The sequence below is a fragment of the Nocardioides sp. LML1-1-1.1 genome (genome assembly GCF_040676175.1).
Taxonomy (GTDB): Bacteria; Actinomycetota; Actinomycetes; order Propionibacteriales; family Nocardioidaceae; genus Nocardioides.
Map to the genome: position 1 here is coordinate 997,430 of NZ_JBEGHK010000001.1, position 57,671 is coordinate 1,055,100.

Genomic DNA, 57,671 nt, shown 5'->3' on the forward strand with positions numbered 1-57,671 from the left:
GCCGGACGCCGAGCTGACCCGCCGGGTCGCAACGGCGGCGCACGCCCAGGGCCTGGTCGTGCTCAGCTGCGGCACGTGGGGCAACGTGCTGCGCTTCCTGCCGCCGCTCGACATCACCGACGCCCTGCTCGACGAGGCCTTCGACGTGCTCGCCGCGATCTTCGAGGAGACCCGGTGAGCGCACCCGACAGCTTCGTCGTCGACGACCCCGCGACCGGGGCGGTCCTCGCCGAGCTGCCCGACGCGGGTCCGGCCGAGGCCACCACCGCGGTGGACGCCGCCGCCGCCGCGCTCCCGGGCTGGGCCGCGACCAGCCCGCGCGAGCGGGCGGAGGTCCTGCGCCGCACGTACGACGCCATGGTCGCCGCCGCCGACGAGCTGACCGCGCTGATCGCCGCCGAGAACGGCAAGTCCCAGGCCGACGCGCGGGCCGAGGTGGCCTACGCGGCGGAGTTCTTCCGGTGGTACTCCGAGGAGGCGGTCCGCGGCGACGGCGACTACGGCCTGGCCCCCTCCGGGGCGGCCCGCACCTTCGTCACCAGCCGCCCCGTCGGCGTGGCCGCGCTGGTCACCCCGTGGAACTTCCCCGCCGCGATGGCCACCCGCAAGATCGCGCCCGCCCTGGCCGCCGGCTGCACGGTGGTCCTCAAGCCCGCCGCGGAGACGCCGCTGACCGCGATCGCGGTGGCCCGGCTGCTCGGCGAGGCGGGCCTGCCGGAGGGGGTCGTGTCCGTCGTGCCGACCACCCGGGCGGCGGAGGTCGTCGGCACCTGGCTCACCGACGAGCGGGTCCGCAAGGTGTCCTTCACCGGCTCCACCGGTGTCGGCAAGGTGCTCCTGCACCAGGCCGCGGACCGGGTCCTCAACGCGAGCATGGAGCTCGGCGGCAACGCCCCGTTCGTGGTCACCGCCGACGCCGACGTCGAGGCGGCCGTGGCGGGCGCGATGATCGCGAAGTTCCGCAACGGCGGCCAGGCCTGCACCGCGGCCAATCGGTTCTACGTGCACGCCGACGTCGCCGACGCCTTCGTGCGCCGCTTCGGCGAGGAGGTCGCCGCGCTGCGGGTCGGCCCCTCCAGCGAGGAGGCGAACCAGATCGGCCCGATGATCACCGCCGCCGCCGCGACCAAGGTCGCCGGGCTGGTCGAGGATGCCCGGGCCGAGGGCGCGCAGGTCGCCGCGGTCGCGAGCGCACCGGAGGGGCCGACCTTCTACCCGCCGACGGTGCTGACCGGCGTACGAGCGGACGCGACGATCCTCACCGAGGAGATCTTCGGCCCGGTCGCCCCGGTGGTCACCTGGACCGACGTCGAGGAGCTGCTCGGCTGGGTCAACGGCAGCGAGTACGGCCTCGCCGCCTACGTCTACGCCGGCCGGCTCCAGGACGCGCTCCGCCTCGCCGAGCGGATCGACGCCGGCATGGTCGGGGTCAACCGCGGCATCGTGTCCGACCCGTCGGCGCCGTTCGGCGGGGTCAAGCAGAGCGGGCTGGGCCGCGAGGGCGCCCGGGAGGGCATCCGGGAGTTCCAGGAGACCCAGTTCTACGCCGTGGACCTCGGCTGAGCGGTCCCCGCCGGTGGGGCGCCGCGACCGTCACCCGATAGCCTCGGACCCATGCCGAGCGTGCGCCCGATCAGCCCGACCGAGCACCGCGACCACCTCGCCACCCTGCCGTCGGCCAGCTTCCTGCAGACCCCCGGCTGGGGGAAGGTCAAGAGCGAGTGGCGCAGCGAGTCGATCGGCTGGTTCGACGACTCCGGCACCCAGGTGGGCGTGGCGCTGGTGCTCTACCGCCAGCTGCCGAAGGTGAAGCGCTTCCTCGCCTACCTGCCCGAGGGACCGGTCCTCGACTGGAACCGCGACGACCTGGCCGACTGGCTGGCACCGATGGTGGCCCACCTGAAGAAGCAGGGCGCGTTCGCGGTGCGGATCGGCCCGCCGGTGGTGACCCGGCGGTGGACGACCGCCCAGGTCAAGGAGGGGATCGCCGACCCCGACGTACGGCTGCTGAGCCAGGTGGCCCCGGCCGAGCGCAACCCGGTCGGCGCCCGTGTCGTCGCCCAGCTGCACGAGCTGGGCTGGCGCTACCAGGGCGTCGAGGGCGGCTTCGCGGCCGGCCAGCCGCAGTTCGTCTTCCAGGTCCCGCTGCGCCACCCCGACGGCACCCAGCGCACCGAGGACGAGGTCCTCAAGGGGATGAACCAGCTGTGGCGCCGCAACATCAAGCGGGCCGTCAAGGAGGGGGTCGAGGTCACCGTCGGCAGCCGCGACGACCTCAAGGCCTTCCACGACCTCTACGTGCACACCGCCGAGCGCGACCACTTCACCCCGCGGCCGCTGCGCTACTTCGAGACCATGTACGACGCGCTGCGCGCCGACGGCGAGGAGCGGTTCACGCTCTGGCTGGGTCGCCACGAGGGCGACCTGGTCGCGGCCACCATCGCGATCCGGGTGGGCGAGCACGCGTGGTACTCCTACGGCGCCTCCTCCACCGAGAAGCGCGAGGTCCGTGGCTCCAACGCCGTGCAGTGGGCGATGATCCGCGACGCGATCGCCGCCGGCGCGGCGGTCTACGACCTGCGCGGGATCACCGAGACGCTGGACGCCGACGACCCGCACGTCGGGTTGATCCAGTTCAAGGTCGGCACCGGCGGCGAGGCCGTCGAGCACGCCGGGGAGTGGGACCTGCCGGTCAACCGGCCGCTCTACAAGGCCTTCCAGCTCTACCTCGCCCGGAGGGGATGATGGTCTCGACAGCCTCGACCGGCGGACTGGCGCTCACCGTCGACGGCCCGCGCTGGCGGGCCCACCTGGAGTCCGTCGCCGCCGCGCACCCCGGCATCGTCCCGGTCGCCAAGGGCAACGGCTACGGCTTCACGCTCGGCCGGCTCGCCCGCAAGGCGCAGTGGCTCGCCGAGCGCGGCCACGACGTACGCACCCTGGCCGTCGGCACCTACGACGAGCTGCCCGAGGTCGCCCAGCGCTGGGCCGGCGACCTGCTGGTGCTCACCCCCTGGCGGCCCTGGGTGCCGCTCCCCCAGGACGCGCTCGCCCGCCGGGTCGTTCACACGGTGAGCCGGGTCGAGGACCTGCGCGACCTCCTGCACGCCGACCCCGCCGCCCGGGTCGTGCTGGAGCGGATGACCTCGATGCGCCGCCACGGGATGGCGGCCCGCGAGCTGTGGGAGGCCGGTGAGCTGCTGCGCAAGCACCCCGGCGCCCACGTCGAGGGCCTCGCCCTCCACCTCCCGCTCGGCCAGGGCACCCACCTCGGTGAGGTGACCCGGCTGATGAACGACTACGTCGCCGCCGAGGTCCCCGCCCGTGGCACCCCGACCGTCTGGGTGAGCCACCTGACCGACGCCGAGCTGGCCACCCTGCGCAGCCGCTACGCCGACTTCGCCTTCCGCCCGCGGATCGGCACCGGGCTGTGGCTGGGTGACCGCGGCGCCCTGACGGTCACCGCCACCGTGCTCGACGTGCACGCCGTGGAGCGCGGCGACGCCTTCGGCTACCGCGGCCGGACCGCCCCCAAGTCCGGGCACGTGCTGGTCGTCAGCGGCGGCACCGCGCACGGCATCGGCCTGGAGGCGCCGACCGGCGAGTCCTCGATGAAGGCGCGCGCGGCCACCCTGGCCCGCGGTGGCCTGGACGCGGTGGGCTTCGTGCGCTCGCCGTACTCCATCGACGGCAAGCAGCGCCTCTTCGCCGAGCCGCCGCACATGCAGGCCTCGATGCTCTTCGTGCCGCACGGCGCACGGGTGCCCGCGGTGGGCGAGGACGTCGACGTCCGGGTGCGCTACACCGCCACGACCTTCGACCGGATCACGGTCACCGGCTAGCCGCGACCCGCTCCTGGGCGACGACCGGGTCGTGGTGGGGTCGGTACATGTCCCGCACGATGACCGCGGCGAGGTAGAGCTCGCCGAGCACCCGGATGGCGATGCCGAGCCAGTAGAAGCCCGCGTCGCCGCCGCCCGAGGGCTGGAGGTAGCCGCCGAGGTACCACCAGACCGTGCAGAAGTAGACGACCTCGCTGGCCTGCCAGACGATCTGGTCGCGCCAGCGCGGCCGGGCGAGCACGGCGAGCGGGAGCAGCCACAGGACGTACTGCGGTGAGTAGACCTTGTTGACCAGCAGGAAGCCGACGACGACCAGGTAGCCGAGCTGGGCCAGCCGCGGGACCGCGGCCTCCGGGCGCACCCCGCGCCCGGCGGTCATCCCGATCACGAAGACGCCGAGGCACCAGGCGCCGAAGAGGATCCAGGACCAGAGGTTGATGGTGTGCGCGCTGAACCCGACGTCGCCCGCCTGGTCGATGACCAGCCACACCGAGCCGAGGTCGGCGGCGCGTTCGGAGTTGAACTCCCAGAAGTGCTTCCATGCCTCGGGGCCGGTGAGGTAGCCGGGGGCGTTGGCGAGCAGCCACGCGGCCACGGCGGTGACGGTCGCGAGCGCGAAGGCGGCGTAGCGCCGCTGGCGCAGGCAGATCACCAGCAGCCCGCCGAGCAGGAAGAGCGGGTAGAGCTTGGCGGCGGTGCCCAGCCCGATCAGCACGCCGGTGAGCCCGGGCCGGTCGCGCGACCACGACCACAGCGCACCGGCGACCAGGGCCACCGCGATCATGTCCCAGTTGATCAGCCCGGTCAGCAGCAAGGTGGGCGAGAGGGCGAAGGCGGCGGCGTCCCAGGGCCGCACCGGATGCGCTCGGGAGAGCAGCGCGACCGCGACCAGGGCGAGGGCGGCGAAGCCGAGGGCGTTGACCAGCAGGAAGACGTTCTGCTCGTCGTCGACGTCGGGGGCGGCGGCGAGGTCGGCGACCGGCTGGCGGCCTCGCTCCTCGACGTCCGGCGAGCCGGTCAGCCAGTGCGTGACCCAGGCCGTCCCCCAGGCCCAGTAGGAGATCCCGACGGGATACTCCATCACCTCGTAGCGGGCTCGGGTCTGCGCGTCGTCGGAGTAGGGCCAGGCGTGCTCGACCATGCCGCGCGGGACGTAGAGCGGCTTCAGGTCGGTGTAGCACATGTGGGAGTAGACCCAGTTCTGGTCCTTGCCCTCCGCGACCGAGCACGGCGCCTTCTGCACCAGGCCGAGCGCGAACGTGCACGCCGTGAGCAGGAGCAGCACGCGCAGCGGCGTCCACCAGCGGTGCGGGCGCGCCCGGGTGCCCATCGGGCCCCCCACGACCTCGCTCAGGCCGGTGACCACCGGGTCGTCGAGGGTCGGGTGGACGTGGGGCGCCCGCTCGTCGGCCATCGGTCAGGCAGCGGTACGACGGCGGCCGCGACGCGGCGACTTCGACGGCTTGCCGAGCAGCCCCGGCGGCCCGGTCGTCGTCGGCGTCTCCGGCGGTCCGGTCGGCAAGGTCGGCTGGTCCGTCGGCTGGGTCGGCTGCGTGGGCTGCGTCGGCTGCTGGGTCGACGGCTGCTGGGTCGGCGTCGAGCTCGCCGACGGCTTCTTCGTCGGCTTCGGCTTCTTCGTCGGCTTCGGCGGCGGCGGCGGGGCCGGGGCGTGACCGTCGTCGGGCGCCTCGCCCTTGACGTACGCCGCGCCCGGCAGGTCCTCGACGTCCAGGCCCTCCAGCGCCTTCTCCATCACCGCGGTCCAGGTGGCGGCCGGGTAGTCGCCGCCGAAGTAGGACGGCAGCCAGTCCTTGAGCTGCTCGTTGCCCTTGCCGCGCACGTACATCACCGCGGTCGAGAGCTGCGGGGTGTAGCCGACGAACCAGGCCGAGGAGACCTCGCCGTCGTCGTTGGTCGCGGTGCCGGTCTTGCCGCCGGCGGGGCGGCCCAGCGGCAGCGTCTTGCGTCCGGACCCGGCCTTGACGACCTGCTGGAGCGCGTAGCCGACGTCGTCGGAGATGCCCTCAGAGATCGCCCGGTGGTCGGTCACCTTGTGCGTGTAGCGGACCACGCCGTCGGCGTCGACGACCTTCTCGATGATGTAGGCGTCGGCCGCGACCCCGCGGTTGGCGATCGTGGCGTAGCCGTTGGCCATGTTGATCGGGCTCACCGTCTGCGAGCCGAGCGCCACGTTGGTCTGCGGCTCGAGCCCGGCCGAGCGCGTGGGGATGCCGAACGGCGGGTTGGCCGGCTGCTCGGGCGGGATACCCATCTTGTTGGCGGTCTTGATGATCTTGTCCGGACCGTCCGGGATGCCCTGGGTCAGGTCGATGTAGGCCGTGTTGATCGAGTCCTGGGTGGCCTTGATCAGGTTGACCCGGCCGTAGGACTTGTTCCCCTGGTTCTCGACGCCGCGTCCGCCGCCCGGGAACTCGTAGGGGGAGTTGCCGTCGAAGGTGTCCTTGAGCTCGTAGCCCGCCTCCAGGCCGGCCGCCAGCGCGAACGGCTTGAAGGTCGAGCCGGCCTGGCCGCCGGAGACCGCCCAGTTCAGCTGGGACTGGAGGTAGTCCTGGCCGGCGTAGATGCCGCGGACCGCCCCGGTGCCCGGCTCGACGGAGGCGACCGCGACGTGGAGGTTCTTGCCGAAGCCCTCCGGCCGCTCCTCCGCCACGCCCTCCTTGGCGGCGTTCATCGCCTTCTTGGTGAAGGTGGTGGTCACCTGGAGGCCGCCGCCCTGGATCTCCTGCTCGCTGAACCCGAGCCGGAGCAGCTCCTTGCGGACCATCGTCAGCACGTGGCCGCGCTGGCCGCCGTACTGGGTGTCGTTGTTGATCTTCGGGAACTTCGGCAGCGCCTTGCGGATGCTGGCGACATCGGCGGCGGTCGCGGTCTTCATCGACGCCATCGAGTCCAGCACGTACTGGTAGCGGCCGAGCAGGCGAGTGGCGGCGTCGGTGCCGTTGGCCGGGTCGAGCGAGTACGGGTTGTTCAGCACCGAGGCGAGCACCGCCGACTGGGCGAGGTCGAGCTTCTTGGCGTCCACGCCGAAGTAGGCCTGCGCGGCGGCCTGGATGCCGTAGGCACCGCGGCCGAAGTAGATCGTGTTGAGGTAGCCCTCGAGGATCTCCTGCTTGCTGCGCTGGTTCTTGATCTTCAGCGACAGGATCGCTTCCTTGACCTTGCGCTTCCAGGTGCGCTCCTGGGTCAGGTACAGGATCTTCACGTACTGCTGGGTGATCGTCGAGGCGCCCTGGGTGGAGTTGCCCTGGGCGTTGCTGAACGCCGCGCGCAGGATGCCCTTGGGGTCGATGCCGTTGTCGGTCCAGAAGCTCTGGTTCTCCGCGGCGACCACCGCGTCCTTCACGGTCTGCGGCATCTCGTCGTAGGGGATCGAGTCCCGCTTCTGCACGGCGAACTGGCCGATGTCGGACTTGCCGCCGGAGTACATGACCCGGGTGGTCTGGGTGAGGTACTCCGCGTTCGGGTCCGGGATGTCGATCGACTTGTAGGCGATCCAGAAGCCGAGCACGCCGAGCAGGCCGAGGACGACCGCCGTGACCAGGCCCCACAGGGACCACTTCTTCAGGCGCTGCTTCCACGTGCGCGGCGCCGTGTCCTTCCCCTTGCCCGAGCGCCCGAAGCGTCGGGCGGGGGCGCCGGCTGCCTTGCGTTTTCCCTCGACCACGCAGGACAGAGTACGGCGGTCACCTGGGTGTCCCCATTCCCCGCCCGTGGATCAGTCGCCGCGGCGGCGTATCGCATCTGGTCATCGGGGACCGGGACCCGCGGCTCCGGGAGCGCTCGCGGACGCCGTACCGTGCACTCCGGCGACACCCCCGATCCATCGGAAGTTCACGTTCCGCGGATATATCGCTACGATAGGTCGCATGGCACGGCGTGGCGACACCATCGAGCTGGCGGTCCTCGGACTGCTGCACGAGGGACCCATGCACGGCTACGAGCTGCGCAAGCGGCTCAACCTGATGCTCGGCTGGGGTCGGCTGCTGTCCTACGGCTCGCTCTACCCCGCGCTGAAGAAGATGCTGCGCGGCAACCTCATCAAGGAGGCCGTGCCGTCGGGCGTGCAGACCCGTCGGCAGCGCATCGTCTACGAGGTCACCGACCTCGGCACTGCCGAGTTCTCGCGCCTGATGTCGGAGGTGGGTCCTGCCGCGTGGGAGGACGACAACTTCGACATCCGGTTCCGGTTCTTCTCCTCGACCGACATGGAGATCCGGCTGCGGGTCCTGGAAGGCCGTCGTTCGCGGCTCCAGGAGCGGCTGGACCGGGTGCAGCGCGAGCTGGCGATGACCCAGGCCGAGGCCGACCGCTACGCCGCGGAGCTGCAGCGTCACGGTGTGGAGTCGGTGGAGCGGGAGGTCCGGTGGCTCTCGGACCTCATCAACGCCGAGCGGAACGTGCAGGGCCAGCCAGCACCAGCTCCGGAAGCGCCGACGGCCTCGCCGTCGACGCCGTCCTGATCAGCACTTACGAGATGTCATGAGTACCAAGGAAGGAAACCCCATGGGTTCGGTTCGAGTAGCGATCGCCGGCGTGGGCAACTGCGCCACGTCCCTCATCCAGGGCGTGCAGTACTACCGGGACGCCGACGCCACGAGCACCGTTCCGGGGCTCATGCACGTCCAGTTCGGTGACTACCACGTCGGAGACGTCGAGTTCGTCGCCGCGTTCGACGTCGACGACCTGAAGGTCGGCAAGGACCTCTCCGAGGCCATCAACGCCTCGCAGAACAACACCATCAAGATCGCCGACGTGCCGACGCTCGGTGTCGAGGTCCAGCGCGGCCCGACGCTCGACGGCCTCGGCAAGTACTACCTGCAGACCATCGACGAGTCGGCGGCCGAGCCGGTCGACGTCGTCCAGGTCCTCAAGGACAACCAGGTCGACGTCCTCGTGTCCTACCTCCCGGTGGGCTCGGAGGAGGCCGACAAGTTCTACGCCCAGTGCGCGATCGACGCGGGCGTGGCCTTCGTCAACGCGCTGCCCGTCTTCATCGCCTCCGACCCCGAGTGGGCCAAGAAGTTCGAGGACGCCGGCGTCCCGATCGTCGGCGACGACATCAAGTCGCAGGTCGGCGCCACCATCACCCACCGCGTGATGGCGAAGCTGTTCGAGGACCGCGGCGTGACGCTGGACCGCACCTACCAGCTCAACGTCGGCGGCAACATGGACTTCAAGAACATGCTCGAGCGCGAGCGCCTGGAGTCCAAGAAGGTCTCCAAGACCCAGGCCGTCACGTCGAACCTGAACGGCCCGCTGGCCGACAAGATCGACGACAAGAACGTCCACATCGGCCCGTCCGACTATGTCGCGTGGCTCGACGACCGCAAGTGGGCCTACGTGCGCCTCGAGGGTCGCGCGTTCGGTGACGTCCCGCTGAACCTGGAGTACAAGCTCGAGGTCTGGGACTCCCCGAACTCCGCCGGCATCATCATCGACGCCGTGCGCGCCGCGAAGATCGCCAAGGACCGCGGTGTCGGTGGCCCGATCATCCCGGCCTCGGCGTACCTGATGAAGAGCCCGCCGGTCCAGATCGAGGACACCGAGGGCCGCGCGCTGCTCGAGAAGTTCATCGCCGGGGAGTGATCCCGGCCCGAACGCCCCGGTTCGTCGTACGACGGCCGGGGCGTTCGGCTTTTTCAGCCGCCGACCTTGATGCAGCCGAGCTTCTCGTTGATCTGCAGCCGCGCCCAGACCGCCCGGTGGTCGGAGACGCTGGAGGCCAGGACGACCGACTGCAGCGGCTGGAAGAAGCCGTCGTGCAGCAGGAAGTCGATGCGCACCCGCGGCCGTGCGGCCGGCGCGGTGAAGCCGCTGCCGGAGCCGACGGCCCACACGTCGCCGAGGCCCGCCGAGCGCAGCGTGTTGACCGCAGTCGAGCCGGGCCGGCTGTTGAGGTCACCGCCCATGATCTTGGGCCGCGGGTCGCGGGCCATCACCTGGGCGAGGTAGCGCGCCTGGGCGACCCGGGCGCCCTCCGACATGTGGTCGAAGTGGGTGGCGTAGACGCTCACCTCGGTGCCCTCGATGTCGACGACGGCGTGCACGGCGTGGCGGTCGAACTTCCCGCCCGCCCTGGGCAAGGCGATGATGTCGTGCTCCTTGACCGGGAACCGGGAGAGCAGCGCGTTGCCGGTCGGCCCGCTGCCGGCGATCCAGCTCAGCCCGAGCGCGGTGCCGATCTGCTGGGCCTGGACGACGTTGCCCGAGCGGCCGCGGTTGGTGTCGACCTCCTGCAGCAGCACCAGGTCCGGCTTCCAGGACTTGATCTCGTCGGTGAGGGTGCCCGACGCCAGGCCGCCGTGCTTGCGGATGCCGGAGTGGATGTTGAACGTGAGCACCGTGAACGGGTGCTGCACCGTCAGCGACGGGCACAGGCTCGCGGGCACCGTGAGCGGGTCGGCGGCGAGCGAGGAGTTCGCCGTCGGCGCCGAGGACGGTACGGCGGGCGGGGTGCTGACCGCGCCCGTCTCCCCCGGTCCCGGGGGCTCCGGGTCGTCCCGGCCGCCCTGCAGGGCGAACACCACGCCGAGGACGAGCAGCACCACGACCGCCCCGGCGACGGTGGCGACCTGGGTCGCGGCGCTGGCGCCCGGCTTCGCCGCGGGCAGCGGCTTCGGGTCGTCGTCGCTCACGGGCCTCATTCAACCCGGTCGGCGAAGCGACCGGAGCGGGACGCCTGGATCAGGCCTCGGCCTCGGCCTTGATCCGCTCGAGGGTCTGCCGGATGCCCTTGCGCAGCTCGTCGGTGAAGCCCTGCTGGCCGCCGAGGACCACCTTGGTCAGCACGAGCGAGACGTTGGAGATGCCCTGCGGCGTCTCGCGGCGCTCGGTGAGCCGGGTGCCGCCGTCGGCGGTGGGCTCGAGCTGGAAGGACCACACGGTGCGGTTCTCGCGGATCTTGAACGCGAACTCGCCGGTGCCGCCGACCGGCGGGGTGAACCGGACGACCTTGCCGGCGGTCGGCCAGCGCTTGATGCCCTGCTTGTTGAGGTTGGAGAAGGTCGCGCCGAGGCGGACCTCCCCGCCCTTGACGGTCGACTTCACGACCTGCGGGCTCCACTTCGACATCTTGGGGATGTCGGTGACCAGCGACCACACCTTCTCCGCCGGGGCGGCGATCTCGATGGAGTCCTCGAGGAGCTTCTCGTACGTGTCGGCCATGGTCGGACGCTAGCGCTCGCGACCCCGGGGCGGTAGGTGACGCCCGCCACAGGCGGATCGCCGGTTTCCGGGCGGGGCCCGTCGGGTACGGGTGCTCCGCATGAGCACCACGCCCGCGCGACCGGCCCGCCTCGCGGCGCTGGCGCTCGTCGTACCGCTGCTGGCGGGGTGCGGGGACGACGCCGGACCGGACGACCCGGCCCCGGCCGGCTGGCCGGCCACGCGCGTCGAGGTCGAGCTGCGCGGCCTGGCCTGGGCCAGCAGCGAGGGCACGATCCACCTCGGCGACGGCTCGACGCTGGACGCCGGCGAGGAGCTGCGCTCGTTCGTGCTCGCCCGCGGGGGCGCCTACGTCGTGGGCGCCGGCGACGACACGCTGCGCCGGGTCGGGCCCGACGGCAGCGACGACCTCCCGGCGCGCCCGGACCCGCAGAGCCTGACGGTGTCCCCGGACGGGCGCTACCTCGCGCTGGTCGACCACACCGGCCGCAGGGACCGCTTCGACACCCCGCTCGCGGAGGCGGTGGTCGTCGACCTCGCCACCGGCACGGAGGTGCTGCGCAGCGACGCCGGCATGGGCGACCCGGGGAGCGACGACCTCGCCGACCTCTACGAGGAGCTCGAGCCGGCGGTGGTCGGCGTCGACGAGCGCCGTGCCTACGTGCTCACCACGGCCGACCTCCGCGCCGTCGACCTGCGCACCGGCAGCGTGGACGTCCTGGGCGACGCGGGCACGATCCTCACCGACCAGCCCTGGTACGCCGGCCTCCACCCCGAGCTCGTCCCCGACAGCCCCGACGGGGCGTGGGCCATCCGGCCCCGCTCGGGCGCGGCGCCCACGCTCGTGGCCGACGCCGGCACCGTGGTGACCACCCGGCTGAGCGCCGCCGACCTGGGGGTCGACCCGCTCGCGCCCGGCGCGGGCGAGATCTCCTGGACCCTCGACTCCTGGCTCGACGCCACCACGGCGGTGGGCACCGCCGTGCGCACCGACCCCGCCGGCGGCGCGGGCGAGCCGGTCCTGATCACCTGCCAGGTGCCCTCCGGCGCCTGCGCGGCCGTGCCCGGCACCGAGGACGGCGCGCTCGTGCCGGTCGGCCGCGAGGGCCCGGGCGTGCTCGTGCCCCGGCCGCTGGAGGTGCCGTGACCGGCCCGGAGGAGCTCTACGAGCAGATCACCTCCGGCAACCCGGCCACCCTCACCACGCTGATCGCCGACCTCGGCACCGCGATGACCCACGTGAGCGGGGCGATCGACGACATCGTGCTCGCCGAGGACCAGCCCAACTGGAACAGCCCGAGCGCCCGCACGCAGTTCAACATGAACGCCTGGGCGGCCCGGGCCACCGCGGAGATGTCCTACGTCCGGCTCAACCGGGCCAAGCTCTCCGTGCAGATGGTCCACGGCGCGCAGACCTGGGCCGACACCGAGGCCACCCGTCAGATCACCACCTGGCGCACGCTGAAGCAGACCGTCACCTCGGGCCTGCTGCTGATGATCTACCGGGCCGTGGTCGTGGGCTACCTGGAGGACATCAAGGACCAGCTCGGCGACCGGATCGACGAGGCGCGCGACTTCTTCCAGACCGACGGGCTCACCGCGGAGGAACGGGAGTGGTTCGAGAACGGCCTGGCCCGCTCGATGCGCGAGGACCTCGAGGACCCGACCCAGCCGCTGGGGCCGATCATCCCCAACACCTTCGCCACCGGCAACGACGACGACGGCTGGACCCCGCAGGGGCTGGCCTACGACCCCGCGAGCGGGATGCTGGTCCAGACGTCGTACAACGAGGACGGCGAGGCGGAGCTCTCGATCGTCGACCCGGAGACGGGCGAGCTGGTGCAGACCGTCCGGCTGGGCCCCTACGACGGCGCGGCGCCCGACCACGCCGGCGGGGTCACCGTCCACGACGGCCAGGTCTTCGTCACCTCCTCCGACAAGCCGCCGCGGCTCTACACCTACGACCTCGGCGACATCAACGGCGCGACCCCGGGCCAGACCGTGCCGGTGCAGGGCAGCCCGCAGACGCTGGACGCGGGTGCCTACTCCACCATCCACGGCGGGGTGATGTACGCCGGCACGTTCACCAACGACCCCGACGAGCCGGGCGAGCTCTACACCTACGAGCAGGACGCCTCGGGTCGCTGGGTCAAGACCGGCGGCCCCTACGAGACACCGGGGGAGGCCCAGGGCGTCGCGATCCACGACGGGCACATCGTCTTCAGCACCTCCGAGGGCCGGCAGAACCCGAGCACCCTGCAGGTCTACGACCTGGACCACCTCACCTCGACCGGTCAGCTCGGCACCCAGCAGGGCTTCGAGTCGCTGCCGAACATGTCCGAGGGCGTCGCCGCGCTCCCCGGCGGGCTGCTCACCACCCACGAGTCCGGCTCGTCGGCGTACGTCGACGCCAACGGCAACCCGGTCAGCTCGCTGTGGGCGGGCACCCACCTCAGCTTCACGCCGTACGACGAGGTGGGCATCGACGGCACGATCGAGGTCGAGCCGCACACCCTGCAGGAGGCGAGCACCTCCTTCCGGCACGCCGAGTCGGCGCTGGACCGCTGCGAGACCGAGATCGCCCGGCTGACGCTGCCGTCCACCGCGATCGCCGAGGTGCTGGAGGCGGTGACCTACTCCGTGGCGCTGGTCAGCCACCTCGACACGACGGCGCGCTGGCTCGACGAGGGGCGGATCACCGCGGACGTCACCGCGGCCGGCCTGGTGCAGACCGCGGCCGACTACGAGAGCACGGACCAGGCGTCGGGGAGCTTCCTGGACCGGCTCACCGACAAGCTCGGGCTCATCGCGCCGCCCACCACTCCTTGAGCGCGGCGGTGGCGTCCTCCGCCGACATCGGCCCGTTGTCGAGGCGCAGGTCGAGCAGGAACTGGTAGGCCTGGCCCACCTCGCGGCCCGGGGCCAGGTCGAGGATCGCCATGATCTGGTTGCCGTCGAGGTCGGGGCGGATCGCGGCCAGCTCCTCCTCGCCGGCGAGCCGGTCGATGCGGGCCTCCAGGTCGTCGTAGGTGCGGCGGAGGCGGTCGGCCTTGCGCTGGTTGCGGGTCGTGCAGTCGGCCCGGGTGAGCACGTGCAGCCGCTCCAGCTGGTCGCCGGCGTCGCGGACGTAGCGGCGCACCGCGGAGTCGGTCCACTCGCCCGAGCCGTAGCCGTGGAAGCGCAGGTGCAGCTCGACGAGGTCGCTGACCGCCTCGATCTGCTCGTTGCTGAACTTCAGCGCCTTCATCCGCTTGCGGGTCAGCTTGGCGCCGACCACGTCGTGGTGGTGGAAGGTGACCGTGCCGTCGTCGACGAAGCGCCGGGTGCGCGGCTTGCCGACGTCGTGCATGAGCGCGGCGAAGCGGGAGACGAAGTCGGGCCCGGCCGGCAGGCCGGCCCGCTCGGCCAGCCGGGGCTCCAGGTCGATCGCCTGCTCCAGCACGGTGAGGGTGTGCTCGTAGACGTCCTTGTGGCGGTGGTGCTCGTCGCGCTCCAGCTTCAGCGCCGGCAGCTCCGGCAGCACCCGGTCGGCGAGACCGGTCTCGACGAGCAGCGACAGCCCGGCGCGGGGGTGCGGCGCGCAGACCAGCTTGACCAGCTCGTCGCGCACCCGCTCGGCGGAGATGATCTCGATCCGCTCCGCCATGTCGGTCATCGCCTGCCGCACGGCCGGGTCGACCGTGAAGCCCAGCTGGGCGGCGAAGCGGGCCGCGCGCATCATCCGCAGCGGGTCGTCGGAGAACGACTGCTCGGGGGTGCCGGGCGTGCGCAGCACCTGGTGGGCGAGGTCGAGCACGCCGCCGTACGGGTCCTCGATCTCGCGGCCGGGCAGGCGCACGGCCATCGCGTTGACGGTGAAGTCGCGGCGGCCGAGGTCGCCGGCGAGGTTGTCGCCGTACTGCACCTCGGGCTTGCGGGAGCCGGGGTCGTAGGACTCCGAGCGGTAGGTCGTCACCTCGACCACCCAGTCGCCCTTGCGGCAGCCGATGGTGCCGAAGTCGCGGCCCATGTCCCACCAGGCGTCGCCCCAGGCCCGCAACAGCTTGTCGGTCTGCTCGGGACGGGCGGACGTGGTGAGGTCGAGGTCGTTGGAACGGCGGCCGAGCATCGCGTCGCGCACCGGCCCGCCGACCAGGGCCAGCTCGTGCCCGGCGTCGGCGAACAGCGCGCCCAGCTCGTCGATGACCGGTGCGATCCGGTCCAGCTCGGCGGCGACGGCCGCCTGGACGTCGACCAGGCGCAGCGGCGCGGCGGAGCGGTCGTCGTCGGTCACGGGCGAAGAGTCTAGGCGGGTCCCCGACCCGCACAGGTCGCCCCACTACCCTCGGGGGCGTGGTCGGCCGTCCTGCACTCCTGCGCGCGCTCGCGGGAGTGGTGACGGGACTGGCCCTCGCCACCTCGGTCGCGGCGCCCCCGGCGAGCGCCGAGCCCCGTCCGGCGGCCGCCCCCGACGACCAGTACGACGCACCGCTGGCCATCACCATCGACGCCCTCAAGCCCGGCGTGCTCCCGCGGACCGGCCCGCTGGTGATCAGCGGCGAGGTCACCAACACCGACCTGGAGACCTGGACCGGGGTCCGGCTCTACCCCGTCTTCAACGCCGGCCCCGACTGCGCGCAGAACGCCTGCCCGCCGGCGATGACCACCGCGGCCGCGCTCGCCGACGCCGCCTCCTCCGACCCGATGTCGCTCGTCGGCACCCGGGACACCAACGTGCGCTTCGAGGTCGACCGGCTCGAGCCCGGCCAGTCGGCGACGTACACGCTGACGATCCCGCAGTCCGAGCTGCGCGCGCGCTTCGGCGACCCGGAGACCGGCGTCTACTGGCTCGGCGTGCACGCGCTCGGCACCAGCCCGACCAGCGGCAACGACGGCAACGCGGTGGGCCGCGCGCGCACCTTCCTGCCCTACGTCCGCAGCCCCCGGGCCACCTCGGTGAAGACCGCGGTCGTGCTGCCGCTGCGGGCCCGGATCGCGCACGAGGAGGACGGCACCCTCGACCAGAGCAGCACCTGGGAGCAGGCGCTGCGCTTCGACGGCGAGCTCGGCGGGCCGCTGTCCTTCGGCGCCGCCGCGGCCGGGATCGCCCCGGTCACCTGGCTGCTCGACCCCGCCGTCCCGGACGCGGTGCGCCAGCTCGCGCTCGGCAACCCGAAGCGCGCGGTGCGGCCGAAGGTGCCGCCCGGCGAGGACCCCTCCCCGAGCGACGGCGCCTCGCCGACGCCGGAGGGCGACGACGCCGACGCGCCGGACCCCGACACGCCGCTGGCCGCCTCGGCCCGCACCTGGCTGAGCCGCGCGGAGAGCCAGCTGCGCTCCGGCACCGTCGCCGCCCTGCCCTACGGCGACCCGGACGTCGCCGCCGCGGCCGACACCCTGCCCAGCCTCTACCGCGCGGCCCGCCAGCTCACCGGCACCGAGGTCTCCACCTGGGACCTGGACACGCTGCCGGTCGTCGCGCCGCCGAACGGCTACCTCGACCTCCCCGGGATCGACGCGGTCGACGACGACGCGAGCCTGCTGCTGGGCGAGCAGATGTTCCCGCGCGAGGACTTCACCGCCCGTCCGCCCGTCGGCGGACTGGTCGACGATCGGCCGGTGGTGGTCACCTCCACCGCCGCCGCGACCGGCGGGCCCGGCCCGGACGCGGCGCTGGCCCCGGTGGCGCTGCGCCAGCGGATCCTCAGCGAGGCGGTCGTGCGCCTGCTGCGGGCCGGCGGCAAGCAGCCCGACCCGCTCACCGTCGTGCTGCCGGACTCGATCACCGGCACCGGCGCGCAGGCCTTCTGGCGCGAGCTGGACGTCCCCTGGCTGGACCTGGTCGGGCTCGGCGAGCTGATCGTGCCGGCCGGCTCCCCCGCCGACGGCGAGCCCGCGGCCGAGCGCCAGGTCGACACCGCGAAGCTGAGCTATCCGCCCGCGCAGGAGAAGGCCGAGCTCAGCAGCGGGGTGCTGATCGAGGCCGGCCAGCTGATCCGCGCCGGCCGGTCCCTGCAGTCGATCCTCGGCGAGGACTACACCGTCGGCACCGAGCTGGTCGCCGAGGCGCTCGCCGGCACGTCGTACGCCCTGCGCGACGACGCCGACGCCGGGGCCCGGCTGACCCGCACCAAGGACTGGACCGAGAGCCAGCTCGGCGCGATCACCATCGACGCCCCCAGCGGCGTCACCCTGTCCGGCACGTCGGGCAGCTTCAACATCGCGCTGCGCAACGAGCTCGACCAGCCGGTCACCGTCGACGTCGCCGCCACCACCGACTCCGGCGCCCGGATCCGGGTGACCAACCCGGTCCGGTTGGCCGCCAACAGCCGCACCTCGGTCCCGGTCAGCGCGGAGATGACCCGCAGCGGCGTCCACAACGTCACCCTGCGGGTGGTCGACGCCGACGGCACCGCGCTCGGCGCCGCGGACACCCTGCCGCTGCGCACCGGCCAGGTCGGCGTGGTGATCTGGGTGATCATCGGCTCCGGGGTCGGCATCCTCTTCGTCGCGATCGCGATCCGCCTGGTCCGCCGGTTCCGCCGCCGGGGGGCGGACGCCGCGGGGGAGGCCGGGTGAGCGGGGCCGAGTCCGCCGAGGAGCGGAAGATCCTCGCCAACACCGCGGTGATGGCGGCGGGGACGATCGTCTCGCGGTTCAGCGGCTTCATCCGCTCCACGCTGCTCGCCGCCGCGCTCGGCGTCGCGCTGCACGCCGACATCTTCACCGTGGCCAACACGGTGCCGAACATGCTCTACGTGCTGCTCGCCGGCGGCGTCTTCAACGCGGTGCTGGTGCCCCAGCTGGTGCGGGCGATGAAGCACGACACCGACGGCGGCGCGGCGTACGTCGACCGGGTGATCACGCTCGCCGTGCTCTTCCTCGGCGCGGTCACCGTCCTGCTCGTCGTGTTCGCACCGGCGGTGATGGACCTGGTCCTCGGCTCGGAGTGGGACGAGCCGGCGCTGGCCGAGCAGCGCCAGTCGGCGATCGACTTCGCCCGGTTCTGCCTGCCGCAGGTGTTCTTCTACGGGATGTTCGTGCTGGTCGGGCAGGTGCTCAACGCGCGCGGGAAGTTCGGGCCGATGATGTGGGCGCCGATCGCCAACAACGTCATCTCGGTCGCGGTGCTGGCGACCTACCTCCTGGCCTTCGGCCCGGCCACCGTCTCCGAGCGGGTCGGCCCGTTCAGCCCTGCGCAGGAGAGCCTGCTCGGCATCGGCTCGACCGTCGGCATCGCCGCCCAGCTGCTGGTGCTGGTGCCCTTCCTGCGCGCGGCCGGCATCCGCTACCGCCCGCGCTTCGACTTCCGTGGCGTCGGCCTGGGCCAGACGATGCGCCTGGGCGTGTGGACGGTCCTGTTCGTCATCGTCAACCAGGCGGCCTACGTGGTGGTGGTCCGGCTCGCCTCCAACGGCACCGCGTCGGCCGACGACGGCACCGGCATCACGATCTACTCCAGCGTGATGCTGGTCGTGATGGTCCCGCACTCCATCATCACCGTCTCGCTGGCCACCGCGATCCTGCCCCGGCTCTCCGCGGCCGCCGCGAACGACGACCTGGGCCGCCTCGCCACCACGCTGGGCAGCACGATGCGCACGGCGCTGGCGGTCGTCGTCCCCTTCGCGGCGCTGCTGCCCTCCATCGCCCTGCCGCTGGCCCAGGTGATCTGGGGGCACGGGGCGACCAAGGACAGCTACGACCGCTTCGAGCCGTCGATGGTGCTCTTCGGCTTCGGCGTGGTCGCCTTCACCGTCCACTACCTGGTGCTGCGGGGGTTCTACGCCCTGGAGCGCAACCGCACCGTGTTCTGGGTGCAGTGCGTGATCGCCGCGACCAACATAGGGCTCGCGATCCTGCTCACCCGCCTGGTCGACCCGTGGGACACCGCGCCGATGCTGGTCATCGCCTACACCTGCGCGTACGCCGTCGGCGGCGCGCTCTCCAGCCTCGTCCTGGTCCGGCTGCTGCGCCGCGGCGGGCACCCGGCGAGCGGCGGGGCCCGGGCCTGGCGCGGCTACCTGGTCCGCCTGCTGGGCGCCGCCCTGGTCGTGTACGCCGTCGCCCGGCTGGTCCTGGTCGTCGTCGACGACTCGATCGCCGAGCTCACCACCTCGCCGGGCTGGGTGTGGGCGGCGGTCGAGGTGGCGGTCGTCGGGGCGGCCGGCGGCGGTGCCCTGCTGGCCGCGGCCACCGTCCTGCGGATCCGTGAGGTGAGCTCGGTGGTCGGCACCGTGCTCGCCCGGGTGAGCCGCTGACCCGCATCGCCAGGAGTTCCCGCCTAGGATGGCCAGTGATCATCAGAGAGGGACTGGGGTGGCGACGTCGACGCGGTCGGGGGATGTCCTCGCTGGCCGCTACCGGTTGATCGACCTGCTGAGCGAGAGCGGCGGCGGGCGGTTCTGGCGTGCCCACGACGCGGTCCTGGAGCGCTTCGTGGCGCTGCACGTCATCGACGTCGACGACCCGCGGGCGCCCGGCCTGGTCGAGGCCGCGCGGACCTCGGCCGGCGTGCTCGACCCGCGCATCCTGCGCGTGCTCGACGCCCAGCAGGAGGACGGCCGCTGCTTCGTGGTCAACGAGTGGGGCACCGGCACCTCGCTCGACATCCTGGTCACCCACGCCGGCCCGCTCGGCCCGCGCCGCGCGGCGTGGCTGGTCGCCGACGTGGCCGACGCGATCGCGCGCGCCCACGAGGCGGGGGTCACCCACGGCCGGCTCAACCCGGAGAACGTCCTCGTCGACCGCTACGGCGCGGTCCGGCTGATCGGCATGTGCGTCGACGCCGCCCTGCACGGGCTGGAGCCCGGTGACGTCCAGGGCGACCTGGAGGACCTCGGCGGGCTGCTCTACTGCGCGCTGACCGGGGTGTGGCCCGGGCCCTCGGGCTCGATCGTGCCGGCGGCGCCCCGCGAGAACGGCGGCTTCCTGAGCCCGCGGCAGGTCCGCGCCGGCGTACCGAAGCCGTTGGACCTGGTCTGGCGCGAGTTCGACTGCACCAGCTTCCACGGCCGGCGCCTGCTCGGCGCCAGCGAGCACCCGGACGTGAGCAGCGCCCGCGGCATCGCCGACGAGCTGCTCGCCTTCGTCGGCGACCCGACCGGCATGCCGGAGTCACTGGCGCAGGCGATCCCGCAGGTCAACGAGCTGCGGCCGGTCTGGTTGCCGGCGGTGGCCGACCCGCTGCCGCACGACTCCTCCCAGGACGACATCCCGGTGGTGCCGCCCGCACCGGACCCGGCGCCCGAGGACGAGTCCGGCGACGAGGCCGACGACACCGGCGACATCCCGAGCGTCACCGACCTGCCCACCGAGGCCGGGATCCCGGTCTTCGGCGAGGAGCGGGACGACGACGTCCAGTGGATCCGCACCCGGACCACGCCGCCCCCGCCCCCGCCGCCCTTCGAGGAGCCGCCGGAGCGTCCGCTCTTCGCCCCCGACGGCGTACGCCGGCCCCGGCCCGACCTGGGGCCCGGACCCGCCGGCAACGGCTGGCCGCCCGGCCCGGGCGAGGACGGCGCGCCCCCGACCGGCTACTGGCCCTGGGACACCGACCCGGGCCACGCCACCAGCGACCCCGCCACCGAGACCGGCGAGGCGGTCCCCGGCCGCAGCTGGCTGCGCCTGGCGATGGCGGTCGCGCTGGCCGTCCTGCTGCTCGTCGCGATCGCGATCGCCTTCAACCTCGGCCGCGGCCGGGACGTGCTGGGCGGCGACCGTGGCGACGACGAGCCGACGAGCAGCGGCTCGCCGACGGTGGGCCAGTCCGCCCCGCTGCGGGGGGTCAGCGCCACCGACTTCGACCCGCTCGGTGAGGACGGCGAGAACCCTGACTCGGTCGGCAACCTGACCGACGGCGACGCCGGCACCACCTGGCGCACGGCCACCTACAAGGACCAGCTCGGCCCGCCGCCCGGGCTCAAGACCGGGGTGGGCGTGGTGCTCGACCTCGGCTCGGTGCGGCAGGTGAGCGCGGTCGACGTACGGGTCGGTGAGGGACGGACCACGCTCTCGGTCTACGCCGCGACCACGCCGCCGACCGAGGCGCCGACCGGCGCACCGATGGCGACCGAGTCCGGCTCGGGCGTCGTCAGTCTCGTGCCGGCGGGCAAGCAGCCGGTCACGGCCCGCTACCTTGTGGTCTGGCTGACCTCGCTGCCCGAGGTCGAGGGTGCTCAGTTCCGGGGGGAGATCGCGGAGGTGGTGGTGCGTGGCTCCTGAGCCCACCTCGACCGGTCCGGCCTCCGACGCCGACCTCCTCGCGGCCCACGTCGCCGGCGACGACGACGCCTTCGGCACGCTCTTCGCCCGGCACCGCGACCGGCTCTGGGCGGTCGCGCTGCGCACCTGCGCCGACCCCGAGACCGCAGCCGACGGCCTCCAGGAGGGGATGATCGCGGCCTTCCGCCGCGCCTCCTCCTACCGCGGCGAGGCCGCCGTCACCACCTGGCTGCACCGCATCGTCGTCAACGCCTGCCTCGACCGCCTGCGCGCCGCCAAGGTACGACGGGCCGAGCCCCTCCCCGAGGACCTCGACCAGGCCGAGCCGGTCCGGGCGACCCCGGCCGCGCCCGCCGACCCCGTCGACCGCGCGCTCGCCGCCGAGCGCCGGGAGCAGGTGCGGGCCGCGCTCGCGACCCTGCCGCCCGAGCAGCGGGCCGCCGTGGTGCTGGTCGACATGGAGGGCTACCCGGTCGCCGAGGTGGCCGCGATCCTCGACTGCGCCGTGGGGACCGTGAAGAGCCGCTGCTCGCGGGCCCGGTCTCGGCTCGCGGTGCTGCTCGCGGACGTGCTCGACGTGACCGGGCCGGCCGAGGCGGCAGCCCACCCGGTCGAGGGGAACCCGGCCGGGGGGCCGGACGTCGGATCGCTGAGCCGTCGCGGACCACCGGCCACCGAGGCCGCCGCGCCCGCTCCCACCGCCGACTGACCCCCTGCCGCTCCCGGCACGCACGACCAGGACCCCTCATGACCGAACCCACCGACCCGCCCCTCGACCCCGCGCGCGAGGAGGCGGTCCGCCGCGCCCTCGCCGAGGCGGGCGGGCCCGAGCAGGTGCCGCCGCCCGTGGTGAGCCGGCTCGACGAGACGCTCGCCGGGCTGGTCGCCGAGCGGGCGAGGCTGTCGCACCCGGAGGACACCGGGGTCGTCGTACCGCTCGACGCGGCGGCACGCCGGCGCCGGCTGCGGGTGCGGGTGCTGCTGGGCGCCGCGGCGGCGGTCGTCGCCGTCGCGCTGGGCGCGGGCTACCTCTCGGACGACCGCGGCGACGACCTCACCGCCAGCACCGCCGACGAGGCGCCGGCGCGCAGCACGGAGCCGTCCGACGGTGCGGGATCGGTGCAGGACAAGGCCGAGTCGCTCGCGTCGGCGGCCGACAGCCCGGCCCCGGGCAGCCCTCCGGGCGACGCCGTGCTGCGCCGGATCGACTCCGACCAGCCGGTCCGCGACGTCCGTCCCGAGCGCCTGCGCACCGACCTGGTCGCGCTGCAGCGGGCCACCCTGCCGCACCCCGCGGCAGCCGACTACACCACCGCCACGCTCACGGCGCCGGCCGACTTCCTGTGCCAGCCGGCCGACTTCGGCACCGGCTACCTCGTCGCCGTGCGCTACGACGGCCAGCCGGCCGTCGTCGCCTTCCGCCAGCCCGTCGGGGCGAGCCAGGCCGCCGAGGTGCTCACCTGCGGCACCGGTGACGTGCTGCACTCGCTCACCCTGCCCGCCGCGGGCTGAGCCGGGGTCGCCGAAGGGAATGCCGGCGCCTACGATCGGGTTCAGGTGAGTGCAGTTCCGTCCAACTACGTGGGGAGTCCCATGACCGAGTCCGCCGAGCCCCGCAACGTCATCGTCATCGGGTCCGGGCCGTCCGGCTACACCGCGGCGATCTACGCCGCGCGGGCCCAGCTGAGCCCGCTCGTCTTCGAGGGCTCGGTCACGGCCGGCGGTGCGCTGATGAACACCACCGAGGTGGAGAACTTCCCCGGCTTCCGCGACGGCATCCAGGGCCCCGAGCTGATGGACGAGATGCGCGCGCAGGCCGAGCGCTTCGGCGCCGAGCTCGTGGCCGACGACGTGGTCGAGGTGGACCTCACCGGTGAGGTCAAGGTCGTCAAGACCGCCACCGACACCTACACCGCGCGGGCGGTGATCCTGTCCACCGGCTCCGGCTACCGCAAGCTCGACCTCCCCAACGAGGAGCGGCTCTCGGGCCGCGGCGTGTCCTACTGCGCGACCTGCGACGGCTTCTTCTTCCGCGAGCAGCACATCGCGGTGGTCGGCGGCGGCGACTCCGCGGTCGAGGAGGCGACCTTCCTCACCCGGTTCGGCTCCAAGGTCTCCCTGATCGTGCGCCGCGACGAGCTGCGCGCCTCCAAGATCATGCAGGAGCGCGCCTTCGCCGACCCCAAGCTCGAGATCGTGTGGAACTCCGTGGTCGAGTCGATCAACGGCGAGGACTCGCTGGAGTCGCTGACGCTCAAGGACACCGTCACCGGCGAGACCAGCGAGCTGCCCGCCACCGGCCTGTTCATCGCGATCGGCCACGAGCCCCGCTCCGAGCTGCTCACCGGCCAGGTCGACCTCGACGACAACGGCTACGTCCTGGTCCAGCCGGGCTCGACGGCGACCAACATCCCCGGCGTCTTCGCGGCCGGCGACCTCGTCGACCACGTCTACCGCCAGGCGATCACCGCCGCCGGCACCGGCTGCTCGGCCGCCCTCGACGCGGAGCGCTACCTCGGCTTCCTCGACCACGCCGCCGCGACCACCGGGAATGCCGCGGTCACCGCGTAGGTTCCACCACCAGACTTCACGTTCACCCCGATCCGAAGGAGGCCCCCGTGGCCGACAACATCTCCGCCGTGACCGACGCCGAGTTCGACGCGCAGGTCCTCAAGTCCGACAAGCCCGTCCTCGTGGACTTCTGGGCCGAGTGGTGCGGCCCGTGCCGCCAGGTCGCCCCGATCCTCGACGAGATCGCCGGCGCGCACGGCGACAAGATCAGCTTCTACAAGCTGAACGTCGACGAGAACCCGGTCACCCCGGCGTCCTACCGGGTCACCGGCATCCCGACGATCAACGTCTACTCCGGCGGCGAGGTCGTCAAGACCATCGTCGGCGCGCGCCCCAAGGCCGCGATCCTCAAGGAGCTCGACGAGTTCATCAACGCCTGAGCCCGCTCCGAAGCCCCCGGTCCGTCAGGGCCGGGGGCTTCGTGCTTCCCGGGGCACGGGTGCCGGCGCCGGCCGTCGTACGACGCCCACGAGCCGCTCCCACGCGGCCTCCACCTCGCCACGCCAGGTCACCAGCGAGCGCATCTCCATCCGCATCCGCGGGGTGCGCGGGTGCGGACGATGGGTCTTGAACCCGACCCGCGCGAGGAAGTCGGCCGGTACGACGCACTCGGCGTGCCCGCTCGGCGCCGTGCCGCCGGTCCGGGCGAAGGCCTCGACCGCGCGGATCCCGTCGCGGCCGACCAGGTCGCGCGCCATCCCCTGGACGAGCAGCCGGCCCAGCCCGCCGCCGGTGTGCGCCGGGGAGATCCACGCCGTCGTCAGCAGCACCGCGTCCGCGGAGACCGGCGCGGTGGGGAAGGCGGCGGCGCCGGGGACGAAGGCGGCGGGCGCGTAGACGAGGTAGCCGACCGGCGAGCCGTCCACGAGCACGACCCGCCCGCACGAGCCCCACTCGCGCAGCACCTCCGAGACCCAGGCCTCCTTCTCGCGCGCCCGCTCGTCGGGGGAGAGGCCGTCGCGGTGCACCGGCTCCCGCTCCCAGAACAGGCAGGTGCGGCACGGCGCGTCGAGGGCGTCGAGCAGGTCGAGGGTCAGCGGGACCGTCGTACGGGCCACGTCGACGATGGTAGGCCGAAATCCGCTGGCGCGGACCTGAGAGGATGGGGTCCGTGCGCAAGATCCGCCAGTCCAAGAAGCTCGCCAACGTCCGCTACGACGTCCGGGGTCCCATCCTGGTCGAGGCTCAGCGGCTGGAGGCCGAGGGCCACAAGATCCTCAAGCTCAACATCGGCAATCCCGCACCCTTCGGCTTCGAGGCACCCGAGGCGATCGTCGCCGACATGGTGCACAACCTGCCCGACGCGCAGGGCTACAGCGACTCCCGGGGCATCTACTCCGCCCGGACCGCGGTCGCGCAGTACTACCAGTCCCGCGGCCTGAAGGACACGGCCGTCGAGGACGTCTTCGTCGGCAACGGCGTCTCGGAGATGATCTCGATGGTCCTCCAGGCCTTCCTGGACGACGGCAACGAGATCCTCGTCCCGGCGCCGGACTACCCGCTGTGGACGGGCGCGGTCTCGCTGTCGGGCGGCACTCCCGTCCACTACCGCTGCGACGAGGAGAACGGCTGGATGCCGGACCTCGCGGACATCGAGTCCAAGATCACCGAGAACACCCACGGCCTGGTGATCATCAACCCGAACAACCCCACCGGCGCGGTCTACAGCAAGCAGATGGTCGACGGCCTCGTCGACATCGCGCGGCGCCACGACCTGGTCGTCTTCGCCGACGAGATCTACGAGAAGATCCTCTTCGACGACGCGGTGCACCACCACGCCGCGGCCTCCGCCGGCAGCGACGTGCTCTGCCTGACGTTCAGCGGGCTCAGCAAGGCCTACCGGGTGTGCGGCTACCGCGCCGGCTGGGTGATGGTCTCGGGCCCGCAGGAGCTGGCCGAGGACTTCCTGGAGGGCCTCACCACGCTCTCGAACATGCGGATGTGCGCCAACGTCCCGGCCCAGCACGCGATCCAGACGGCGCTGGGCGGCTACCAGTCGATCAACGAGCTGATCGTGCCCGGCGGCCGCTTCTACGAGCAGGCGATGCTCGCCGACCGGCTCCTCAACGAGATCCCCGGCGTCTCCTCGGTGCGGCCCTCCGGCGCGCTCTACTGCTTCCCGCGCCTCGACCCCGACGTCTACGCCATCGACGACGACGAGCAGTTCGTCATCGAGCTGCTGCGGGCCAAGAAGATCCTGGTCACCCACGGCACCGGCTTCAACTGGTTCGCCCCCGACCACTTCCGGCTGGTGACCCTGCCGGACGTGGACATGCTGGAGGAGGCCATCGGGCGGATCGCGGACTTCCTGGCCACGCGTCGCTGAATTTGTTCGCCGGGAGCAATTCTCCCCGTGCGATCTGCGCGACAGGCACTCGCGTTCTCTCAGGTTCGGCTGTCAGACTCCAGCGGTGCTCGACATCACGTACCCGCCCGTCATCGTCACCGCCAAGGTGCTCTTCAAGCTCATGCGCCAGCGGGTGGTGGTGTCCGGCTCGGAGGCGATCCCGCGCAAGGGTGGTGCGCTGCTCGCGATCAACCACACCGGCTACGTCGACTTCATCTACGGCGGGGCGGGCGCCGAGCCGCGCAAGCGGCTGGTCCGGTTCATGATCAAGAAAGAGATGATGGACGCCCCCGGCGTCGGTCACCTGCTGCGCTCCTTCCACCACATCCGGGTGGACCGCGCCTCCGGCGTGCAGTCGATGAAGGACGCGCTGGCCTACCTCAAGGCCGGTGAGGTGGTCGGGATCTACCCCGAGGCCACCATCTCCCGCTCCTTCGAGATCAAGGAGCTGAAGTCCGGTGCCGCCCGGATCGCCGCCGACGCCGGCGTGCCGCTGATCCCGGTCATCGTCTGGGGCGCGCACCGGCTGATGACCAAGGACCACCCGAAGGACTTCTCCCGCTCGCCGAAGACGATCATCGTCAAGGTGGGTGAGCCGATGTACCCCACCGGCGAGGACGTCGCCGCCGAGACCGAGGCGCTGCGCGAGGCGATGAAGCGGATGCTCGACGAGGTCATCGCGGAGTATCCCGAGGAGGAGAAGAAGCCCGGCTCCTGGTGGATCCCCGCCCGCTTCGGCGGTTCGGCGCCCACCCCGGAGAAGGCCGACGAGATGGACAAGGCCGAGCTGCGGGAGCGGGCCGCCAAGCGTGCGGCCAAGGCGGCGGAGCAGCGCGACGCATGATGGACTGACCCGCGTGGACCGCCCCCTGGTGCTGCTCGTCGAGGACGACGAGGACCTGCGTACGACGACGCGGCTGGTCCTGGAGGCCCGGGGCTTCGACGTGGTCACGGCCGCCGACGGCGAGGCCGGCTGGGCGTCGTACCGGGCCCGGGAGGTGGACCTCGCGGTCATCGACGTCGTGCTGCCGCTGCTCGACGGCCTGCGGCTGACCGAGCGGATCCGCGCGCACGGCGGGGACACCCCGGTGCTGCTGCTCACCGCGCGGGACCTGCCGCGCGACCAGGTGGTCGGCTTCGAGGCGGGCGCCGACGACTACGTCGTGAAGCCCTTCGACGGCGACGTGCTGGAGGCCCGGCTCCGGGCGCTGCTGCGCCGTCGCGGCGGGTCCGCGCCCACCCGCGAGGTGGTCCACGGCGCGCTGGTCGTCGACGTGGACGGGATGACCGTGCTGCGCGAGGGCGTGCCGGTGGACCTGTCGGCCACCGAGTTCCGCCTGCTGACAGCGTTCCTCGACAACCTCGGCATCGTGCTCAGCCGCACCCAGCTGCTCGACCTGGTCTGGGAGGGCGCGCACTGGGGCGACGCACGGGTCGTCGACGTGACCGTCCAGCGCCTGCGCGCCAAGATCGGCGCCGAGGAGATCACCACCGTGCGCGGCGCGGGCTACAAGATGGCCCGCCGGTGAGGCACTCGCTGCGCACCCGGATCACCGTCGCGGTGGTGGGGGCGACGCTCGCGACGCTGCTCGGGGTCGGGCTCGTGATCGACCACCTGGCCGCGACCGACGCCCGGGAGCGGCTGCGGACCGAGGCCCTCACCCGGCTCGACGCGGCCATCTTGGTGTGGGAGCAGCCCGAGGCGACGTTGCGCTACGGGCTGAGCATCGACGGCGACGGTGTCCCGCCCGCGCTGGCCGACCTGCGGGCGGGCTCGGCGACCTACTACACCGGCGGCCGGATGTGGGCCGGGCGCCGGCTCGACAACGGACGGGTCGCGACGCTCGCGCTCTCCGACGCCCCGGTGCGGGCCGCCCGTGCGGACCTGCGCCGGCAGATGCTGGTGGCCGGCGGGGCCGCCGTCCCGCTCACCGGGCTGCTCGGCTTCGCGGTCGCGACCGGGCTCAGCCGCCGGATCCGCCGCGCCGCGGCCGCCGTCGCCGCAGGGGACACCGCCCGGCTCTCGGTGGGCGGCCGGGACGAGGTCGCGGCGCTCGCCGGCGCCGTCGACGAGATGGCGGCCGCCCTCGACGACCGGCTGCGGGCCGAGCAGGCCTTCTCCGCCGACGTCGCCCACGAGCTGCGGACGCCGGTCGCCGGGCTCGTCAGCGCCGCGGAGCTGCTCCCACCCGGGGAGTCGACAGACCTGGTGCGCCGCCTCGTCGACCGGCTGCGCCGGCTCGTGGAGGACCTGCTGGAGGTGGCCCGGCTGGAGAGCGGCGCCGAGGAGGTCGCCCTCGCCCAGTCGCCACTCTCCGCCCTGGTGCCCTCGGCGAGGGTCGTCCGGGACGCCGACGTGCTCGCCGACCCGCGGCGCGTGGAGCGCATCGTCACCAACCTCCTCGCCAACGCCGAGCGGCACGGCGCCGGCGAGGTGTCCGTGTCGATCGAGGGTCCGCGGCTCGTCGTACGGGACCGGGGGAGGGGCTTCCCACCCGAGATCCTCGAGCGCGGCGCGATCCGGTTCCACAGCACCGGGCGCGGCAGCGGCCTCGGGCTCACCATCGTGCAGGGTCAGGCGCGAGCGCTCGGGGCGAGCGTGGAGCTGCGCAACCCGCCCGACGGCGGCGCCGAGGTCACCGTCACCTTCAGGAGCCCGGACCCATCTCCGGGTCCACGGGGTCGGTCGTCCGCAGGGTGATCTCCTGCTCCGGGTCCATGCCCTCCGGCAGGTCCCCGGTGACCTTGATGGTGAGCTTGCCGTAGGTCGCGGACGCCTCGCCGTCGACGAGATCGCTTGCCGTGACTCGGACCCGGGCCTTGACGTCCGTGCCCTCCGCGCAGCTCGGGTCGCAGTTGTTGGCGACGACCGTCCCGGTCGCGATCGCCTCGTCCGCGCCCCAGTTGCTCCACTCGAGGTCGGTCAGGCTCTGGTTGCCGTCGGCACAGGCGACGGTGAACGACGTGGGCTTGCTGACCGGCTCGTCGACGCAGTCGAGCAGGAAGGTGACGCCGGCTCGCGCCGCGGCCGCGTCGGCCGAGGTCTCGACCTGCGGGTGGGCGGCGACGGGCGTGGTGTCCTCGACACCGCAGGCCGCCAACCCGCCGACGAGCAGGAGGGCGCCGCCGAGGAGCGCGATGCGGTTGCTGGTCCGCTGGAGGGTCATGGTGGGGTCCTTCTCGATCCGAGCGCCGGCGGCTCTCGCCGACGACGGTAGCCTCCGCCGCTCCCCTCACACGAACGCGGCAGCGGCATCACAGGACCATGACAACGCCGTAGCGATATATCGCCATGTCGCTTTGTTGCTTTGTCGACATGTCGCTCAGGTCTGCTTGCGCAGCAGGCCGGTGATGCCGGCGAGGAAGAGCGCGGTGAAGATCCACGACAACGCCCTCAGCACCGCCAGCACCGCGCTCAGCCACCCCGTCCGCGGCGTCCAGGGCTGGCTGGTCGCGCTGCTCGTCGTCGGCACGGCGGTCGAGAGCGCGTAGGTCAGCGGCTGGAACTGCGCGACGTCCCACCGCTCGTCCCACGCGCTCGCCGGCACCCGTCCGGGCACGGCTGCTGGGTTCGTTGCTCCTGCGACTCGCTGATCGTCGAGCACCGCCTGGCGGATCGTGGCGGTGGTCGCGGTGGTGAAGTCGTCGGTCCGCTGCGAGCTGAGCAGGAGGGCGATCACGAACACCGCCAGCAGGCAGGTGAGCGTGCGCCGGACGGGGTAGTAGCCGTGCCCGGTCGTCCACCGGGAGAACCAGCTCGCCACCCGGCTCGACCGCGAGCCGTGCCGGGCCGAGCGGACCGCCGAGCGGTAGCGGATCCACCGCGCGTCGCTCGGCTGGCCGATGCGGTCGTAGAGGTTCGCCAGCTCCTGCCAGGGTTGCGCCGTCGTCTGGCTGTCCAGCCAGCGGGCGGCACACCCCGGGTCGGTCCGCGGGCGGCCGATGAGGTCGCCGAGCTGCCAGCCCGCGACGTTGGCGAGCGGAGGCGGCTCCGTAGCGCCGGCGGCGACGGCGAGGCGATGGAACCTGCTACCCACCAGGTAGAGACTGCCGGCGAGCTGGAGGTCCGGCCCGAGCAGGGCGTCATGAGCTACGCGGAGATTGCGGCCGTTGACGCTCCATCCTTGATCTGTGTGGCCCCCCAGCCGAGCGGCCCGCATGCTCAGCTGGCCCCCGATCTCGGCCCCGTCGAGGTTGAGGGGCCCCGCCATCTCGAACCCGTCCCGCAGGAAGGCGCCCTGGCCGATGCGCAGGTCCTGCCCGTCCAGGCTCCAGCCCTGATCGGAGCGCCCGTGGACCCGCGCACCGACCATGCCCAGCTGCCCCGCGATGCGCGCACCGTGAAGGGTGATCGCGCCCGTCGCCTCGAACCCGCCGTCGAGGAAGACGTCGCTGTCGACCTGCAGGTTCTGCGCCACCAGGCTCCAGCCTGTGTCGGTCGCGCCGTTGAGACGGACCCCGCGCAGCGCGAGCTGGGTCCCGATCCGGGAGGCGGAGAGGAGGACCGCGCCGGCGGTCGTCAGGCCGTCCGCGTCGAACCCGTGGCCGACCTGCATCCGGCTCGCCAGCACGCTCCAGTGGGTCCCGGACTTCCCGAGGCGGGCGCGCCGGAGGCTGAGGTGGCGCCGCACGTGCGCATTGCCCAGCCCGGCTCCTCCCGCCGTCTCGAAGCCCTCGTCGAGCGCCATGACGTCGTCGACCTCGAGTCCGTTGGCCCGCAGGCTCCAGCCCTTGGCGTCCGCCCGCGCCAGGCGGCTGCCGGTCATCCGCAACCAGCCACCGACCTCCGCGTTGGTGAGCGTCACCGTGCCATCGACCAGGCAGGAGTGGAGAGACAGGGAGTGGGGGATCCGCATCAGCCCGAGATCGAGATTGCCCACGATCGCGGCACCCCGCACGCGCAGCCCACGAGGATCCACGTCGTCGACCTTGCCGCGGATGACCTCCAGCAGCACGCTGCGCAGCAGGCCGGCCTCGACGACGAAGTCGCCCGCAGAGTCGGACACCAGTCGCTCGGGGCTGGGCCGGGTGCCGTCACCCACGACGAGCGGCTCTCCGCTGCGGAGGCTGTCGATGAGCTGCTGCCGCTCGATCATGGGGTCAGCATGCCGACGCCGTAGCCGCTTGCCTAGGCTTGTCTCACTGTGCGGTGCGCGACCGTTTCCCGTGAAACAGTCGCTTTGTCGACAAGTCGCTCTGTCGACGTACAGGGTCAGATGACGCGGTCGTTGCGGTTGCGTGGGTCGATCAGGTCGACGATCCGCTGCAGGTCGCCGGTGTTGGCGAACTCGATGCTGATCTTGCCCTTGGCCTTGCCGAGGTCGATCTTCACCCGCGTCTCCAGCCGGTCACCGAGGCGCTCGGAGAGCTCGGTGAGCCCGGGCGCCTTCGGCTTGTTGCGGGTGGGACGCTTCGTCGTACCGCCGACCTCGCCGACGGAGACGATCTCCTCCAGGCCGCGCACCGAGATGCCCTCGGCGACGACGCGCTGCGCGAGGCGGTCCTGCACCTCCGCGTCCGGTACGCCGAGCAGAGCGCGCGCGTGGCCGGCGGACAGCACGCCCGCGGCCACTCGGCGCTGCACGGCCGGGGAGAGCTTGAGCAGGCGCAGGGTGTTGCTGATCTGGGGCCGCGATCGACCGATCCGCTGGGCGAGCTCGTCGTGGGTGCAGGAGAAGTCCTCGAGCAGCTGCTGGTACGCCGCGGCCTCCTCGAGGGGGTTGAGGTTGCTGCGGTGCAGGTTCTCCAGGAGCGCGTCCCGGAGCATGTCGGTGTCGTCGGTCTCGCGGACGATCGCGGGGATCGTGGCGAGGCCGGCGGCCTGGGTGGCGCGCCAACGGCGCTCACCCATGACCAGCTCGTAGGCATCGGGGGCCGTCCTGCGGACCACGACGGGCTGGAGGAGGCCGATCTCCTTGATGGAGTGGACCAGCTCGGCCATCGCCTCCTCGTCGAAGACGGTCCGCGGGTTGACCGCGTTGGGCCGGATCGCGTCGACGGGCAGCTCGGCGAAGAACGCGCCCTCGACGGGCGCCAGACCCGAATCTTCGATCTGCGGGCCTGTCGCCGAGCCGGTGGACCCCGGGTCCGCCGACCCGCTGGGAGGCGCTCCTGCGGAAAGGTCCGAATTCTGGGCGTCCTGGTTGACATCAGGGCGCTCCGCCGGGACAGATCCAGCGGCCGGCGCCGACGACGGGGGAGCCGTCGGGATCAGCGACCCGAGCCCGCGACCGAGCCCGCGACGGGGCGCTCCAGCGTTCACGACAGGCTCCCTCGGACGACGATCTCGCGCGCCGCTTCGAGATAGCTGAGCGCGCCGGGTGAACCCGGATCGTAGGTCATCACGGTCTGGCCGTACGACGGCGCCTCCGACACCCGCACCGAGCGCGGGATGGCGGTCTTGAGCACCTGGTCGCCGAAGTGCTCGCGCACCTCCTGGGCCACGCCCGCGGCGAGGCGCGTCCGGGCGTCGTACATGGTCAGCACGATGGTGGACACCGCGAGCTCGGGGTTGAGGTGGGCGCGCACCATGTCGACGGTGGCGAGGAGCTGGCCGAGACCCTCCAGGGCGTAGTACTCCGCCTGGATCGGGATGAGCATCTCCGCGCCCGCGACGAGCGCGTTCAGGGTGAGCAGGCCGAGCGAAGGCGGGCAGTCGATGAAGACGTAGTCGAAGCGCTCCTCGCCGGCCGACTCGGCGGTGCCGATCCGCGGGTGGGCGTCGATCGCCTTCTTCAGCCGCTGCTCCCGGGCGACGACGCTGACGAGCTCGATCTCGGCGCCGGCCAGGTCGATCGTGGCGGGGACGACCCACAGGCCCGCGGCGTCCGGGCAGGGCTGAGCGATGTCGACGATGGCGAGGCCGTCCACCAGCAGCTCGTACGTCGACGGGGTGCCCTGGCGGTGCTCGATGTTCAGTGCCGTGGAGGCGTTGCCCTGGGGGTCGAGGTCGATGACCAGGACCCGCTGCCCGAGCTGGGTCAGCGCCGCCGCCAGATTGACGGTGGACGTGGTCTTCCCGACGCCGCCCTTCTGGTTCGCGACCACCAGCACCCGCGTCTCGGAGGGACGGCCCAGCTGCTCCTGCGGGATGCCCGCGCGGACCATCACGGTCGCCTGCGCCGCACGGGCCAGGGGAGTGAGGTCGTCGTCGAAGCCGGCGTTGCGCTCGGCGAGCTGGGCGGCGGTCAGGACCGCCGGGGAGCCCGTTTCACGTGAAACATCACCGGAGGCGGGTGTTCCGTCCACCTGTGGATAACTAGGCGCAGTCTGTGGATGCTCACGCTCAGCACCCCCGTCGCGGTCGGTGGAAAACCCACCGGGAACCGTAGAGTCGCTCACGACTTCCTCCTCTTGCTCCGGGAGCTGCGCGGACCCCGAGGCCCACGCGATGACCGGGACGGCAACGATACGCGGGCCGGCTCGGCCCAGGTCACCCGCACGACGCGGATCGGACTGACATCGGCGAGGGCGGGGTCGTCGCCGCCCAGGGTCTCGACGGTCGGCTCCGCGCAGCCCAGCCGGGAGAGCACGGACGCGGCCGACTCGATCTCCTCGGGGGCGGAGCTGCCCTTCATCGCGACCAGCGCGCCGTGCGCAGCCACCAGCGGCATCGACCACTCCAGCAGCCGGCCGAGCGGAGCGACGGCACGGGAGGTGACGACGTCGAAGTCGGAGCTTCCGTGGAGAGCGTCGGCACGGCCACGCACCACCACCACGTTGGTCAGGCCCAGCTCGGCGACGCTCTCCTCCAGGAAGGTCGTACGACGCAGCAGCGGCTCGATCAGCGTCACCGCCACGTCGGGACGGGCGATCGCCACCACCAGCCCGGGCAGGCCGGCGCCGGACCCGATGTCGGCCACACGCGCACCCTCGGGGAGGGCGGGGGCCAGCAGGGCGCAGTTGAGGACGTGGCGCTCCCACAGCCGCGGCGCCTCGCGAGGTCCGATGAGGCCACGGACGACCCCGTCGGTGGCCAGCCGCTCGGCGTACGCCACGGCTGCGTCGACCCGATCCTCGGGGAACAGCGCGTGGACCGCCGGCGGGGGAGGGGGCAGTGGACTGCCGCCCTCAGCAACGACCCCCGGGCCTGCCGGATCCGCTGGATCCGGAGACACCGGGGGCGTGCGTGCTTCGTCGTGTTTCACGTGAAACGTCGAGCCTCGGGGAGCTCAGGCGTCCGCGGGGAGCACCACGACGTAGCGTCGCGGCTCCACGCCGGCCGACTCCGAGCGCAGGCCGGCGGCCGCGACGGCGTCGTGCACGATCTTCCGCTCGAACGGCGACATCGGGTCCAGAGAGACCGGCTCGCCGGACTCGGTCACCTTCGCCGCGGTCTCCGCACCGAGCTGGGACAGGCGAGTGCGCTTGTCCGCGCGGAAGCCGGAGACGTCGAGCATCAGCCGCGAACGCTCGCCGGTCTCGCGGTAGACCGCCAGCCGGGTGAGCTCCTGGAGCGCTTCGAGCACCTTGCCGTCCTGGCCGACGAGCTGGCTCAGCTCGGCACCCACGATGGACACGGCGGCCCGGTCGGCCTCGACGTCGATGTCCAGGTCGCCGTCCAGGTCGGCGATGTCGAGGAGCTCCTCGAGGTAGTCCGCGGCGATGTCGCCCTCCTGCTCCAGGCGAGCGATCTTGTCGCTGTCGCCGGCGGGGGCGGTGTCCTCGATGGCGGTCTCGTCGGTGACGACCTCGGTCTCGATCTCGGCGCTCACTTCTGCTCTCCCTTGCTGGGTCCGGACTTCCCGGACGGGTTGTTCTTGGGGGTGGTGCCGCCCTTGCTGCGCTGGGAGCGGGTCTGCCGCTTCGGCTGCTGGCGGGTGGTGGGACGCGGCTCGGTCACGGTCGTCGTACCGGTCTCTGCCGGCTCCTCGGTGACGGCGTGCCCGTGACGGGCCGCCTTGGCCTTGTCACGGTCCTGCTTGGCCTTGAAGGCCGGCGTGCCCGGGGCGGGGTTGTTGCGGATGACGTAGAACTGCTGGCCCATGGTCCACAGGTTCGACGTGGTCCAGTAGAGGAGGACACCGATCGGGAAGGCGATACCGCCCAGGCCGAACGCCACCGGGAGGATGTAGAGCAGCATCTTCTGCTGCTGGGCGTACGGCCCGCTCATCGCCTCGGCCGGCATGTTCTTGGCCATCAGCTGGCGCTGGGTGATGAAGGTGGTGGCCGTCATCGCGAGCACCAGGATGGCCGCGACGACCATGACCAGGGCGTGCGGGTCGTCGCCCCAGGTGCGCGAGGCCCAGAAGTTGCCGTTGATCGGCAGGCTGCCGAAGATCTTCGACTCGCCGAACTCGTGCGCCTTCTCCTTGGTGAGGAAGCCGTGCGCCTTGTCGCTCTTGGCGGCCCCGGAGAGCAGTCGGAAGAGCGCGAAGAAGATCGGCATCTGCAGCAGGATCGGCAAGCAGGACGCGAACGGGTTGGTGCCCGCCTCGCGGTAGAGCTTCATCGTCTCCTCGGCCAGCTTCTGCCGGTCGTGGCCGTACTTCTTCTGCAGCTCCTTCACCTTGGGCTGCAGCAGCTGCATGTTGCGGCTCGACTTGATCTGCTTCACGAACAGCGGGATCAGCGCCGCCCGGATGACCAGGGTCAGGCCGATGATCGACAGCGCCCAGGACAGGCCGCCCGCGCCGTCGAGACCGATCAGCGTGAAGAACTTGTGCCACCCGAGCAGGACCGCCGAGATGATGTAGTACAGCGGCACCATGATGAAGTGACCGATGTCGCCGATGAAACCCACGAGTCAGGCTCCTTGCTGGGAGTCGGGACCGCCGGCGGACGCCGGCAGAAGTTCGGGTGGGGGCGCGTCACCGCGCCGGGGCGGCACGTGGTCGACGCCGCCGGGGGACCAGGGGTGGCAGCGCAGCAGGCGCCGGCCAGCCAGCCAGGTCCCCTTGATCGCGCCGTGCACCCGCAACGCCTCCACGGCGTACGCCGAGCACGACGGGTAGTAACGGCAGGTGGGGCCCAGGAGCGGGCTCAGAGTCACCTGGTAGACCTTCACCAGGCCGATGAGCAGCCACTTCATCGGGCCTCCGTGACACGCTGGAGACAACGGTCGAGGTCCGCCACCAGTTCCGGGTACGACGACCCGGCCGCCGCCGGCTGGGCCCGGACCACGAGCACCGACCCGGCCGGGACGCCCTCGATCCGCTCCCGCACCGCGTGCCGTAGCCGCCGCTTGACCCGGTTGCGGACGACGGCGGTGCCGACGGCCTTGCTCACGACGAATCCGACGCGCGGCGTCGTCGCGGCACCGGCTCGGGGACCGGGCATGCCGACGACCTGCCGCTCCGGACGGAGCAGCAGGTGCGTGACGACCGTGCGGGAACCGGCCCGGAGGCCTCGTCGGCCGGCGGCCCGGAAGAGCTCCGGGTCACGCAGCCGGTGGCCGGCGTCGAGCATGGACTCAGCCCCGCGGGTTCCGCTGCGCGGACACCCCCGGATGCCTGCCCGTCCTCAGACGGACAGGCTCGAGCGGCCCTTCCGGCGACGGTTCGCCAGGATGGCGCGACCGGCGCGGGTGCGCATCCGCAGTCGGAAACCGTGCACCTTGTGGCGACGACGGTTGTTGGGCTGGTACGTCCGCTTGCTCACGAATCGGCCTCTCAGGTGCAATGATCGGGAAGGGTCTTCCGGCAGCCTGCACGCGGCCCCGGTCGGGAGCCGGCCGGCGCGTCGGCCGCCACCGCGCAGCCACGAGCACCCGAGAGCGGGAGACTTCGTGGACATGCGGCACCGGTCGACTCCAGTTGACCAATGAACGGTACGCGCAGGCCGGAGGAAGGGTCAAACCGGCGTCGTCCTCGCGCGGGCGCGCGTGAGATGCCCCGCAATTTCCCCCACGCCGTTCAAAACCTGTGGATAGCGGGTTGATCGACCCCCTCCTCGGCAGTTAGGTTCGACAGATCCGGGTTTCCCCGCCGGTCTCGAAGCACCCCGCCGTCCTTGCTCGCGGTCGCCTGCGCTGTCCTGTCGACACCGCTCTGACCTGCGGAAATGCTGACGAAACGGGTGTTCCGGGCGGCCTCGGTCAGGCGTCGTCGACCTGATGATGCAAATGTTCACAACCTGTGGACAAACTTGTGGACCAGACCAGGCCACCGACAGCGAGAGGTGTGAGGCGTGACCGGCAACCCCGATCAGCCCCCGAACGACGCCAGCCCCGAGAGCGCGATCGCGCGCCTCGAACGTGAGTGGGCGGTGGTGGTCGGTGACCTCCAGGCCCACCAGCGCGCCTGGCTGCAGTCGAGCAAGCCGGTGACCCTGCACGGCACCACCGCGATCGTGGCCGTGCCCGACGACTTCACCCGCAAGCGGTTGGAGGGGCGTCTGCGCAGCCAGCTCGAGGACGTGCTGACCGAGCGCTTCGGCCACGAGGTCCAGCTCGCCGTCACCGTCGACAGCTCGCTGCAGGCCGAGCCCGGCTTCGAGGGACACGCCTACGACGACGCCCCGGCCGAGCCTCCCGTCGATTTGTCGACAAGTCCCCAGGTCGACACATCGACGTACGACGCGCCGCGGACCGGCGCCCCCAGCTTCGACACCGGGTACGACGCCCCCGACCGCCCCGCGCTGCTGCCGAGCCCGAGCACCCCGCCGGCCACGAGCGGTGAGTCCCGGCTGAACCCGAAGTACACCTTCGAGACCTTCGTCATCGGCTCGTCCAACCGCTTCCCGCACGCCGCGGCCGTCGCGGTGAGCGAGGCGCCGGGCAAGAGCTACAACCCGCTCCTCGTCTACGGCGAGTCCGGCCTGGGCAAGACCCACCTGCTGCACGCGATCGGCCACTACGTGCGCACGATCTACGCCGGCTCCAAGGTGCGCTACGTCTCCAGCGAGGAGTTCACCAACGAGTTCATCAACGCGATCCGCGACGACCGGCAGGACCGGTTCAAGCGGAAGTACCGCGACGTCGACGTGCTGCTCATCGACGACATCCAGTTCCTGGAGGGCAAGACCCAGACCCAGGAGGAGTTCTTCCACACCTTCAACACGCTGCACAACGCCAACAAGCAGATCGTGCTGACCTCCGACCGCCCGCCGAAGCGGCTCGAGGCGCTGGAGGACCGGCTTCGCAACCGGTTCGAGTGGGGCCTGATCACCGACGTGCAGCCGCCGGACCTCGAGACCCGGATCGCGATCCTTCGCAAGAAGGCCGCGATGGACCGGCTCACCGCGCCCTCGGACGTGCTGGAGTTCATCGCCAGCAAGATCCAGACCAACATCCGCGAGCTGGAGGGCGCGCTGATCCGGGTCACCGCCTTCGCCAACCTCAACCGCCAGGACGTCGACATGACGCTGGCCGAGATCGTGCTCAAGGACCTGATCCCCGACGGCGGCGAGCCGGAGATCACCGCGCCGCTCATCATCGCCCAGACCGCGGCGTACTTCGGCCTGACGATCGAGGAGCTCACCGGGCCGAGCCGCGGGCGCCACCTGGTGATGGCCCGGCAGATCGCGATGTACCTGTGCCGCGAGCTCACCGGCCTGTCGCTGCCGAAGATCGGCGCGCAGTTCGGCAACCGCGACCACACGACGGTGATGTACGCCGAGCGGAAGATCAACCAGCTGCTCGGTGAGCGCCGTGCGGTCTTCAACCAGGTCAGCGAGCTCACCAACCGGGTGAAGATGCAGGCCCGCCAGGGCTGATCCCTGTCGTTCCAGCCTGTGGAGAACTCACCCGGAATTGTGAGAACTACACGGGGAGGATTCCGTGGAGCCGCCAGGACACCTCTCCACACCGCATCGTCCGTCCCCACCCGCGGCCCTGCCGCGCACATCTCTCCACAACCGTCCTCCACCTCTCGAAGGGCCGCTGACCTGCACGGATGCCGGTTGTCCACAGATTCCACCGAGGCTATGACCACTCCGTACCTACTGACGGATCGTTCGAACGCCGAACTCCTCCCGGCACCCTGCCTGTGGAACGACACCCGCGGACCCGATCCGACTCGCCGACGGGCGGTGTCACGCTCAGGGCGGTCGTGGCAGGATGCAACCCCAACCGAACTCAGTGATGAGGTACGACGAACGTGAAGTTCCGAGTCGAGCGCGACGTCCTCGCCGACGCCGTCGCCTGGGCTGCGCGCAGCCTTCCGGTCCGTCCGAGCGCCCCGGTGCTCGCCGGCCTGCTGATCGAGGCCAGTGACGAGGGCCTGGTGCTCTCGACGTTCGACTACGAGACCTCCGCGCGGGCCACGCTCACCGCCGAGGTCCACGACGAGGGCAAGGCGCTCGTCAGCGGCCGCCTGCTCGCCGACATCTGCCGCAGCCTGCCCAACAAGCCGGTCGAGCTGACGCTCGACGGTGCCCGGGTCTCGCTGACCTGCGGCTCCTCGCGCTTCTCGCTGCAGACGATGCCCGTCGAGGACTACCCGACGATCCCGGAGATGCCGGCCGCGACCGGCACCGTGCCGAGCGACGCCTTCGCGCACGCCGTGGGCCAGGCGGTCACCGCCGCCGGCCGCGACGACATGCTGCCCGTGCTGACCGGTGTCCGGATCGAGATCGAGGGCGACACCATCGCGCTGCTGGCCACCGACCGCTTCCGGCTCTCCCAGCGCGAGCTGACGTGGAACCCCGGCACCCCCGACGCCTCGGTCGCGGCCCTGGTGCCGGCGAAGGTGCTCGGCGACACCGCCAAGTCGCTGACCGCGGGCCCGGAGGTCACCATCGCGCTGTCCGCCTCCGGCGCGGGCGACGGGATCATCGGCTTCGAGGGCACCGGCCCCGGCGGCGTGCGGCGGACGACGACCCGGCTGCTGGACGGCGAGTTCCCCAAGGTCCGCAGCCTGTTCCCGAGCGAGAAGCTCACCATCGCCAAGATCGACCGTGCCGAGCTGATCGAGTCGGTCAAGCGCGTCTCGCTCGTCGCCGACCGCAACACCGCCGTGCAGCTGAGCTTCCGCGACGGCGCCCTGGTCCTCGACGCCGGGTCCGGCGACGACGCCCAGGCCTCGGAGTCGGTGCCCGCGCAGATCGAGGGCGAGGACCTGGTCACCGGCTTCAACCCGACCTTCCTGCTCGACGGCCTCGGCGCCATCGACCAGGCCGTCGTCGAGCTTGCGTTCACCCAGGCCGCCAAGCCCGTGGTGATCAGCGGCACCGACGAGGAGTCCGAGGAGCAGGGCGGCTCGTTCCGCTACCTCTTGATGCCTCGGCGACTCTTGAGCTGACACCCACCACGACACCCAAGGGAGTGCATCGCATGCACATCGGACTGGTCGGACTCGGCAAGATGGGTGGCAACATGCGCACCCGCCTGCGCAACGGAGGGCACACGGTCGTCGGCTACGACCGCAACCCCGACCTCGCCGACGTCGGCAGCCTCGCCGAGCTGGTCGAGGCGCTGCCCACGCCCAAGGTGGTGTGGGTCATGGTCCCCGCCGGCGACCCCACCCGCTCCACCGTCGCCGAGCTCAAGGAGCTGCTCGGCGAGGGCGACCTCGTCGTCGACGGCGGCAACTCCAAGTACACCGACGACGCGGTCAACGCCGCCTCGCTCGCCGAGAAGGGCATCGGCTTCGTCGACTGCGGCGTCTCCGGCGGGGTCTGGGGCCTGGAGAACGGCTACGCCCTGATGTACGGCGGCGCGGCCGACGACATCGCCAAGGTGCAGCCCGCCTTCGACACCCTCAAGCCCGAGGAGGGTGGGTCGGTGCACGCCGGCCCCACCCCGGGCGCCGGGCACTTCGCCAAGATGGTCCACAACGGCATCGAGTACGCCATGATGCAGGCCTACGCCGAGGGCTGGGAGCTGCTCGAGAAGGTCGACATCGTCGAGAACGTGCCGGAGATCTTCGAGTCCTGGCGCTACGGCACGGTGATCCGCTCGTGGCTGCTCGACCTGCTCACCGAGGCGATCGAGGCCGACGAGCACCTGGAGAAGCTGCGCGGTTACGCCGACGACTCCGGCGAGGGCCGGTGGACCGTGCAGGCGGCGATCGACAACGCCGTGCCGATGCACGTCATCGCGGCCTCGCTCTTCGCCCGGTTCACCTCCCGCCAGGAGGACAGCCCGGCGATGAAGGCGATCGCGGCGATGCGCAACCAGTTCGGCGGGCACGCCGTGCACACCGAGCCGCCTCCGGGCGGCGAGGCCAACCCGGCCTGATCGCGCGGCCCGGAGGAGGGATGATGGTGCGGTGCACGTCGCCCACCTGACCCTCCACGACTTCCGGTCGTACGCCGACGTGGACGTCGCGCTCGAGCCGGGCGTGACGGCCTTCGTCGGCCGCAACGGGCAGGGCAAGACCAACCTGGTCGAGGCGATCGACTACCTGTCCCGGCTCTCGTCGCACCGGGTCGCCACCGACGCACCGCTGATCCGGGCCGGCACCGAGCAGGCAGTGGTCCGCGCGGCGGTGGTCCGCAACGGACGCACCGCCGTGCTGGAGGTCGAGCTCAACCCCGGTCGCGCCAACCGGGCCCGGATCAACCGGTCGCCGCTGCCGCGGGTGCGCGAGCTGGCCGGCCTGGTGCGCACCGTGGTGTTCAGCCCCGAGGACCTCGCGCTGGTGAAGGGCGACCCGGGCCAGCGGCGCCGGTTCCTCGACGACCTGCTGGTGCTGCGCACCCCGCGCTACGCCGGCGTGATCGCCGACCACGACCGGGTGCTCAAGCAGCGCAACACCCTGCTCAAGACGCTGTACGCCGCCCGCGGGTCCAGCCGCGAGGCGGCACTGGCCACGCTGGCGGTCTGGGACGACCACCTCGTCGCCACCGGCACCGAGCTGCTGCGCGCGCGCCAGGCGCTGGTGACCGACCTGGCGCCGTACCTCGGCAAGGCCTACGAGGCGGTCGCCCGGGGCGCGAGCCGCGACGACGCCCGGATCGAGTACGCCGCGACGGTGCCCGCCGGCGAGGACGCGGCGGAGTCCTTCCGCGCCGAGCTCGCCCGGCGCCAGGCCGAGGAGATCCAGCGCGGGGTGACCCTGGTCGGCCCGCACCGCGACGACCTGGTGCTGACCCTGGGGCCCGGCGACGAGCACCGGCTGCCGGTGAAGGGCTACGCCAGCCACGGCGAGTCGTGGTCCTTCGCGCTGGCGCTGCGACTGGCGTCCTACGACCTGCTGCGTGCCGACGGCGACGACCCGATCCTGGTCCTCGACGACGTCTTCGCCGAGCTCGACGCGGAACGGCGCGAGCAGCTGGCCGCGCTGGTGGCCGGCGCCGAGCAGGTGCTGGTGACGGCGGCGGTCGCGGCCGACGTACCGGAGGCGTTGCGGGGGACCACCTTCCACGTCGCGGCCGGCGAGGTGACCCGTGCCTGAGCCGGAGGACGACACACCTGCCGAGGAGGAGGCCGAGGAGCACCGGCCCGACGGGCTGGACCTCGCCCGGGCGCAGACCCTCGGTGCCGCCGGGGCCGCGACGACGCCTGCCCGGCGCCGCATCCCGCGCACCGGCCTCACCCCGAGCGGCACCCGCCGCGGCCGGAGCCGGCCCGGCGAGGCGCAGCTGAGCGGGGCGCGCCCCGACGGCCGCGACCCGCAGGGCCTGGGTCCGGAGGTCGACCGGCTCGTCGGGGAGCGGGGCTGGGGCCTGGACCTGCAGGTGCGTGGCGTGTTCGCGCGCTGGGCCGAGATCGTCGGCGACGAGATCGGCGCCCACTCCACGCCGGAGACCCTCGTCGACGGCACCCTCGTCGTCCGGACCGACTCCACGGCCTGGGCGACCCAGCTCAAGCTGCTCGCCGCGACCCTGGTCAAGCGGCTCAACGAGGAGCTCGGTCGCGACACCGTCCGGGTGGTCGAGGTGCTCGGCCCGCACGCGCCGTCGTGGAAGCACGGGCGCCGCGGCACCCGCGACGGCCGCGGCCCGCGCGACACCTACGGCTGAGCCGCCGGATTTCTTGACTCTCCGACCGGCCCGGACCTCGCTACGATGCAGCAGGTTCAGGGGGGATACGTCCGCAGGGTGAGGAGATCGTCATGAGCAGTTTCGAGCCGCCGGCACCGCCGCCGCCTCCCCCCGGTCCGCCGGGTCCGCCCGGGCCGCCGTCGTGGGGTCCGCCGGGCGAGTCCGGCCCCTGGGACGTCGGCCAGGCCGTCAGCTGGGGCTGGGAGAAGTTCCAGCGCAACATGAGCCAGATGATCATCGCCGCGCTGGCGATCTTCGCGGCCTTCGTGGTCTTCTCGCTGCTCTACGTCTTCGCGATCATCCCGGCGAGCTCGAGCGACGGCTGCAGCGTCAACTACACGACCGGTGACCTCGACTGCGACGACGGCTGGCCGTTCCTGCTGACCTTCGCGATCGTCGCGGTGCTCGGCGTCGTCTTCTTCATCTTCGCCCAGGTCATCGGGGCCGGCCTGATCCGCGAGGCGCTCGGCGTGACCGAGGGCCGGGCGTTCACCACGGCCGGGGTCTTCAAGTTCGAGAACATCGGCAACGTCGTGGTGACCAGCCTGCTCGTCGGCGCGGGGACCTTCGTCGGCTACCTGCTGTGCATCATCCCCGGCATCATCTTCGCCTTCTTGTCGATGTACTCGCTCTTCTTCGTCGTGGACAGGAACCTCGCGCCGGTCGAGGCGATCAAGGCGAGCATCGAGCTGGTCCGCAACAACCTCGGCCCGGCGCTGATCTGGTACCTGGTCGCGATCGTCATCGTCTTCATCGGCGAGCTGCTCTGCCTTGTCGGCCTGCTGGCCGCCATCCCGGTCGCGCTGCTCGGCTCGGCGTACACCTACAAGCGGCTCTCCGGCCAGCCGGTCACGCCCTGACCCGGTCCCTGCGCCCGGCGGCTTTTTCGGGCCGTCGGGCGTAGGGGGACCCGGCCGACCCCCTGCGCGGGCCGCGAATCCGCCTTTCCGGGACGCTGAGACGGCGTTCTCGGATCTGGACCACCCCCTGCGCCGGGTCGCTCACGTGATCTGAGGCCCTCAGCGGGCTAGAATGGGTTCCTGGCCGGGAAACCGTCTCCGTCGACGCGACTCGGCCTTCGCCATGCCATCGGCCATGGCGTTCTCCCCGTTGAGCAGAAGAGGTCACCCGCGTGTCGACTGACGACCAGGCCACCCCGCAGGAGACGGAGTACGACGCCTCCGCGATCCAGGTCCTCGAGGGTCTCGAGGCCGTCCGCAAGCGCCCCGGCATGTACATCGGCTCCACCGGCGAGCGCGGCCTGCACCACCTGATCTGGGAGATCGTGGACAACGCGGTCGACGAGGCGCTCGCCGGCTACTGCGACGTGATCAAGGTGTCCCTCAACGCCGACGGCTCGGTCACCGTCGTCGACGACGGCCGCGGCATCCCGACCGACACCGCGCCGGGCCAGGAGCTGCCCGCGGCGACGCTGGCGCTGACCGTGCTGCACGCCGGCGGCAAGTTCGGCGGCGGCGGCTACAAGGTCTCCGGCGGTCTGCACGGCGTCGGCTCCTCGGTCGTCAACGCGCTCTCCGACCGCCTGCACCTGCAGGTGAAGAACCGCGGCTACCTGTGGGAGCAGGAGTTCTCCCTCGGCACCCCCGACTACGCGCTGCGCCAGGTCCGTCCGCTGGAGGACGGCGAGCGCACCGGCACGACCGTCACGTGGTGGGCCTCGCCGGACATCTTCGAGACGACCGACTACACCCTGGAGACCATCTCCACCCGGTTCCGCGAGATGGCGTTCCTCAACAAGGGCCTGCGCATCGAGCTGGTCGACGCCCGGCCGAAGGCCGAGGAGCTCGCCGAGGCCGTCGAGGACGGCACCGGCGAGGTCGAGGGCGTCGCCGACTCCGCGACCGAGATCCACGCGGCCGACGTCGACGGCCACAAGGCGCTGGAGCAGGTCTTCCAGTACGAGCGCGGCCTGGCCGACTACGTCGACTTCCTCAACAAGCGCAAGACGCCGATCAGCTCGGTGATCTCCTACGAGGCCGAGACCGGCGACGACGCGGCCAACCCGATGAGCCTCGAGCTGGCGATGCAGTGGCAGGCCTCGTCGTACAACGAGTCGGTGCACACCTTCGCGAACACGATCAACACCCCCGAGGGCGGCACCCACGAGGAGGGCTTCCGCGCCGCGCTCACCTCCCTGGTCAACCGGTGGGGCGAGGAGTGGGGCCTGATCAAGAAGAAGGAGGACCGGCTGACCGGTGACGACATCCGCGAGGGTCTCACCGCGATCATCAGCCTGAAGATCTCCAACCCGCAGTTCGAGGGCCAGACCAAGGCCAAGCTCGGCAACACCGAGGCCAAGGGCTTCGTGCAGTCGGTCGTCAACGACCAGCTCGGCGCCTGGCTGGAGCAGAACCCGAACGAGGGCAAGGAGATCATCCGCAAGGCGCAGGCCGCCGCGACCGCGCGGATCGCGGCCCGCAAGGCCCGCGACCTGGCCCGCAACCGCAAGGGCCTGCTCGGCGGGGGAGGCCTGCCGGGCAAGCTGCGCGACTGCAGCTCGCGCAACCCCGAGGAGTGCGAGGTCTTCATCGTCGAGGGTGACTCCGCCGGCGGCTCCGCGGTCATGGGCCGCGACAACAACATCCAGGCGATCCTCCCGATCCGCGGCAAGATCCTCAACGTCGAGAAGGCGCGCATCGACAAGGTCCTGGCCAACCAGGAGGTCCAGGCGATCATCTCCGCGCTCGGCACGGGCGTGCACGAGGAGTTCGACCTCGCCAAGCTGCGCTACCACAAGATCGTGCTGATGGCTGACGCCGACGTCGACGGCCACCACATCAACACCCTGCTGCTGACCCTGCTGTTCCGGTTCATGCGCCCGCTGATCGAGGCCGGCCACGTCTACCTCGCGCAGCCGCCACTCTACCGGATCAAGTGGAACAAGCCGCACGAGCACGAGTACGTCTACTCCGACGCCGAGCGCGACGCGGTGATGCGCGACGGTCTCGAGCAGGGCAAGAAGCTGCCCAAGGAAGCCCCGATCCAGCGCTACAAGGGTCTCGGCGAGATGAACGCCGACGAGCTGTGGGAGACCACCCTCGACCCCGACCAGCGGGTGCTCCTCCAGGTCACCCTGGAGGACGCGGCGCAGGCCGACGAGATCTTCTCGATCCTGATGGGGGAGGACGTCGAGCAGCGGCGCTCCTTCATCCAGCGCAACGCCAAGGACGTCCGATTCCTCGATATCTAGGTCTCTAACCCCCACCCTAGACATCGATAGATCGAAGCAGAGAGAGCAATCGTGACTGAAACCCAGAGCAACCTCGGCGATGGCACCGGGGGCGGCCGCGTCCAGCCCGTCGACCTGCAGGAGTCGATGAAGCGCTCCTACATCGACTACGCGATGGCCGTCATCGTCGGCCGGGCCCTGCCCGACGTACGGGACGGGTTGAAGCCGGTGCACCGCCGGGTCCTCTACGCCATGTACGACGGCGGCTACCGCCCCGACCGCGGCTTCAACAAGTGCGCGCGCGTCGTCGGCGACGTGATGGGTAACTACCACCCGCACGGCGACTCCGCGATCTACGACACCCTCGTCCGCCTCGCCCAGCCCTGGGTGATGCGCAACCCGCTGGTCGCGGGCCAGGGCAACTTCGGCTCGCCGGGCAACGACCCCGCCGCCGCGATGCGCTACACCGAGTGCCGGATGGCGCCGCTGGCCATGGAGATGGTCCGGGACATCGACGAGGACACCGTCGACATGGTCCCCAACTACGACGGCAAGACCGAGGAGCCGACGATCCTGCCGGCCCGGTTCCCCAACCTGCTGGTCAACGGCTCCGCCGGCATCGCGGTCGGCATGGCCACCAACATCCCGCCGCACAACCTGCGCGAGGTCGCCGACGGCGCGGTCTGGGCGCTGGAGCACCCCGACGCCACCCGTGAGGAGCTGCAGGACGCCCTCATCGAGCGGGTCAAGGGCCCCGACTTCCCCAACGGCGCGCTGATCGTGGGCCGCGAGGGCATCGAGCAGGCCTACCGCACCGGCCGCGGCTCGATCACCCAGCGCGCGATCATCGAGGTCGACGAGGACAAGGCCGGCCGCACCGTCCTCGTCATCACCGACCTGCCCTACATGGTCAACCCCGACAACCTGCTGGTGAAGATCGCGGAGCTCGCCGACGCCGGCAAGGTGCAGGGCATCAGCGACGTCCGCAACGAGACCTCCTCGCGGGTGGGCCAGCGCATCGTCGTCGTGCTCAAGCGCGACGCCGTCGCCCGGGTCGTGCTCAACAACCTGCTCAAGCACACCGAGCTGCAGACCAACTTCTCCGCCAACATGCTCGCGCTCGTCGACGGCGTGCCGCGCACGCTGAGCATCGACCAGTTCATCAGCAACTGGGTCGAGCACCAGGTCGAGGTCATCCGCCGGCGCACCGAGTTCCGGCTCCGCAAGGCCGAGGAGCGGGCCCACATCCTGCGTGGTCTCGCCAAGGCGCTCGACATGCTCGACGAGGTGATCGCGCTGATCCGGCGCTCGCCCGAGGTCGAGGACGCCCGCCGCGGCCTGATCGAGCTGCTCGACATCGACGAGCTGCAGGCCAACGCGATCCTCGACATGCAGCTGCGTCGACTGGCCGCCCTCGAGCGCCAGAAGATCATCGACGAGCTGGCCAAGATCGAGGCCGAGATCGCCGACCTCAAGGACATCCTCGCCAACGTCAGCCGTCAGCGGCGGATCGTGGTCGAGGAGCTGGGGGAGATCGTCGAGAAGTACGGCGACGACCGTCGTACCCAGATCATCGCGGCCGCCGGCGACATGTCCATGGAGGACCTGATCCCCGACGAGGACCAGGTCGTCTCGATCACCCGCGGCGGCTACGCCAAGCGGACCCGCGCCGACCAGTACCGCACGCAGAAGCGCGGCGGGAAGGGCGTGCGCGGCGCCTCGCTGCGCGGCGACGACGTGGTCGAGCACTTCATCGCCACCACCTCGCACCACTGGCTGCTGTTCTTCACCACGGCCGGCCGGGTCTACCGGACCAAGGTCTACAACCTGCCCGAGGCCTCCCGCGACGCCAAGGGCGGCCACGTCGCCGGCCTGCTGTCCTTCCAGCCGGACGAGTCGATCGCCCAGGTGCTCGCGATCCGCGACTACGAGCAGGCGCCGTACCTCGTCCTGGCGACGAAGAAGGGCCTGGTCAAGAAGACCCGCCTCGGCGACTACAACAGCCCCCGCCAGGCCGGCGTCATCGCGATCAACTTCCGCGACGACGACGACGAGCTGATCGGCGCCGAGCTGGTCAGCAGCGACGACCACATCCTGCTCGTGTCCCGCAAGGGCCAGGCGATCCGCTTCCCCGCCACCGACGACCAGCTGCGCCCGATGGGCCGGGCGACGTCCGGCGTCACCGGGATGAAGTTCCGCGACGGCGACGCGCTGCTCTCGATGGCCGTCATCCGCGCCGAGGAGGTCGCCAACGAGGAGGCCGAGGGCGACGCCGAGGCGCCGGTCCAGTACGTCTTCTCGATCACCGACGCCGGCAAGGCGAAGCGGAGCCGGATCGCGGAGTACCGCGTGCAGTCGCGCGGCGGCATCGGCATCAAGGCGATGAAGCTGGAGAACGAGGAGCGCGGCTCGCTCGTCGGGGCGTTCATCGTCGTCGACGGCGACGAGATCCTCTCCATCACCGCCACCGGCCAGGTCGTCCGCTCGCCCATCAACGACGACTTCCGGCCCACCGGCCGCTCCACCCAGGGCGTCAACTTCGTCACCCCGAAGAAGGGCGACACGGTCGCCGTCGTGGCCCGCTCCGTGGAGGCCAAGGACCCCGACGACGAGGCGACCGAATCGCCCGATGAGGCCCCGGATGCCACAATCGGAGGGACCACCGAGCCCACCACGGGCGAGGACGGGACCACTGGGGATCCCGGGGAGAGTGAGAGCTGATGACCGAGCGCGTCGACGAGACCGCGATCCGTCCGCCTGTGGACGGGTCGCCGAGCGGCCCGCCGGCGACCCCGCCGCAGCCGCCGTCGACCTCCCTGCCGGGCACCCCGCCGAGCGCCCGTCCGCGCGCCCCGCGCCGGGCCCGGCTCCGGCTCACCCGGGTCGACCCGTGGTCGGTCATGAAGACCTCGTTCCTGCTCTCCATCGCCTTCGCGGTCGTCACCGTGGTGTCGGTCGCGATGGTGTGGCAGGTGCTCGGCGCCGCCGGCGTCTGGGACTCGATCAACTCCACCATCCAGGAGAGCATCGGCGGCGAGGACGTGGCCGGCTTCCGGATCGAGGACTACCTCGGCACGAGCCGCGTGCTCGGCTTCACCATGCTGGTGGCGGCCATCGACGTCGTGCTGATCACGGCGGCGGCGACCCTCGTGGCGTTCCTCTACAACATGTCCGCCGCCCTCCTCGGCGGCGTCGAGATCACCTTGGCTGAGGACAACTGAGCTGATGGCGCGAGCGCGTTCTCGCTGCGCTCGCCCTCGCTGCCGCGCTCGCCGTTGCCTCCGGTAGGTGGTGGCGTCCGTCCGGCGTCCTGCCCGTCGGCGCGCTGAACGACGCCTCCCTGCGCCTCCGGTCGCTCGTTCCTCGCTCCCTCCGGCTGCGGGCCGGCACCGTCCCGCGCTGGCCGCCGATGTTCACCGCGGTCCTCGTTTTGTTCGCTGCTCCGATGCTCCGGTAAGGTCTGTCCTCGGCTTGCTGCCGCGGGGCTTCCACCCAACAACAGCAGGCCACCCGGGCCTATAGCTCAGACGGTTAGAGCACCACACTGATAATGTGGGGGTCAGAGGTTCAAGTCCTCTTAGGCCCACGGAACACCCCGGCCGCGGTCACCGCGGGCCGGGGTTTCTCGTTAGAAGCAAGGAGTGGAGCAGTGAAGAAGCTCGTTCTCGCGGTCCTCGCCGCCGTCGGCGTCGTCGTGGCCGGCAAGAAGCTCCAGGAGAGCAAGGCCGAGCAGGCCCTCTGGGCCGAGGCGACCGACACCCTCCCCAAGAGCTGACCCACCCGCCCGTACGACGGGTCACGGGGCCTTGGCGCAATTGGTAGCGCACCTGCTTTGCAAGCAGGGGGTTAGGGGTTCGAGTCCCCTAGGCTCCACCAGAACACGCTCTGACCTGCGACGGAGCATCCAGCACTAGTCAGGCTGGAGCTCTGTTACCCACATGCTGAGCTGTGACGGCTTCTGAATCCTCACAGATGTGCTGCGCGGTCCGACTTGTCGCCGTCGAAGTCCTGGGCGAGATAGACCCTCAGGGTCGTGTTGGTGTCGGCGTGCCCGAGCTGGTCAGCGATCCGACGACCCGGCACCCCAGCCTCTCCGAGACTGGCATCGGAATGATCCTGGCGGAGCCGTCGTGGAAGCCGCGTGTTCGATCGGAGCTAGCCTCGCCATATGGCAGAGCTTGCCCGCGCAGTGGCTGCACTCAGGATCGTCGGTGAGGATCTGGACCCGTCAGAGATCACCGCGCTACTGGGCTGCGAGCCGACGACCGCATGGGCGAAGGGTGAGACCCGGACCACGCACGGCGTGACGCGGGTGATGAGCTTCGGTAAGTGGGGCATGGAGGCGCCTGAAACGAGCCCGGCAGATCTCGACTCCCAGGTGTCGGCCATTCTCGACCGCCTGAGTCCTGACCAGGGGGTGTGGAGCAACCTCGCTGAACGGTACGACGTTGATCTGTTCTGCGGGTGGTTCATGGAGCGGCTGAACGAAGGGGTGAGTCTTGCGCCCGAGACATTGGCATCTCTCGGGGCGAGGCGGATCGTGCTCGACATCGATCTGTATGGTGCGTTTGAAGCCGATGCGCCCGAAACTAGATCGGTTCCTGCCGTGCAGAAGTGGTGGCCCGGCCGGAGCTAGACCGCTCTGCGTTACCTGCACGCTTACCCGTGTGGGCCGTTACTGGCAATGTTCTTCGATGTCGGGAAGTGGGGAGTGCTTCCCAGGCCTACGCGGGACTCACGGTCAGAGTGTCGTAGTGAATGTCCGAGCATGGTTCTGGATGTTGTGCCCGCGATAGATGCAGGGGGTTAGGGGTTCGAGTCCCCTAGGCTCCACCACGCACGCTCAGCGTGCCTCCACGAACACCGGGTCGAGCTGGGCCGCCCAGGCGTGCTCCTTGCGCCGGCGCTGCCACCACGACCGGTAGACCTCCGAGCTCCGCGCCTGGGCGCCGTACGTCGAGAGCACGGCCCGGTACGTCGCCTCGACCATCGAGCGCCCGACCCGCTCGCGTCGCCACGCGATGATGACCCGCATCCGGACCGGGTCGCCGACGAGGGGGCGGACCGCCACCCCCGGCGGCGGGACGACGAGCGGCTCGACGAGCTGCAGGGCCAGCCCAGTGGCGATCAGCGGCCGCCCGCCGCCGTAGGGGAAGGTGAAGCGGACCAACGGGTCGAAGCCGGCGTCGAGGGCGGCGGAGCGGAGCTCGGCGAGGGAGCCGTCGTCGGCGCCGGGCGGCTCGATCCAGGTCTCGCCGGCCAGGTCGGCGAGGTCGATCTCCTCGCGAGCGGCGAGCGGGTGGCCCTCGGCGAGGCCGACGAAGACCGGGATGGTGGGCAGCACGACCCGGTGCCCGAGCTCGGGCGGCACCTGGTGCTCGGCGTCGTCGGAGACGAGGACGACGGCGAGGTCGTGGTGGTGGTGGGCCAGTCCGTGGGCGAGGACGGCGGTGGAGGTGTCGACGGCGTACCGCAGGTCGCGTTCCTCGCCCAGCGTGCGCTCGAGCTCGGCGATCAGGGCCGTGGTGCACTCCATCGGGGAGAGGCCGACGCCCAGCGCAGCGGTGCTGCGGTGCTCGGCGATGTGCACCTGGAGCTGGTCGAACTCGGCGAGCGAGGCCGCGGCCCGGCGGACGACCTGCTCGCCCAGCGGAGTGGGGACGACGCCCACCCGCTCCCGCCGGAACAGGGGCTCGCCGACCTGTCGCTCGATGCGCTGCAGCAGCGTCGTCAGGGACGGCTGGGTCGTCCCGAGCTCGGCGGCCGCGCGGGTGACGCTGCCGGCGGAGGCGAGCGCGCACAGCGCCCGCAGGTGCCGGATCTCCATGTCCACGGCCCGAGCGTAGGTCGTTCCTGGCCCAGGTGCCGGACCACCACGGCCTCATTGCACCAACCAATGACAGTTCGCCATGGTCGGTGCGTCGGGGACCCGACCACACTGAGGACGTGGATCGCATGGGGGGCTCTGGTGAGGCAGGTACTTCGTCGTCCTGCCTCACCAGACAGCCCTCGCAGGGCATCCTGATCGGGTGAACCGCGCGCTGCTGCCGGCCCTCGCCGCCGGCGCCGTGCTCCTGGCCGGCTGCTCGTCGGCCCCCGAGCGCCCCGATGCCTCCGGTCCCGACGAGCAGGCCTGCGTGACCGGCACGTTGCAGTACACCTGGGACAGCGCGGAGGACGGCGACGAGGACGGCGGTCCGGTGCCGACGACCGCTCCGGTCCGCGCCGCCGACTGGGAGCTGTGGGCGGCCGACGACTCCGGCGAGCCGGTCGTCACGGGCATCACCGACGACCAGGGGAGCTTCGACGCCTGCGTCGACGGCGACCTCCCGGCCGGTGCCAGCCTCCACTTCCCGGCGTCCTCACGAGGCCTGTGGCAGGTCGTCGACGACGTCGGCGGCAGCGTGCACACGTTCAGCGTCGACGTCACGGGCGACGACCTCGGCACGGTCGCCGTGCCGCGCAGGGACGCGGGGGCGTGGAAGATCGTCGACACCGCCGGTGAGCTGTACGCCGAGCGCGGCACCGACTCGCCCTGCTGGACCGCGCGGGAGAAGACCGCGGCCGACTGCTCCACGCTCAGCTTCGTCTGGGCGGCCGACCGCAAGGACGGCGGCTACTTCGACGTCGGCGACAGCAACTCCCCCATCCTTGCCGGCGAGGACGCCGCCTCGCGGCACACGATCGTGCACGAGGCCGGCCACTGGTGGCAGTGGCTGCTCTACGACGGGCGCTTCCCCCGCGTCACCGACTGCACCCCGCACTTCATCGACAAGGTCACCTCGCGCAGCTGCGCGTGGACCGAGGGCTTCGCGGACGCGGTGGCGGCGTACGTCCTGGGTGACGACGTCTACGTCCACGACGACGGACTGGTCCAGTCCTTCGCCTCCACGCGGGACCTGCCGGTCGCCGCCGGCGACGCGGTCGAGGGCAACGTCGCGGCCTCCCTGCTCGACCTGTGGCAGCTCGCGGACGGCTGGGACGACGACCTCGCGGTGATGACCGGCGAGCCGAGTGGCGACTTCGAGGAGTACGTCACCGAGGACCGGCCGGCCGCGGGGCTGCCCGTGGACGCCGACGTACGCAGGCTGCTGGGCGGGCACACCATCGACTACTGACGTTCACGGCTCGCCCCTGTTTGATGTCGGCGGCGCGGCCTACTGTCGAACCATGACCACCGCGCAGTGGACGGCCGACTCCCTCCTGACCCGCTACGACGAGGTCCGGTCGCACACGGAGCGGCTCGCCGCGCCGCTGTCCCCGGAGGACCAGACGGTGCAGTCGATGCCGGACGTCTCGCCGACGAAGTGGCACCGGGCGCACGTGACGTGGTTCTTCGAGACCTTCCTGCTGGCGGAGAACGAGGCGGGCTTCGCGCCGTACCAGGACCGCTACTGGTTCCTCTTCAACTCCTACTACGAGGCGGTCGGCCCGCGCTACGCCCGCGCCGAGCGCGGCGTGATCAGCCGCCCGGGCGCGCACGACGTCGGGCTCTACCGGGCCAACGTGGACGAGCGGGTCAAGATCCTGCTCGACACCCTCGACCAGGGCACGATCGACAAGCTGGCGGCCACGATCGAGCTGGGCTTCCACCACGAGCAGCAGCACCAGGAGCTGCTGCTGATGGACATCAAGCACGTGCTCTCGCTCAACCCCCTCCAGCCCGTCTACGACGGCCGCCCGTCGACCCCGACCGAGCCGGACGACCTGGGCTGGGTCGAGGTCGCGGGCGGGCTGGTCGAGATCGGGCACCGCGACGCGGGCTTCTCCTTCGACAACGAGCTGCCCCTGCACCAGGCCTGGCTGGAGCCCTACCGGCTCGCGGACCGGCTGGTGACCAACGGCGAGTGGCTGGCGTTCATGGCCGACGGGGGCTACCGGCGGGCGGACCTGTGGCTCTCCGACGGCTGGGCCCGGGTCAACGGCGAGCAGTGGGACGCGCCGTTCTACTGGCAGCAGGTCGACGGGGTGTGGTTCGAGCACACCCTGCACGGCACCTTCCCGGTCGACCCCGGCCTGCCGGTGAGCCACGTGAGCCACTACGAGGCCGACGCCTACGCCACCTGGGCGGGCAAGCGGCTGCCCACCGAGGCGGAGTGGGAGCACGCGGTCCGCACCGACACCCGCGACGAGCCCACGCCGACGGGCAACCTCGCCGACACCGAGACCTTCCACCCGCGCGCGGCCGGCGCGAGCACGGGCCGGCTGCGGCAGGTGTTCGGCGACTGCTGGGAGTGGACCTCCTCGGCCTACCTTCCCTATCCCGGCTTCCACCCGCCGGCCGGCGCGATCGGGGAGTACAACGGCAAGTTCATGTCCAACCAGATGGTGCTGCGCGGCGGCTGCGCGCTGACCCCGGCCGGCCACGCGCGGGCCGGCTACCGCAACTTCTTCCCACCCGGCGCACGGTGGGCACTGTCCGGGCTACGCCTGGCCGACGGAGGGGAGCCCCGATGAGCGAGCGACGCGAGCCCGAGATGACGGTGCTGCTCGACCCCGACTGGGCGAGCGGCAGCCTCGTCGACGACGTACGACGCGGACTGACCCGGCACCCGCGCACGCTCCCGCCGCGGTGGCTCTACGACGACCACGGCTCGCAGCTGTTCGACGAGATCACCCGGCTGCCGGAGTACTACCCCTTCCTCGCCGAGCGCTCGATCCTGGAGGCGCACGCCGACGAGATCGTCGCGGCCAGCGGCGCGACCACCCTGGTCGAGCTCGGCAGCGGCACCAGCGAGAAGACCCGGCTGCTCCTCGACGCCTTCACCCGGGCGGGCCAGCTCACCCGGTTCGCGCCGGTCGACGTCTCGGAGGGCACGCTGCGCGCGGCGGCCGACGAGATCGCGACGGCCTACCCCGGTCTGGAGGTGGCGGCCGTCGTCGGCGACTTCACCCTGCACCTGGCCCAGCTGCCGCAGGGCGGCCGGCGGATGGTCGCTTTCCTGGGCGGCACCATCGGCAACCTCTACCTGGAGGAGCGCAAGGCCTTCCTCGGCGCGCTCGGCGACCTGCTGGCACCGGGCGACTCGGTGCTGCTCGGCACCGACCTGGTGAAGAGCGCCGACCGCCTCATCGCCGCCTACGACGACAGCCAGGGCGTCACCGAGGCGTTCATCCGCAACTCCCTCACCGTGGTCAATCGCGAGCTCGGCGCGGACTTCGACCAGGACGCGTTCTCCTACATCCCGTTCTGGGACGGGCACATGGAGCGGATGGACATGCGGCTGCGGGCCGAGGTGCCGCAACGGGTCAGCGTGCCGGGCGCGGACCTGGTCCTCGACCTGGCCGTGGGCGAGGAGCTCCGGGTGGAGATCTCCACGAAGTTCCGGGTCAGCCGGATCGCGGCCGAGCTGGAGGCCACCGGGCTCGCGGTGGCGCGGGTGTGGACCGACGAGCCGGGCGACTTCGCGCTCACTCTTGCGGTCAAGCCCTGATCCGACCGGAAAATCTGCGTCCGGGGTCTGGACGTGCCGCCGTCGAGCGGGCAGGGTCGAAGGGCCGGGCTGCGGCCCGGTCTATCTACTCGGAGGTATTCCACGTGAAGAGAACGCTGACGATCGTTGCGTCAGGACTGACCGCCGCGGCACTGCTCGTGCCGGCGGCCAACAGCACGGCGGCCCCGGCCGACCATGACCGCACGGGGGGACAGGCGGCCGGCGCGCCGTCGTACACCCCTCCGGCCCCGGTGTGGGGCGAGTGCTCGGTGGCCCGGCTCAAGGCCGCGGGCGCGCAGTGCGCGAACCTCGAGGTCCCGCTCGACTACGCCAAGCCGAACGGCAAGAAGATCCAGATCGCGGTGAGCCGCAAGCTGCACACCGACCCCGACTACAAGGGCATGATCGCGGTCAACCCCGGCGGCCCCGGTGGATCCGGCCTCATCTACTCGATCCTCGGCGGGTCGATCCCGGACGGCGTGGGCGCGAAGTACGACTGGTACGGCTTCGACCCGCGCGGCGTCGGGAGCAGCACCCCGTCGCTGAGCTGCGACCCCGACTACGCCGGCGCGGGCTACGACCGCCCCAACTACGTGCCGACGCGCGCCGCGGACCTGCGCTGGTGGCGCACGACCACGAGCGGCTACTCGCGGTCCTGCTCGAAGGCCGACGCCAAGGCGCTGCTGCCGCACCTGCGCACGACCGACGTCGCGCGTGACCTCGACAGCCTGCGCAAGGCCGCCGGCCAGGAGAAGCTGAACTACTACGGCTTCTCCTACGGCACCTACCTCGGCCAGGTCTACGCGACGATGTTCCCGAAGCAGGTCGGCCGGTTCGTCTGGGACGGCGTGCTCAACGCGAAGAACGCCTTCTACCAGGCCAACCTCGACCAGGACATCCAGTTCGACAAGAACCTGGACACCTACTGGAAGTGGGTCGCCGACCACGACGCGCACTTCGGTCTCGGCACCGACTGGCGCGCCATCAAGCGGGGCTACTACCGCCTGCGGGCCCAGCTCGACCGCAACCCGGCCGCCGACGGCAAGCTCGGCCCGGACGAGCTGGACGACGTGATGCTGAGCGCCGGCTACTACGTCTACGACTGGGTCGCGCTCGGCGACGCCTACGCCACGCTGGTCAAGACCGGCGACGGCACCGACGTGCTCGCCAACTACGGCGGTCCGGGCGACGACAACGGCTTCGCGGTCTACAACGGCGTGCAGTGCACCGACGCGAAGTGGCCCGGCTGGCAGCGCACCCAGGCCGACGCGTGGCGGATCCACCTCAAGCACCCGTTCCTGACGTGGGGGAACACCTGGTACAACGCTCCGTGCCTGAACTGGCCGGCCCCCTCGCGCAACGCCGTCAAGGTGGACGGGTCGCGGATCTCGACGAAGATCCTGCTCATCGCCGAGACCAACGACGCCGCGACGGTCTACTCCGGGGCGCTCGCCACGCGCAAGGCCTTCCCGTCGTCGTACCTCATCGAGGGTGTGGGTGGCACCACCCACTCGGGCTCGCTGTCGGGCATCGCGTGCACGGACGACACCATCGCGCACTACCTCGACACCGGTGAGCTGCCGGCCCGCAAGCGCGGCAACCGCAGCGACCAGCAGTGCGACCCGGTGCCGGCTCCCGAGCCGGCCGCCGCGGCGGGCCTGCGTGCCCGCAAGGCGACGGGCGGCAGCCAGGACCTGCTGCCGGCCGACCTGCGCGCGGGTCTGCAGGAGGCCCAGTCGATCGGGCGCTGAGCCCCGATCTCCCACCGGTGGCGGGCGTCGTGCGGTACGACGTCCGCCACCGGCGCGTCTCTGGCAGACTCAGCGCCGTGAAGCACGCCCGGTCCCGCGCAGCGCTCGCCTGCGCGGCCCTGGCGACGATGGTCCTCGCGGGGTGCACGAGCGAGCCGAAGCCGGTCTACCAGGACCCGCCCGCCCCGGCGGCCGTCGCCACGGAGTACGACCCCTCGCTCGAGCCGTCGGCCGCCGTGCTGACCCTGGTGCCGGAGAAGGCCACCTCGCTCACCGTCACCGACT

Annotated in this window: 52 protein-coding genes and 2 tRNA genes (2 of these 54 running past the window's edge); 37 read left to right on the forward strand and 17 right to left on the reverse strand. The window is 71.8% G+C overall.

Translation table 11 applies throughout. From position 1 onward, the window contains the following. The 4 genes in view from gabT to MRBLML1_RS04950 are tightly spaced (at most 51 nt apart) and all read left to right on the forward strand, a layout consistent with a single transcriptional unit that may run on beyond the window. A protein-coding gene (gabT, locus tag MRBLML1_RS04935; RefSeq protein ID WP_364512219.1) for a 4-aminobutyrate--2-oxoglutarate transaminase crosses the window boundary here: on the forward strand, positions 1-178 show its 3' end. The gene continues 1,154 nt to the left of window position 1, outside the view; the window shows 178 of its 1,332 coding nt (coding positions 1,155-1,332); its start codon lies off the left edge, out of view; it ends in the stop codon at positions 176-178. Continuing rightward, on the forward strand, positions 175-1,563 hold the full coding sequence (locus MRBLML1_RS04940; protein WP_364512222.1) for an NAD-dependent succinate-semialdehyde dehydrogenase: 1,389 nt from the start codon (positions 175-177) through the stop codon (positions 1,561-1,563). Before gabT ends, MRBLML1_RS04940 begins: the two co-directional genes overlap by 4 nt. Before the next feature lie 51 nt (positions 1,564-1,614). Beyond that, a complete protein-coding gene (locus MRBLML1_RS04945) occupies positions 1,615-2,745 on the forward strand; it encodes a lipid II:glycine glycyltransferase FemX (protein ID WP_364512225.1) in 1,131 nt (376 codons plus the stop codon). Then, positions 2,745-3,842 carry an alanine racemase gene (locus tag MRBLML1_RS04950; protein WP_364512228.1) on the forward strand — a complete coding sequence of 366 codons (1,098 nt, stop codon included), beginning with the start codon at positions 2,745-2,747 and terminating at the stop codon, positions 3,840-3,842. Before MRBLML1_RS04945 ends, MRBLML1_RS04950 begins: the two co-directional genes overlap by 1 nt. Here the strand turns inward: MRBLML1_RS04950 and MRBLML1_RS04955 are convergent. Beyond that, positions 3,832-5,256: a glycosyltransferase family 87 protein gene (locus MRBLML1_RS04955; protein ID WP_364512231.1), complete on the reverse strand. Its 1,425-nt coding sequence runs from the start codon at positions 5,254-5,256 to the stop codon at positions 3,832-3,834. The genes MRBLML1_RS04950 and MRBLML1_RS04955 overlap by 11 nt on opposite strands. Positions 5,257-5,259: 3 nt before the next feature. Next, complete coding sequence (locus MRBLML1_RS04960; protein ID WP_364512234.1) at positions 5,260-7,527, reverse strand: transglycosylase domain-containing protein; 2,268 nt, start codon at positions 7,525-7,527, stop codon at positions 5,260-5,262. Between the two features lie 202 nt (positions 7,528-7,729). Here MRBLML1_RS04960 and MRBLML1_RS04965 point away from each other — a divergent pair, with 202 nt between their 5' ends. Together MRBLML1_RS04965 and MRBLML1_RS04970 are read left to right on the forward strand one after the other, a co-directional pair. Next, on the forward strand, positions 7,730-8,323 hold the full coding sequence (locus MRBLML1_RS04965; RefSeq protein WP_364512237.1) for a PadR family transcriptional regulator: 594 nt from the start codon (positions 7,730-7,732) through the stop codon (positions 8,321-8,323). A 43-nt stretch (positions 8,324-8,366) separates the two neighbouring features. Then, positions 8,367-9,449: an inositol-3-phosphate synthase gene (locus tag MRBLML1_RS04970; RefSeq protein ID WP_364512240.1), complete on the forward strand. Its 1,083-nt coding sequence runs from the start codon at positions 8,367-8,369 to the stop codon at positions 9,447-9,449. 53 nt (positions 9,450-9,502) lie between these two features. On the opposite strand, the gene MRBLML1_RS04975 is transcribed toward MRBLML1_RS04970, so the two are convergent. Both MRBLML1_RS04975 and MRBLML1_RS04980 read right to left on the reverse strand, forming a co-directional pair. Then, on the reverse strand, positions 9,503-10,498 hold the full coding sequence (locus tag MRBLML1_RS04975) for an endonuclease/exonuclease/phosphatase family protein (RefSeq protein WP_364512243.1): 996 nt from the start codon (positions 10,496-10,498) through the stop codon (positions 9,503-9,505). 49 nt (positions 10,499-10,547) lie between these two features. Further along, entirely contained in the window at positions 10,548-11,027 is a 480-nt protein-coding gene (locus MRBLML1_RS04980) for an SRPBCC family protein (protein WP_364512246.1), read from the reverse strand. Between the two features lie 100 nt (positions 11,028-11,127). Between MRBLML1_RS04980 and MRBLML1_RS04985 the strand changes: the two genes are divergently transcribed. Both MRBLML1_RS04985 and MRBLML1_RS04990 read left to right on the forward strand, forming a co-directional pair. Then, the gene (locus tag MRBLML1_RS04985; RefSeq protein ID WP_364512249.1) at positions 11,128-12,174 is read left to right on the forward strand and encodes a hypothetical protein; all 1,047 of its coding nucleotides are present in this window, start codon (positions 11,128-11,130) and stop codon (positions 12,172-12,174) included. After that, entirely contained in the window at positions 12,171-13,856 is a 1,686-nt protein-coding gene (locus MRBLML1_RS04990; protein ID WP_364512252.1) for a hypothetical protein, read from the forward strand. The genes MRBLML1_RS04985 and MRBLML1_RS04990 overlap by 4 nt, the downstream gene beginning before the upstream one ends. Here MRBLML1_RS04990 and MRBLML1_RS04995 read toward each other — a convergent pair. After that, positions 13,831-15,264 (reverse strand): CCA tRNA nucleotidyltransferase, encoded by a 1,434-nt coding sequence (locus MRBLML1_RS04995; RefSeq protein WP_414691228.1) that lies wholly within the window; start codon positions 15,262-15,264, stop codon positions 13,831-13,833. The two genes, MRBLML1_RS04990 and MRBLML1_RS04995, sit on opposite strands and share 26 nt — an antisense overlap. 95 nt (positions 15,265-15,359) lie before the next feature. Here MRBLML1_RS04995 and MRBLML1_RS05000 point away from each other — a divergent pair, with 95 nt between their 5' ends. The 7 genes from MRBLML1_RS05000 (at position 15,360) to trxA (ending at position 24,178) form a co-directional block, all read left to right on the forward strand. Then, positions 15,360-17,585, forward strand: coding sequence for a DUF6049 family protein (locus MRBLML1_RS05000; protein WP_364512254.1), 2,226 nt, complete (start codon positions 15,360-15,362; stop codon positions 17,583-17,585). Continuing rightward, positions 17,582-19,264 carry a murein biosynthesis integral membrane protein MurJ gene (gene murJ, locus MRBLML1_RS05005; RefSeq protein ID WP_364512257.1) on the forward strand — a complete coding sequence of 561 codons (1,683 nt, stop codon included), beginning with the start codon at positions 17,582-17,584 and terminating at the stop codon, positions 19,262-19,264. The genes MRBLML1_RS05000 and murJ overlap by 4 nt, the downstream gene beginning before the upstream one ends. A 58-nt stretch (positions 19,265-19,322) precedes the next feature. Beyond that, on the forward strand, positions 19,323-21,227 hold the full coding sequence (locus MRBLML1_RS05010; RefSeq protein WP_364512259.1) for a protein kinase family protein: 1,905 nt from the start codon (positions 19,323-19,325) through the stop codon (positions 21,225-21,227). Beyond that, positions 21,217-21,936, forward strand: a complete 720-nt coding sequence (gene sigM, locus MRBLML1_RS05015; protein ID WP_364512262.1) for an RNA polymerase sigma factor SigM — start codon at positions 21,217-21,219, stop codon at positions 21,934-21,936. Before MRBLML1_RS05010 ends, sigM begins: the two co-directional genes overlap by 11 nt. A 38-nt stretch (positions 21,937-21,974) precedes the next feature. Next, positions 21,975-22,739 (forward strand): hypothetical protein, encoded by a 765-nt coding sequence (locus MRBLML1_RS05020; protein ID WP_364512265.1) that lies wholly within the window; start codon positions 21,975-21,977, stop codon positions 22,737-22,739. 81 nt (positions 22,740-22,820) lie between these two features. Next, the gene (trxB, locus tag MRBLML1_RS05025; protein ID WP_364512268.1) at positions 22,821-23,798 is read left to right on the forward strand and encodes a thioredoxin-disulfide reductase; all 978 of its coding nucleotides are present in this window, start codon (positions 22,821-22,823) and stop codon (positions 23,796-23,798) included. A gap of 47 nt (positions 23,799-23,845) precedes the next feature. Continuing rightward, the gene (trxA, locus tag MRBLML1_RS05030; RefSeq protein WP_364512272.1) at positions 23,846-24,178 is read left to right on the forward strand and encodes a thioredoxin; all 333 of its coding nucleotides are present in this window, start codon (positions 23,846-23,848) and stop codon (positions 24,176-24,178) included. A 24-nt stretch (positions 24,179-24,202) separates the two neighbouring features. On the opposite strand, the gene MRBLML1_RS05035 is transcribed toward trxA, so the two are convergent. Continuing rightward, entirely contained in the window at positions 24,203-24,856 is a 654-nt protein-coding gene (locus MRBLML1_RS05035; protein WP_364512275.1) for a GNAT family N-acetyltransferase, read from the reverse strand. A gap of 53 nt (positions 24,857-24,909) precedes the next feature. On the opposite strand from MRBLML1_RS05035, the gene MRBLML1_RS05040 reads away from it, so the two are divergent. The 4 genes from MRBLML1_RS05040 (at position 24,910) to MRBLML1_RS05055 (ending at position 28,846) form a co-directional block, all read left to right on the forward strand. After that, a complete protein-coding gene (locus MRBLML1_RS05040; protein ID WP_364512278.1) occupies positions 24,910-26,124 on the forward strand; it encodes a pyridoxal phosphate-dependent aminotransferase in 1,215 nt (404 codons plus the stop codon). Between the two features lie 85 nt (positions 26,125-26,209). Continuing rightward, entirely contained in the window at positions 26,210-26,989 is a 780-nt protein-coding gene (locus MRBLML1_RS05045) for a lysophospholipid acyltransferase family protein (protein ID WP_364512281.1), read from the forward strand. A gap of 13 nt (positions 26,990-27,002) precedes the next feature. Beyond that, positions 27,003-27,674, forward strand: coding sequence for a response regulator transcription factor (locus tag MRBLML1_RS05050; RefSeq protein WP_364512285.1), 672 nt, complete (start codon positions 27,003-27,005; stop codon positions 27,672-27,674). After that, positions 27,671-28,846, forward strand: a complete 1,176-nt coding sequence (locus tag MRBLML1_RS05055; RefSeq protein ID WP_364512288.1) for a sensor histidine kinase — start codon at positions 27,671-27,673, stop codon at positions 28,844-28,846. Before MRBLML1_RS05050 ends, MRBLML1_RS05055 begins: the two co-directional genes overlap by 4 nt. On the opposite strand, the gene MRBLML1_RS05060 is transcribed toward MRBLML1_RS05055, so the two are convergent. From MRBLML1_RS05060 to rpmH, 10 genes are all read right to left on the reverse strand, one after another. Then, positions 28,794-29,312: a hypothetical protein gene (locus MRBLML1_RS05060; protein WP_364512290.1), complete on the reverse strand. Its 519-nt coding sequence runs from the start codon at positions 29,310-29,312 to the stop codon at positions 28,794-28,796. The two genes, MRBLML1_RS05055 and MRBLML1_RS05060, sit on opposite strands and share 53 nt — an antisense overlap. Positions 29,313-29,468: 156 nt before the next feature. Next, entirely contained in the window at positions 29,469-31,241 is a 1,773-nt protein-coding gene (locus MRBLML1_RS05065) for a hypothetical protein (RefSeq protein ID WP_364512293.1), read from the reverse strand. Positions 31,242-31,357: 116 nt separating this feature from the next. After that, positions 31,358-32,407, reverse strand: a complete 1,050-nt coding sequence (locus MRBLML1_RS05070) for a ParB/RepB/Spo0J family partition protein (RefSeq protein WP_364512296.1) — start codon at positions 32,405-32,407, stop codon at positions 31,358-31,360. After that, entirely contained in the window at positions 32,404-33,393 is a 990-nt protein-coding gene (locus MRBLML1_RS05075) for a ParA family protein (protein ID WP_414691217.1), read from the reverse strand. Before MRBLML1_RS05075 ends, MRBLML1_RS05070 begins: the two co-directional genes overlap by 4 nt. Positions 33,394-33,482: 89 nt before the next feature. Continuing rightward, positions 33,483-34,142, reverse strand: a complete 660-nt coding sequence (gene rsmG, locus MRBLML1_RS05080; RefSeq protein WP_364512299.1) for a 16S rRNA (guanine(527)-N(7))-methyltransferase RsmG — start codon at positions 34,140-34,142, stop codon at positions 33,483-33,485. A gap of 174 nt (positions 34,143-34,316) precedes the next feature. Continuing rightward, positions 34,317-34,859 carry a protein jag gene (locus MRBLML1_RS05085; protein WP_414691218.1) on the reverse strand — a complete coding sequence of 181 codons (543 nt, stop codon included), beginning with the start codon at positions 34,857-34,859 and terminating at the stop codon, positions 34,317-34,319. Further along, positions 34,856-35,854 carry a membrane protein insertase YidC gene (gene yidC / locus MRBLML1_RS05090; RefSeq protein ID WP_414691229.1) on the reverse strand — a complete coding sequence of 333 codons (999 nt, stop codon included), beginning with the start codon at positions 35,852-35,854 and terminating at the stop codon, positions 34,856-34,858. The genes MRBLML1_RS05085 and yidC overlap by 4 nt, the downstream gene beginning before the upstream one ends. Before the next feature lie 36 nt (positions 35,855-35,890). Further along, positions 35,891-36,175: a membrane protein insertion efficiency factor YidD gene (gene yidD, locus MRBLML1_RS05095; RefSeq protein WP_364512305.1), complete on the reverse strand. Its 285-nt coding sequence runs from the start codon at positions 36,173-36,175 to the stop codon at positions 35,891-35,893. Next, entirely contained in the window at positions 36,172-36,552 is a 381-nt protein-coding gene (rnpA, locus tag MRBLML1_RS05100) for a ribonuclease P protein component (protein ID WP_364512308.1), read from the reverse strand. Before rnpA ends, yidD begins: the two co-directional genes overlap by 4 nt. Positions 36,553-36,606: 54 nt before the next feature. Beyond that, positions 36,607-36,744, reverse strand: coding sequence for a 50S ribosomal protein L34 (gene rpmH, locus MRBLML1_RS05105; protein ID WP_075018668.1), 138 nt, complete (start codon positions 36,742-36,744; stop codon positions 36,607-36,609). Positions 36,745-37,272: 528 nt separating this feature from the next. On the opposite strand from rpmH, the gene dnaA reads away from it, so the two are divergent. From dnaA to MRBLML1_RS05170, 13 genes are all read left to right on the forward strand, one after another. Continuing rightward, the gene (dnaA, locus tag MRBLML1_RS05110) at positions 37,273-38,799 is read left to right on the forward strand and encodes a chromosomal replication initiator protein DnaA (RefSeq protein ID WP_414691219.1); all 1,527 of its coding nucleotides are present in this window, start codon (positions 37,273-37,275) and stop codon (positions 38,797-38,799) included. A 383-nt stretch (positions 38,800-39,182) separates the two neighbouring features. Beyond that, positions 39,183-40,325: a DNA polymerase III subunit beta gene (gene dnaN, locus MRBLML1_RS05115; RefSeq protein ID WP_364512312.1), complete on the forward strand. Its 1,143-nt coding sequence runs from the start codon at positions 39,183-39,185 to the stop codon at positions 40,323-40,325. A gap of 23 nt (positions 40,326-40,348) precedes the next feature. Continuing rightward, the gene (gene gnd / locus MRBLML1_RS05120; protein WP_364512314.1) at positions 40,349-41,263 is read left to right on the forward strand and encodes a phosphogluconate dehydrogenase (NAD(+)-dependent, decarboxylating); all 915 of its coding nucleotides are present in this window, start codon (positions 40,349-40,351) and stop codon (positions 41,261-41,263) included. Positions 41,264-41,294: 31 nt separating this feature from the next. Beyond that, positions 41,295-42,422: a DNA replication/repair protein RecF gene (gene recF / locus MRBLML1_RS05125; protein WP_364512317.1), complete on the forward strand. Its 1,128-nt coding sequence runs from the start codon at positions 41,295-41,297 to the stop codon at positions 42,420-42,422. After that, positions 42,415-42,990, forward strand: a complete 576-nt coding sequence (locus MRBLML1_RS05130) for a DUF721 domain-containing protein (RefSeq protein ID WP_364512320.1) — start codon at positions 42,415-42,417, stop codon at positions 42,988-42,990. Before recF ends, MRBLML1_RS05130 begins: the two co-directional genes overlap by 8 nt. Positions 42,991-43,082: 92 nt before the next feature. Next, the gene (locus MRBLML1_RS05135; protein ID WP_364512324.1) at positions 43,083-43,871 is read left to right on the forward strand and encodes a hypothetical protein; all 789 of its coding nucleotides are present in this window, start codon (positions 43,083-43,085) and stop codon (positions 43,869-43,871) included. Positions 43,872-44,143: 272 nt separating this feature from the next. After that, a complete protein-coding gene (gene gyrB / locus MRBLML1_RS05140) occupies positions 44,144-46,222 on the forward strand; it encodes a DNA topoisomerase (ATP-hydrolyzing) subunit B (protein WP_364512327.1) in 2,079 nt (692 codons plus the stop codon). A 126-nt stretch (positions 46,223-46,348) separates the two neighbouring features. Continuing rightward, positions 46,349-48,922 carry a DNA gyrase subunit A gene (gyrA, locus tag MRBLML1_RS05145; protein WP_414691230.1) on the forward strand — a complete coding sequence of 858 codons (2,574 nt, stop codon included), beginning with the start codon at positions 46,349-46,351 and terminating at the stop codon, positions 48,920-48,922. Beyond that, on the forward strand, positions 48,922-49,422 hold the full coding sequence (locus MRBLML1_RS05150; protein ID WP_364512333.1) for a DUF3566 domain-containing protein: 501 nt from the start codon (positions 48,922-48,924) through the stop codon (positions 49,420-49,422). Before gyrA ends, MRBLML1_RS05150 begins: the two co-directional genes overlap by 1 nt. 291 nt (positions 49,423-49,713) lie before the next feature. Continuing rightward, positions 49,714-49,787 (forward strand) — tRNA-Ile (locus MRBLML1_RS05155). Positions 49,788-49,850: 63 nt separating this feature from the next. Continuing rightward, complete coding sequence (locus MRBLML1_RS05160; protein ID WP_364512336.1) at positions 49,851-49,976, forward strand: DLW-39 family protein; 126 nt, start codon at positions 49,851-49,853, stop codon at positions 49,974-49,976. A gap of 25 nt (positions 49,977-50,001) precedes the next feature. After that, positions 50,002-50,077 (forward strand) — tRNA-Ala (locus MRBLML1_RS05165). Between the two features lie 292 nt (positions 50,078-50,369). Next, positions 50,370-50,837: a DUF4279 domain-containing protein gene (locus MRBLML1_RS05170; protein ID WP_364512339.1), complete on the forward strand. Its 468-nt coding sequence runs from the start codon at positions 50,370-50,372 to the stop codon at positions 50,835-50,837. A gap of 207 nt (positions 50,838-51,044) precedes the next feature. Here the strand turns inward: MRBLML1_RS05170 and MRBLML1_RS05175 are convergent, their stop codons facing one another. Continuing rightward, entirely contained in the window at positions 51,045-52,028 is a 984-nt protein-coding gene (locus MRBLML1_RS05175) for a LysR family transcriptional regulator (protein ID WP_364513134.1), read from the reverse strand. A gap of 202 nt (positions 52,029-52,230) precedes the next feature. Between MRBLML1_RS05175 and MRBLML1_RS05180 the strand changes: the two genes are divergently transcribed. From MRBLML1_RS05180 to MRBLML1_RS05200, 5 genes are all read left to right on the forward strand, one after another. Further along, positions 52,231-53,319 (forward strand): metalloprotease, encoded by a 1,089-nt coding sequence (locus MRBLML1_RS05180; RefSeq protein ID WP_364512342.1) that lies wholly within the window; start codon positions 52,231-52,233, stop codon positions 53,317-53,319. Positions 53,320-53,371: 52 nt separating this feature from the next. Continuing rightward, positions 53,372-54,658: an ergothioneine biosynthesis protein EgtB gene (gene egtB / locus MRBLML1_RS05185; protein ID WP_364512345.1), complete on the forward strand. Its 1,287-nt coding sequence runs from the start codon at positions 53,372-53,374 to the stop codon at positions 54,656-54,658. Next, positions 54,655-55,635 (forward strand): L-histidine N(alpha)-methyltransferase, encoded by a 981-nt coding sequence (gene egtD / locus MRBLML1_RS05190; RefSeq protein ID WP_364512348.1) that lies wholly within the window; start codon positions 54,655-54,657, stop codon positions 55,633-55,635. Before egtB ends, egtD begins: the two co-directional genes overlap by 4 nt. Before the next feature lie 104 nt (positions 55,636-55,739). Next, the gene (locus MRBLML1_RS05195) at positions 55,740-57,386 is read left to right on the forward strand and encodes an alpha/beta hydrolase (RefSeq protein ID WP_364512351.1); all 1,647 of its coding nucleotides are present in this window, start codon (positions 55,740-55,742) and stop codon (positions 57,384-57,386) included. A 77-nt stretch (positions 57,387-57,463) separates the two neighbouring features. Beyond that, positions 57,464-57,671: the 5' end (the start) of a hypothetical protein gene (locus MRBLML1_RS05200; protein WP_364512354.1), read on the forward strand. It continues 758 nt past the right edge of the window; only the first 208 of its 966 coding nucleotides appear in the window; it begins with the start codon at positions 57,464-57,466; the stop codon falls past the right edge of the window.

Bases quoted from the DNA above. Each gene is read 5' to 3' on its own strand.
- MRBLML1_RS04945 (WP_364512225.1), top strand. From the start codon at position 1,615: ATGCCGAGCGTGCGCCCGATCAGCCCGACCGAGCACCGCGACCACCTC.
- MRBLML1_RS04950 (WP_364512228.1), top strand. From the start codon at position 2,745: ATGGTCTCGACAGCCTCGACCGGCGGACTGGCGCTCACCGTCGACGGC.
- MRBLML1_RS04955 (WP_364512231.1), bottom strand. From the start codon at position 5,256: ATGGCCGACGAGCGGGCGCCCCACGTCCACCCGACCCTCGACGACCCG.
- MRBLML1_RS04965 (WP_364512237.1), top strand. From the start codon at position 7,730: ATGGCACGGCGTGGCGACACCATCGAGCTGGCGGTCCTCGGACTGCTG.
- MRBLML1_RS04970 (WP_364512240.1), top strand. From the start codon at position 8,367: ATGGGTTCGGTTCGAGTAGCGATCGCCGGCGTGGGCAACTGCGCCACG.
- MRBLML1_RS04980 (WP_364512246.1), bottom strand. From the start codon at position 11,027: ATGGCCGACACGTACGAGAAGCTCCTCGAGGACTCCATCGAGATCGCC.
- MRBLML1_RS04985 (WP_364512249.1), top strand. From the start codon at position 11,128: ATGAGCACCACGCCCGCGCGACCGGCCCGCCTCGCGGCGCTGGCGCTC.
- MRBLML1_RS05020 (WP_364512265.1), top strand. From the start codon at position 21,975: ATGACCGAACCCACCGACCCGCCCCTCGACCCCGCGCGCGAGGAGGCG.
- trxB (WP_364512268.1), top strand. From the start codon at position 22,821: ATGACCGAGTCCGCCGAGCCCCGCAACGTCATCGTCATCGGGTCCGGG.
- MRBLML1_RS05060 (WP_364512290.1), bottom strand. From the start codon at position 29,312: ATGACCCTCCAGCGGACCAGCAACCGCATCGCGCTCCTCGGCGGCGCC.
- MRBLML1_RS05065 (WP_364512293.1), bottom strand. From the start codon at position 31,241: ATGATCGAGCGGCAGCAGCTCATCGACAGCCTCCGCAGCGGAGAGCCG.
- yidC (WP_414691229.1), bottom strand. From the start codon at position 35,854: ATGGTGCCGCTGTACTACATCATCTCGGCGGTCCTGCTCGGGTGGCAC.
- yidD (WP_364512305.1), bottom strand. From the start codon at position 36,175: ATGAAGTGGCTGCTCATCGGCCTGGTGAAGGTCTACCAGGTGACTCTG.
- rnpA (WP_364512308.1), bottom strand. From the start codon at position 36,552: ATGCTCGACGCCGGCCACCGGCTGCGTGACCCGGAGCTCTTCCGGGCC.
- MRBLML1_RS05135 (WP_364512324.1), top strand. From the start codon at position 43,083: ATGAGCAGTTTCGAGCCGCCGGCACCGCCGCCGCCTCCCCCCGGTCCG.
- gyrA (WP_414691230.1), top strand. From the start codon at position 46,349: ATGAAGCGCTCCTACATCGACTACGCGATGGCCGTCATCGTCGGCCGG.
- MRBLML1_RS05150 (WP_364512333.1), top strand. From the start codon at position 48,922: ATGACCGAGCGCGTCGACGAGACCGCGATCCGTCCGCCTGTGGACGGG.
- MRBLML1_RS05170 (WP_364512339.1), top strand. From the start codon at position 50,370: ATGGCAGAGCTTGCCCGCGCAGTGGCTGCACTCAGGATCGTCGGTGAG.
- MRBLML1_RS05175 (WP_364513134.1), bottom strand. From the start codon at position 52,028: ATGGAGATCCGGCACCTGCGGGCGCTGTGCGCGCTCGCCTCCGCCGGC.
- egtB (WP_364512345.1), top strand. From the start codon at position 53,372: ATGACCACCGCGCAGTGGACGGCCGACTCCCTCCTGACCCGCTACGAC.
- egtD (WP_364512348.1), top strand. From the start codon at position 54,655: ATGAGCGAGCGACGCGAGCCCGAGATGACGGTGCTGCTCGACCCCGAC.